Origin of the sequence: Novosphingobium sp. (genome assembly GCF_049240505.1) — a bacterium.
Taxonomy (GTDB): Bacteria; Pseudomonadota; Alphaproteobacteria; order Sphingomonadales; family Sphingomonadaceae; genus Novosphingobium.
The window spans coordinates 1-49,110 of record NZ_JBMLSM010000187.1; the positions used below are offsets into that span (position 1 = coordinate 1).

The following is a 49,110-nucleotide window of genomic DNA, read 5'->3' on the forward strand; positions in this document are numbered from 1 at the left end:
CGGACCATCGGCATAACCCCAGGCTTCGAACTCCTGCGCCTGATACGGTTCGTCAGTGTAGGCCGCCGACAGTGCCACGCCGAGCCGGTCTTCCATGAACTGGCCAACATAGGTGCCGGTTGCACGGTAGCCGAACTCGTTGCTGTCGGTATTCACTTTGCCAAGGTCGGTGTAAGTCCCGCGCCCGCCGAACGAGACGAGGCCTTTGCCGAATTCCAGCGGGCGGATCGTCTTGATATCGACCGTGCCGACCAGCCCCTGATGGACGAGGTTGGCCTGCGGCGCCTTGTAAACATCCACGCGGCTGACGATTTCCGAAGGGAACTGATCGAATTCGACGTTGCGCTGTTCACCCGTCGATGTCTGCGGACGGCCGTTCAGTGTGGTCGATGAAAGGTCTGCACTCGATCCGCGAATGGCGATGGAATTCGCGCGACCGAACAGCCGCTGCGTGGTGAGGCCTGGAAGGCGGGCGATGGATTCACCGATGGAGGCATCGGGCAAGCGGCCAATGTCTTCGGCGGAAACCGATTCCACGATCACCGAAGAGGTTTTCTTCGTATTGACCGCCGTTGCCAGTGCTGCGCGGAAGCCGGTGACGACGATCGCCTGCTCCTCTTCAGGGGCAGCCTGCGCTTCGGCAGAGGCGTCCTGTGCCAGCGCAGGGCTTGCCGCCAGTGCGATAGTCATTGCTGCAAGCGACGCGCCCGCAGCAGCGGTGAATGTGCGAATTGCCATTTTGAAACTCACTCCCCCGAGGCGGACAGCGCCGACCTTCGAACCTTGCTTCGGAAATCACGGCCCCGGTTGATCGGGCTTCCGTTCGCAATTCGTCCTAAGGTATCGGTGCTGTCGGGCGAATATGGCATACGTATACTATGCGTTGATTGGTTTCAGATGAAGCTTGTTTGCAACACTTCCAAGCGCCCGGAATCAACGTAAAACCCGGTGGTTGCAAGCGATTGAGGACGAGCGATTGCATGAGCCGTGGATCACGCATACACTCCGATTTGGCTAGCGACGGGATCACACCGCGCAGCGGGAGAGACGGAGACATGGGGCGCAGGCCTTCCAACAAGCCGACGAGCTTCGACATTGCCTATCTGGCCGGCGTATCGCAGCCGACAGTCAGCCGCGCCTTGCGGGGCAGCAAATCGGTCAGCCTCGCTACCCGCCAAAAGATCGAGGCGATTGCACGGCAACTCAACTACACAGTCGACAAGAACGCCTCTTCGCTCCGCAGCCAGCGGTCGAATACGCTGGCGCTGCTGTTCTTTGAAGACCCGACGCCGGATGAATCGAACATTAACCCGTTCTTCCTCGCGATGCTTGGCTCAATCACGCGGCACTGCGCCAATCGCGGGCTGGATCTGCTGATCTCGTTCCAGAAGCTGGATGACGATTGGCACAAGCGCTATCAGGACAGCCACCGCGCCGACGGGCTGATCCTGCTCGGCTATGGCGACTATACTGCTTACGAACCGCGCCTGCGCCAGTTGATCCGGTCGGGCACGCATTTCGTGCGTTGGGGGTCGGTCGATCAGGGAACCATCGGCGCGACCGTGGGGTCCGACAATTTCGGCGCGGGCCGCCTTGCCGGGGAGCATCTGCTGGCGCGCGGGCGCAAACGGATTGCATTTCTCGGGCAGGCGGATTCGCATTATCCTGAATTCGAGCAGCGCTATGCCGGGCTGGTGAAGGCGATCGCCACGGCCGGGCTGGAGCCGGATCGAAACCTTGTTGTCGATGCGGTTTCAAACGAACAACTGGGATACAATGCGGCGCGCGAGTTGCTGGCACGGAACGCCGGTTTCGATGCAATCTTTGCCGCGAGCGACCTGATCGCCATCGGCGCGATGCGCGCCTTGGCCGAGGCAGGGCTTTCAATTCCGCAGGATGTTGCCGTGGTCGGGTTCGATGATATCCCAGCTGCCGCTTTCACCTCCCCGCCACTGACCACCTTGATGCAGGACATCCGCCTTGCCGGAGAAGCGTTGGTCGAATGCGTACTGGCACAAGTGGAAGGGCGCCCTCCCAATCCGCGTGTTCTTCCTGCAAGACTGGTGGTGCGCGCCAGCACTGGTGGCTGATTTCACACTGCCTTGACATGGTATTCGTATGCGCATCGATTGCAGCGGCACGCGGATTCTGCAACGTCGCTGCACAATGATGCTGCAAAACAGGTCCGCAGAAGACGGCACCCGGCAACTGTCAGACGTGATCGGGGAGTTGAGATGACTGTATTTTCAGGGCCAGTCGCAACGGACAAGCCAAGGCAGGGCTTCTGGGGCCTGTGGAACATCAGCTTCGGCTATTTCGGCATCCAGATCGCGTTTGCGCTGCAGAATGCAAATGTCAGCCGCATCTTCCAGTCGCTTGGCAGTTCGGTCGATGATCTGGCGTTTCTATGGATCGCGGGGCCGGTAACCGGCCTGCTGGTGCAGCCGTTGATCGGCTATTATTCGGACCGCACATGGGGCCGCCTTGGCCGCCGCCGCCCCTATTTCCTTGCCGGAGCTGTTCTGGCTGCTCTCGCGCTGATCGGTCTGCCCAGCGCCGGGGTGCTGCTTGTCGCCGCCGCGTTTCTGTGGATGCTCGACGCATCGCTCAACGTGGCGATGGAACCGTTCCGGGCTTTTGCGGGTGATATGACGCCGCATGATCAGCGCGGACAGGCATTCGCTTTCCAGACTGCCTTCATCGGTGCGGGCGCTGTGCTGGGCAGCCTTGCGCCCGCGCTGTTCAACTGGCTCGGCATCGCCAATACCTCGGTGGATGGCACTATTCCGCCGTCAGTATGCTTCAGCTTCTATCTGGGCGCAGCGGCCATCGTGCTGAGCGTCGGATGGACCGTGTTGCGCGTACGCGAATACGCACCGGAAGAGATGGCCGCATTCGAAGGGCACGGCCCGCATCACGATGATGCCGCGCAGCACGAACCACTCGTTCACCCGCGCTCCGGTCCGTTGTGGGTCATGGGAGGCGCGATGCTTCTGGCGCTCGTCGCCGCGCTGGATCTCGACAAGCAGCTTTACATCCTTGGCGCTGGACTGGCCCTGTTCGGCACGATCCAGATCGGCGTTCGGGCAACCGGTGCGCGTGGCGCATTGGCGCATATCGTGTCGGACCTTGCGCAGATGCCCGTGCAGATGAAGCAGCTCGCCTTTGCGCAGTTCTTCACCTGGATCGGCTTCTTCATCGTGTGGATATACACCACCCCTGTCGTCACCGCGCAGGCTTTTGGCGCAGCAGACACTGCCAGCGCCGCCTACAACGAAGGTGCGGACTGGGTGGGCGTGATGTTCGCGTTCTACAATGGTGTGGCCATCGTGGCAGCGTTTCTCCTGCCAGCGCTGGCCCGGCGCATCGGCAATGCGGCAACACATGCTGTTGGCCTGCTGTGCGGTGCAGGTGGATTTCTGGGCTTGCTGCTGATCCGCGATCCCCATGCGCTGCTGCTGCCGATGGTCGGGATGGGCGTGGCCTGGGCATCAGTGCTGTCGATGCCCTATGTCATCCTCACCCGTGTACTGCCGCCGCGCAAGTTCGGCATCTACATCGGAATCTTCAACTTCTTCGTCGTGATACCGCAGTTGGTTGTGGCCACGCTGATGGGCGGGATCATGCGCAGCTTCTTCCCCGGAGAGCCGCGCTGGACCATGCTTGTTGCCGCGCTGATGATGGCGCTGGCAGCCGCAGCAATGACACTGGTACGCGAAAACGCAAAGGATGCAGCATGAGCAGCACAGGCCTGATCGGTGCCGTCGAAGCAGGTGGCACCAAATTCGTCCTCGCCCTTGCCACGCAGGAAGGGGAAATCCTGGCGCGCGAGCGAATGCCGACCAACACCCCCGCTGAAACATGGCCCGCAATGCAGGCCTTTTTCGCGCAGGCCAGCGCCGAACATGGTGCCATCGCGGCATTCGGCATAGCCAGCTTCGGCCCGATAGACATCGATCCCGCGTCACCCGCCTACGGCACGTTTACCACCACGCCAAAGCCGGGCTGGCAGGGCGCGCGCTTTCACGATGCGTTGGGGCGCTTTGGCGCTCCGATCATCGTGGACACCGATGTGAACGGTGCCGCTATCGGGGAATGGATGGCCGGTGCCGGGCAAGGCTGCCGCACGCTGGCCTATACCACCATCGGCACCGGCGTTGGCACCGGCGTGGTGCAAGACGGGCGATCGCTGATGGGCATTTCGCACTTTGAAAGCGGTCACATCGTGCCGCCGCGCGATGCAGCGCGCGATCCCTTCAGTGGCATTTGCCCGTTCCACGGCGATTGCCTTGAAGGTCTTGCCTGCGGCCCGGCCATCGACCGCCGCTGGGGCAAGAGCCTCGACCAGTTGGGTGCCGACGAAACCGACCTGATCGCCTCCTACATCGCCCACCTCGCCAGCACCTTGGTGCTGCTGCACATGCCGGACCGGTTGATCTTCGGCGGTGGCGTCATGAAGGCACCGGGTCTGATCGAAGCTGTCCGCCGCGAAACTGCTGCCAGACTGAACGGCTATGTCAGCCATCCCCGTCTGGACGCGGGCCTTGAAAACTACATAGTCACGCCCGGTCTTGGTGATGACGCAGGCATCACCGGGGCTATCGAACTGGGGCGTCAGGCACTCACAGCAAGATAGCGCACAGTCATCGCGCCCTTACCGCGCAAGGCAAAGGCTTCGCCTGCGAGCCTGTGCTGCAAGGTCAGGCAGTCCGCTCCGCCGCTGGCGAGCACTTCGATGCTGCCGGTGTCGAGCAGCACCTGCACCGGCGCATCGGATGAAACATCCATCGCGCTGACATGGGCCAGTTGGGGCGTGATCGGATCGTGTCGTTCGACAATAAGCCTGCCATCGGCAAGGCTGCACGAAAGGCGGCGGCCTGCATCGTCTGACAACGTAAATGACCAGCCAGCGCTTTCCGGCAGTTCAAGAACGCTGGCCGCTGCCACGGGACGACAGCCTTCGTTCAACAAAAGCGTTTCACGCGGACCGAACAGTTCAAGGCAGGATGGCTCAACGGCCTGCACCAGACGCAGTGTTTCGCTCTCACGCCGCAACGAGAGCCGCCGGGGCGCACTCATGGCGCCGCGCCACCCCTGCGGCGGCAAGTGTTTCTGCACGGCGTGATTGCCCATCCAGCCAATCCACGCAGGCCGTCCCTGTGCATCGCGCGGATCGGTCCAGCCAATCGCGGCGTAGAACTCGTCACCATGATCTGCGATCTGCCATCCGGTTTCTGCCACGAAGCGCGTGCCATCGAACTCGCCTAACCGGTAAAGCGCCCCTGATCCCGGCGCGCCCGACAGCACATCAACCTTGAACAGCCAGCGTGTTTCGTCCGTACCTTCTATCGGCAGTTCGACGAGGAACGGGCATTCCCACAGATGCCCCGGCGCCCCGTCGCGCGGAATCTCCGAAAGTTCGCGCCACGCTTTGAGGTTAGTCGAACCATAGATCAGCGCCCGGTTCTCGTCCGAAAGCACGACCACCATGATCCATTGCCCTGACGGGGCGTGCCAGAACACGCTCGGATCCCGGAAATCAGCCATCTGAATATCGAGCACGGGATTGCCCGCAAACTTGGCGAAACTGCGACCGCGATCCGTGCTGGCTGCGATGCACTGGAACTGATGAGGCCGATCGGTGCGCGCGCCGGTGTAGATCGCAACCATTGCGTCATGCCCAAACCCGGCACTGCCCCCAGCGTCGATCACGGCAGAACCCGAGAAGATCATTGTGCTGTCTTCCTCGGCCAGCGCAACCGGCAGTTCCTGCCACTGCGCCAGATCGGAGCTGACGGCGTGCCCCCATGACATATGCCCCCAGTCCTCGCCGAATGGATTGTATTGATAGAACATATGCCATTCGCCATCCTGCCAGACGAGGCCATTGGGATCGCTCAGCCAGTTGGCCGCAGGGGCATAATGATAGCGCGGGCGCATTTTCAGACTTTCGGGTGGGGAACGACATCGAAGGCGATCGTCATGCGCTCGCCATCGTCGAACGGCACCGTGCCGTGCCACATGGTTGAGGGGAAAAGCGCCAACCTGCCGGGCCTGGGCATGACTTCGCCATAAGGTTCAAGGGGCAAGCCAAGTTCGGGCGGCGGGGCGCCAAACTGCAGACGTCCGGCGGGCGGCGCGCCGAGCGCGTCCATTGCAGGCACGGTAACGTAAAGCGCGGAGCTTATCCAACCCATCGGATGCGTGTGGACGGCATGAAATCCGGCGGGCCGTAGCCGGACTGACCAACTCCCCGCAAACAGAAACCGCCCGCGCGGCGCTGCGAGCAACGGATGTGCGGGATCGGGTTCGGGCAGTTCGTCAATGTATGCCCTCACCGCACCTTCGATCTTGCTACGCGCCCTGGCGATCACCGGATCAATGCGTAGCAAAAGCGGCCTTTCCGTCTGTGTCCCGCCGCGGACCGACTGTTCATGGTAGGGCTGCTGCATTGTGTGCAGGCCGCGAAGCATTGCGGCCAGTTCCGCCAGTTCCTCCGGCGTAAAGTCCAGATCGAAGCTCCGCACATGGCGCATTCCGCCATCGAGCCAGTCCGCCCGCCGATCGCCCAGCAGCCGCCATGCCAGCGAGAGATAGGGCCAGAATGCCCGCATGGAGGGCGTCCCCATATGTCTTGAGCAAACGTCGCGAGCGCGCTCCACCTGTCCGCCGCGCAGAAAGTGCCGCACCCGCGCAAGGTCCAGCCCAACGTCCTGCACATGATCCACGCCGTCGAACAGGGCCGGATCATCCGTCCGTTCGCCGCTCTCGCTGGCGATAAACAACTTTCCTAGCAGCGAGGCCTGCCGTTCACCCAGCGCTGTTTCCGCTGCCATGATTACGCCGCTTGCCGCCTCCCACGCCTTCGCCGTCGCCAGCACGTGGAACCACGCCATGCGCAGCCCAAAGTTCTCCGGCTCGCGCGCCACTGCCAGCGCAAAGCTGCGCGCGAAGTCTGCCTCGCCTGCCGTTGCCCGCATCGCGCACAGGCAGCGATGTCCATCGATCCACGCCGGGTTCGCGGTGAGTAAGTTTTCAAGCAACGCCTCACCTTCACCTTGTCGCCCTTCAGCGCCAAGCGCCGTTGCGCGGCTGCGCTGCAGGTCGATGCGATGGGGCGCCAACTCGGCGGCGCGGGCATAGAGATCGGCTGCAGGAAGCCCCGCTTCGAACGAAACCTGAGCGACACCTAGAGCGACATTAGCGTCACCTGGCGCAAGTTTGGCTGCGCCGAGGATGGCTTCAAGTGCGCCTGCCGTGTCCTGTTCGTCACGCAGCGCCACAGCGCGTTGCAACAAAGCCTGCGCGTCAGTCATACCGCTTTGCAGTTGGCCGAAATGAACTGTTCATGCGTGGGCTGTTGCAAGGCGGCATGGTGCATGGCTGCCCTCAATTTGCCCAGCCATTCGCGCCCGTCCACGCCACGATAATCCGCCAGTGGATCGGTGCGTTCGGGAATGTTGCCTTGCCCGATGTGAACTGCCAGCCAGGATGGGGGCCCAAACAGATCGGCATCTCTCTGCACCAATCGGCCATAGCGGCGGAAATGATCTATCTTGGTCTGGAGAGTGTCGGGAATGTCCATGTCCGCGCAATAGCGCCACAGTTCGGAATCGCTGCGGTCGGTCAGCTTGTAATGCAGGATGATGAAGTCGCGGATCCGCTCGAACTCGTTCACGGCGATGCGGTTGTATTCATCGATCACCATCGGATCGAATGTGCGATCAGGAAACAGCGCCAGAAGTTTGGAAATTCCAGCCTGAATCAGGTGGATGGAAGTCGATTCCAGCGGCTCCATAAATCCGCTGGAAAGCCCCACAGCAATCACGTTCTTTTCCCAGAACGTCTTGCGCCGCCCGGTGACGAAGCGCAGCGGACGCGGGTCTGCCAGTGCCTTGCCATCGAGCCGCGACAACAGCTTTGCTGCAGCCTCATCTTCAGACAGGAACTGGCTGCAGAAGACATAGCCATTGCCGGTGCGATGTTGCAGCGGAATGCGCCATTGCCATCCTGCCTCACGCGCGGTTGATCGGGTGTAGGGCGTTAGCGGATAAGCATTCTCGCAAGGCACCGCCATCGCGCGATCGCAGGGTAACCAGTGCGTCCAATCCTCATAGCCAGCCTTAAGCGCGCCTTCGATCAGCAGGCCGCGAAAGCCGGAACAATCGATGAAAAGCTCGGCCTCAACCGCGCGTCCATCATCAAGCGTTACGCCATTTACAAAGCCGGTCTGCGCGTCCTGCTGCACGCTGGCAACCTTGCCCTCCACACGCACGACACCCTTGGCTTCGGAGTACTCCCGCAGGAACCGGGCATAGAGGCCCGCATCGAAATGATAGGCGTAGTCAAACGTCGAAAGCACATTGCGCTGATCGGGCATCGGCGGGGCAAAGCGGTTTTCCTTTGCCAGCGCCCACGCCATCGAATGATCGTCCAGCGGAGCTGTCTCTCCCGCCTCTCGTGCACGCAACCAGTAGTGGTGCAGATTCACGATATCGAACGCCCGGCCATGCGGGCCAAAGGGATGGAAATAGCGATTGCCCAAGCTGCCCCAGTCGACAAACTCGATGCCCAGTTTGAACGACCCTTGCGTCTTGCGGACAAATTCGCGCTCGTCGATCTGCAAGGTTTCGTTGAAGGTGCGGATTGGCGGAATCGTTGCCTCGCCCACGCCCACGGTGCCGATCTCGTCGGATTCCACCAGTGTAATGCTGCAGTTATGCCGCAAGGCCTGCGCCAACGCAGCCGCTGTCATCCAGCCTGCGGTACCGCCGCCGACAATGGCAATGGAGCGGATCATCAGGTCGGGATTGCTCATGCGCTCGTGCCTCTCCTTGGGAACTTGCCAGTCCTATCGCTCTTGCGGCGATATTGAAATGAAAGGGCGAAGCACAGCTGCGCTCCGCCCTTTCTCTTGCGACCCGAAGTGGTGGGAGTAGACCGCAGCTGCAGTCTCTCCCACCATCATCAGAAGTTGTAGCGAACCGACGCCGAGACCGTGCGACCTAGCGCAGGCGCACCGCCAATTACCGTCGGCGTCACCGAAGCATCTGCAATGCCGCCGTTGCCGCGCAGATCGAACGTGTCGAACACGTTATAGACCTGAAGGCCCAGTTCGAGGTTCTGCATCGGATAGACACGCAGCGACGGGTTGAAGATCGCCTTACCCGGATATTCGAACCCGCCATCGTCGATCGCGCTAGTCTGCCCCGTCATGGCGAGGCCGAGCGTTGCGATATCGCCGAAGTCATAGTTGGCCGACGCGGTGTAGATCAGGTCCGGCAGATTGGGCGACCGTGTGAACGAAGTTGCCCCTGCCGACTGACGCTTGGCCTTGGAATAGGTTGCGTTGCCGGTGAAGCTGAAGCCGCCGTTGCGATAAGTCGCAAAGAACTCTGCGCCCGTGGACTTGAACTTTGCGTCGATCACGCAACCACCTGCTCCGCCGGGGCAGCGCGTTGCCGAAAGCTCGAACGTGGATTGCTTGAAGTTGCCCTGGAGCAGCGTCAGTTCCATCGTGAACCGCCCGCCCAGCAGGTCGCCACGGCTCTTCACACCCAGTTCGTGCTGCGTCACGAAGTCGACCGACGGCGTAACACCGTCCGCCGTGCAACCATTGCGACCGATATCGCCAGATGTGCAAAGCGCTCCATCGTTTCGGATCTTGCCGCCCAGCGTCTGGCGATCGCTGTTAAAGCGGCCACCGCGCGATGTGCGGGCAAAGATCGTGACATTCGGCGTAGCCTTGAACAGCGCGCCGACAGTCCACGAGGTATAGCTGCGGGTGTAGTTCAGGTTCTCGCGAGTGCCGTTGCTGGTGATCGCCGGGATAGTCACGCCATTGCTGTTGATGTTGAATTCGCTGCCGCCACCGATGGCATAACCGCTGGCCTTGACGCGTTCGAACCGCACCGAACCATCAATGCCAAACTGATCGTGATCGAAATCCAGTGCAACGTAGGGTGCGGTGTTGGCATAGGACAGATCGTAGTCACGCGCGCAGCATTCACCCCAGTTGTTGTTGTAGCCTGAGGTGCCAGCCTGCGTGAGCTTGTTGCCCGCGTTGTCGAACAGGTCGAGCTGCGAGGGGTTGTCGCCATTGAGTTCACGCAGCGACTTGTTGACGTGCCAGTCCATCGCGATCTTCTGGTTCATGTAGAACAGACCGGCGCGGGTGGTCAGCTTGCCCGAAGCCACATCGAACTTGCCTGCCAGCGTCAGGTCATTGGCGAAGCTGCCGATGTCACGGATATTGGTACGGACATTCACGTTGTTGTCGAGGTAGGTATCTGTGAACAACTGGCCCGCCTTTGGACCGCTCGCATACCGGATTGCCGCGACGGTCCGGCCATTGACGGTCGAGCCAAGGACTGTTGAAGTGCGCGCCGTGTTGAGGAACGGCGATGCAAAAGCGCCGCTCATATCGGTGTAGCGCATGTTGTTATCGACGGTGATGCCACCATCGAAATCGTAGTGGAACTGCCCGCCGAACGATGTCGCCTTGGTGGTGATGCCGTCCATCTTCACCCGCTCAAGGTTGCCCTCGCGGTTATAGATCAGAAAGTCCTGATTGTAGACCGAGTAGTTGGAAGCTTCGCGTCCATCAAACCCCGGATAGGGGCGAATGTTCGTGACCTTCTTGCCGCTGATCGTAGCCAGCGCCGGTGCGCCGGTATAATTCGGCTCTTGCGTATCGGCCGCCTTGAACAGCAAGCGGAAATAGCCGCGACCTTCGTTGAATTCCTTGGTCAGGCTACCCTTGATCTGGAACGAATCCGAGACGGTATAGTCTGCCTTGAGAGGGCCGCGACCGTTTTTCACAAAGCCGCCGACATGGAAATAGAGCGTGTCGCTGATCGGACCGCCATAGCGGAAATCGGCACGGGTTTCATCGTAGCCAAGACCGCGGCTGACGGAAACGTAGCCACCTTCCTGCTTGCCGGTGTGGCTGATGTAGTTGATGACCGCACCGGGCGCCTGCGAGGCAAAGGTGCCTGCCGAACCGCCACGAACACCTTCAACATTCGCCACCGACGCATCGAAACGTGTCCAGTAGTCGTTGTTGCCGAACTGGATATCGCCGAACAGAACGGTTGGCAGGCCATCTTCCTGAATCTGCACGAAAGGCGAACCGCCCGTGGCAACCGGGAGGCCGCGTACAGCGATGTTCGAGTTGCCGCCCGGCCCTGACGTGCCCGCAACCTGAATGCCGGGAATGGCACGAAACACTTCGGCTTCCGACGTTGGCCGGATCGCCTGAATTGTATCGGCAGAGATCGAGCTTACCGAAATCGCACTGTTCAGCTGGGTCTTGTCACGGCCCGATGCGGTAACAACGATGGCATCAAGACCCACCGCTTCGGGAACAGCCTCAGCCGTATCGGCCTGTGCAGCATCCTGCGCGATTGCCGGCGCAGCGATCATTGCTGCCGTAAGCGCAATGAATGAGGCACAGGCATGGAATGGAGACAGCTTCATAAATCCTCCCACCAAGAAGCTCCTGCATAGCTTGCAGGAATCAGTCATCGTTTGAATACGCCCACCAACAATCGTTTGCAACAAAAATAGCAATCGATTGCAAACGATCGATCCAAACGTGACTTCAGTGCAACATGGCCGTCATCCTGCGCATGAATGGCGCGCCCAATGCGGTTGACAGAACCGTCGGTTGCAACGCATCACACAGCCGAAAACGGTGCGCGTGAATGCGTGGACCAACACCGGACGGGATAGTCGATTGCACATGGAAGACGGCAAGAAGCCCGGCAAGATCAGGAATATCGCTGAATTGGCGCGCCTTGCGGGCGTTTCGGCCGGCACCGTATCGCGCGCCCTTGCCGACAAATCGCTGGTGAACAAGGAAACGCGCGAACGTATTCAGGCACTTGCCCGCGAATATGGCTTTCGCCCTAACCAGATGGCGCGACGACTGCGGACGCAGCAAACGGGCGTAATCGGTGTGGTCATCCCGCTGGGTCACGAGCGGCGTCAGCACATTTCCGATCCCTTTTTCATGACGCTGTTCGGCTATCTGGCTGACGAGCTGACCGAGAGCGGGCAGGATCTGATGCTCTCGCGCGTCATCCCCGGCGATGATGAATGGCTGGACCGGATCGTGGATTCAGGAATGCTGGATGGCGCGCTGGTGATCGGCCAGTCGAACCAGACCGAAGCGATCGAGCGGGTTGCCCAGTACTACAAACCACTTGTCGTCTGGGGCAGCCATCACGAAGGGCAGGTGCAGTGCACCGTAGGCGTTGACAATGCTGCCGGTGGCCGCCTTGCCGCACAGCGCCTGCTGGATCGCGGAGCCACGCGCCTCGCCTTTTTTGGCGATACCAAAGGCCCGGAAATCGCAGATCGGCTCGCCGGTGCGCAGCAGGCGCTTGCAGGGTCGCCTCAGGCCACGTTGCGTGCATTCCCCACGCATCTTGCCAGCGACGAGATGGCCAGCCAGATCGACGCTCATCTTGCTGAACTGGGGAATGACGTGAACGGCATCGTCTGCGCTTCGGACATCATCGCGATGACCACGATCCGCCTGCTTCACGAACGCGGTATCTCCGTGCCCGAACGTGTGGCCGTTACCGGTTTTGACGATCTGCCGCTTTCACAGCGTATGGTTCCGCAATTGACCACCGTGCGGCAGGATATCGCCGCCGGTGCCCGGGCAATGGTGGAAACGCTGCGTCGCCGCATTGCAGGAGAAGATGCCCCCTCCACTGTAATGCAGCCCGAACTGGTGCTGCGCGAAAGCGCCTAACCTATCGTGACGCTATCGCCTTCGAAGCACAGTGTGAATCGGGGCGCAGGCGTTCCGCCAAAATTGCTGCGCAGCAATTCGGGATGGCTCCCCGTAGTGCGGCCCTGCATTCCCCAATAGTCGACAAAGCTCCACACCTCGCCCTCGCCGGTTACCCACCAGCTGTAGGACTGCTTCGGCTCGGCGTCTGGGTTAGCCGCCACCAGCCCACCCTGATTGACCGGATGCCACGGCCCGGCAAGGCTATCGGCAACCGCACCGTAGAGTCCGTTCGGCCCGGCCACTGCTTCCGGTGCGAACGTATGGGTCTGGGTCGACCAGAACAGGTAGTAGCGCCCGTCCCGCACGATCACATGCGGCCTTTCGAGTTCATTGTTGACGCCAATCGCCTCGATCAACGGATCACCCAAGACCCATTCGCGGCCATCGAATGTGGCAATGCCGATGTTCCCGTTGAAAGCGTGGTCTGACCATGCCGCACTGCCCGTGAACAGCAAGTGGGCTTTGCCTGTCGCGGGATCACGCAGCCATGCCGGATCGCGAAATCCCTTGATAAGACCCGGCGTGCCCATGTCCTGCCGATCAAGAACATAGCGCTGACCATCGGCCACGAATATCTCGCGCGGAGCCTGCCAATCGCCGGGACCATCCGCGGTCAAGCTGCCAATGGCCAGGAACATGCGCTGCTCGCAAGTTTCATGCGCTTCACCGCGACGGCCCGCCGCAGTGAAGAAATGCTGCACCGTTTCGCCATCATCCATCAATACGCAACAACCGGCCCATTCCCGGCTTCCGGGCGTGAACGCATCGGCAAAGGCATTGCCATGATCGCGCCAGCCATCTGCTCCCAACGACAACAGCCGGATACGCGCGTGCCCATGCCGCTGCACCGGGTCGGGGAACACCGGAGCGGAAAGGAAGAACCACCACTGGCGATCCATGTGGCGCACGGTGCGCCCATCTTCATGCGCCAGCGGCCAGCAGTCCCAAAGATCCAGATCATCGAACAGCCGAACGACATCTCCTTGGCCGATCAAAGGGATACGTGGCAGGTCGCCATACCCGGACGGTGCCCAACGGCTTGCTCCATATGCGGCAATCGATTGAACTGGGGGTGGAGCAGATGTCATGACAAACTTTCCAGAGGGGCGTTCAGGCGCGCTTGCGCAAGTGGAACAGGGTTACAGTTTCCGCCTTGCCGGGGGGCAGCGGCAGGCCATTGGCAGAAAGCCAATCAGACGCGAATACCTGCGGCGTGACGCGCATGGCTTCGTGCAGCGGTGCGATGTGCGCGGCGTGGCCGCCTTGGCCCCCGGCGATGTGCAGCAGTTGCACCTCCCACGTGCCGCTCTGCCCGGCGAAAGGCAGCGGCAGGGGTTGCGGCCGCCTGTCCTGCGGCGGCTGATCGCGGATGACGAAGAGCAGCACCTCGTCGCTGCGGCCCTGCGCTTGCCAGACCAGTCCGTCATCCCCCTCGCCCAGCCAGACCTGCCCGTTGTGCAGCAGGCCGCGCCATTGCTTGTAAAAGGCAATCCAGTTGGTCAGTTCGCCACACTCAGCATCGTCAAGCGTGCGCGGGTCCATCTCCACGCCAAGGTGACCGGTTATTGCCATAGCAGCGCGAAAGCCCAAGCTGTGCCGCCGTCCTGTGGCATGGGCGGGGCTGGCCGCGATGTGCGATCCCATCACTTCTGGCGGAAGGAATGACAGGAACCCCCGCTGGATGCCGATGCGGCTTGCAGCGTCGATGTTGTCGCTGGTCCAATAGCGGTGACAATAGTCCGCCATGCCCGCGTCGTTGCGTCCACCGCCACCTGCGCAGGCCTCGATCTCAACGCCCGGATGCGCCGTCCGCACCCGCATCAGCAGGTCATAGCATCCCCGCACCTGCGCCGCTCCTCCCGCAGTGGACAGGTCGCGGTTGTGATCCCACTTAAGGTAAGTGATCGGCAGATCACGCAGCAGCGCATCAAGGCAATCGAACAGATAATCGCGCACATCGGCCCGCCGCATGTCGAGCACCAGTTGGTTGCGCGCAGTTGGCCTTGCCCGTCCCTCGCTCGCCAGTGCCCAATCCGGGTGCGCGCGGTAGAGATCGCTATCGGGATTGATCATTTCCGGCTCTACCCACAGGCCGAATTCCATGCCCAGCGCATTGACCCGCTCTGCCAATGGCCGCAGCCCGCGAGGGTACTTGGCCGGATCGGTGGTCCAGTCTCCCAGCCCTGCCGTGTCATCGTTGCGCCCGCGGAACCAGCCATCATCCAGAATGAACCGCTCTACGCCGACCAAGGACGCCGCCTCGGCCAATGCGACGATGCGCTCCTCGTCGTGATCGAAGTAGCACGCTTCCCACGAATTGAGGTGCACCGGTCGTGGCCGCATTGCACCGTCCGGCCAGCGCAGCCGCGCCCGAACAGCATCATGCATGGCCCCCGCTGCACCGTTGCGTCCAGCGGTGGAAATGGCAACGATAGCGTCGGGTGACACCCAAGCTTCACCGGGAGCAAGCCGCACTTCGCCCGGTTGCAACACGGCCCCGGCGACAAGCAGCCAGAACCCCTCGTCATCGCGCTCCACCGCGATACGGCTGTCTCCCGACCACGCCAGTTGCAGCGCGCGCACGGTTCCAGTGTCGAATGTCGCTCCCTCGTCCAGCACGAACAGTCCGCCCGGCCCGCCGTGGCCGGACAGCCCCCGCCGCCCCTCGCGCACCCAGGCCTGCTGCGGCATCGGCTCACGGCATTCCACCAGTTCGGCGTTGTGCCGCCCGCGCCATGACACGATCTCGCGCGCACCTGCCGAGATCGGCAGCATGGCGCTGGCCAGCCAATCTAAATCGACGTTTGCAGCGCCGATATTGCGCACAACTGTTCGGCATACGAATGCCGCACCGACAGCCTCGTATTCCAGTTCAAGAGCAACGCCCGCCAGATCGTCGCGCAGCACAAAGCGGACGCGCGCGGCATCCGCCACCACCTCTGCATGATCAAAGCACACCGTCAGCGCCGAACCATCAGCGGCCCGTGCCCGCACCATTTCCGGTCCGAACCAGCCCTGCCCGCCCACAGGCGCAACATCCAGCGGCACGTCCGCATCCATCGAATAGGACGCCGCCGTGCGTTGCGCAGCCAGCGCTTCCACCGCATCAACCGAAACACGCGGCCCGCAATGCCGCCACACAGGCGGCGCGCCCGCCCGCGCTTCCCACACCAGCGACCCCGTTCCTGCGTGCAAGGCAATCGCGCTGGCCATCAGGCTGCCACCGCCTGCGGCATCGCGCTCACCCTGCCTTCGCGCACCCACAGTACGGAAAGACCTGCCAGCACAAGGCAGACCCCGCAGAACATCAGCATGTTGCGGGGATCATTGCCCAGCGCCAGCTTGTAGGCATCAAACCCGATCGACACGAAGCCCAGGTCGAGACGGCTCATCACCACCGCGAAGATCAGCATCGGGATAACGATCATCATGTTGAAAATGCCCATGTATACGCCCGTCCGCTGCGGCGGGATGGAATTGCTGAGGATCGCATAGGGATTGCCCATGATGCTGCCCCAGGCGAGGCCGATGCCCACAGCCGGAAGGAAAAGCAGCGCCTTGTCGGTAATGCCGGGCAGCACAAACATGCCCGCCCCGCCCACAAACAGACACAGCGCATGAAGCGGCCCCGGTCCGATGCGCCGCACCAGCGGCACCATCGCAAAAGCCGTTACGAACGACACCGCGTTGTAGAACGCAGCCACTTCACCATTGGTCAGCACAGCCTCGCGGAACGCACCGCTATGAACGTCTGCCGTGCCATAGACGGTACGGCTCATCGAGTAGACCGCATAAGTCCAGTAACCCGACATGCCTACCCACTGGAACAGGCTCATCAACCCCAGCTTGCGCATGGCCACAGGCATTTCCACAATGGCCTCGCCAATTTCGCGCAAGGTAGCCCATGCGCCCTTTGGCTGCGCTGCAATATGATCCCGTTCTTGCGGCGTCAGCGGAAGTTCCGGCACGCGCAGAACCGACCAAACGATCGTTGCCAGCGAAAGCACGGCACCAATCATGAACACCACCCGCACGGTATAGGGAATGCCGTGATCGTCCACCCAATCGCGGCTCATCCCGAAACCCACCAGGAGCGAAGGCGTGAGGAACGCCAGCATCTGCGCAAGGCCGGTGAACGCACTTTGCGAAAGGAAACCCGCCTGCCGCTGGTCCGGGTTCAGCCGGTCCGAGACATAGGCACGATATGGCTCCATCGTGATGTTGTTGCCCGCGTCCAGTATCCACAACAGCGACATCGCCATCAGGATCGAACTGGAAAGCGGCATGAAGAACAGGCCAAGGCAGCACAGCACCGCCCCGATCAGAAAATACGGCGTGCGACGGCCCCACCGGCTCAACGTGCGGTCGCTCATCGCGCCGATGATCGGCTGAACCAAGAGGCCCGTGATCGGCCCCGCCAGTTGCAGCATCGGAAGCTGGGATTCATCTGCCCCAAGAAAGCTGTAGATCGGCCCCATGTTGCCCTGCTGCAAACCAAAGCTGAATTGCAGACCGAGAAAGCCGAGGTTCATTTCCAGGATACGCGAAAGCGGCAAATGAGGCCGCATCGCTGTTGCTGCGGCCTGTCCGCTGCCATCATGACTGCTGCTGAAGGTCACGATCGTACTCTCCCACAGGGCCTTTGCCTTTCCGGCTTGAATGGCCTCGGCAACGTCATGCCACAGCCCGCGCCTAATGACAACAATCGATTGCAAATCCTGACTGAGCATTTTGATGCAAAAATTTGTGCTCTCAATTCAACCGCTTTCGCCCTCTTTCCCAGCCCTGCCTGCTGACGACCGAAGGGTATCCACGCGTGCTCCGTTTGGATTGAGAGCATCGGGAAGGGAACGACAGGACATGGACAGACAATCAATCGATACCTGCGCAGGCACCGCGCACGATCACGCCGATGAAGGCCTCGCGGCAGACCTTGCCCGGATCGAACAGTTGCGGGTAGGGCGCCGTCGCGCGCTCGCCCTTTTCGGATCGGCAGGCGGCAGCGCTCTGCTGTTCGGGTGCGGTGGTAATGAAGGCGCAGCATCAACCACCGCCACGACCGTGACGACCAGCACTGCAACGGCGACCGCTACGGCCACGGCAACCGCCACAGCAACGGCGACAGCAACATCCGGCACTTGTACCGCCCCTTCGAGCGAAACCAACGGTCCTTACCCTGCGGACGGGACGAACACCTCGTCGGGCCTCACATCAAATGCCCTTACCGCCACAGGCGTGGTGCGCAGCGACATTCGCTCCAGCTTCGTCGGTTCGTCCACTACCACAGCCACCGGCGTTACGATGACCTTCACGATCACCGTGGTCGATGTGAACAACGGCTGCACTCCGCTTGCAGGCTATGCCCTGTACATCTGGTGTTGCGACAAGGACGGCAACTACTCGCTGTACAACCTGCCCAACGAAAGCTACCTGCGCGGCGTTCAGGTAACCGATGCGAACGGACAGGCCACTTTCACGCTCGTCGTGCCCGGCTGCTACAACGGGCGCTACCCGCATATCCACTTCGAGGTTTTCTCAAGCCTCGCCAACGCCACCAATGGCAATTTCGCGCGCCTGATATCGCAGTTTGCCATCCCCAACGCGGTCTGCGCTGCCGTCTATGCCACCAGCGATTACGCCACGAGCCTGCGCAACTACAACAATGGCAACAATTCGACCGCCAGCGACAACATCTTCAGCGACGCCACCAGTGCGCAGCTTGCGGTGATGACGCCGACGATGACCGGCTCGGTTTCAGCGGGCTACACCGCAACCACGACAATCGGCATCGCCACCTAACCGAACGGGTCGATCAACACCTTGCACTGGTGCGTGCGCTTGCGCAGACTCTCGAACACATGCGGAGTCGCATCCAGTGCGATGGTGTCGGTCACCAGCAGGCGCGGCTCCACCGCTCCGCGATCCAGCGCGTCCAGCGCGGCTTCGTACTCCTGCCGGGTGAAGAACGCCGATGTCACCAGTTTCACCTGCTTCGAAAGCATGGCAAAACTGTTAAACGTGTCTGGCCGCGTGCACAGGCCCAGCAGCACAATGGTGCCATCGTTGCGCACCTGATCCACGGCTTGCGCGATCAGGCCTGGCACTCCAACGCATTCGAATACCACATCGGTCTTGCCACCCAACGCGCGCTCGGCGCTGCCAACCGGGTCGGCTGCATCGACTACAAAGTCATGCGCGCCCATCTGCATTGCCCGTTCGCGCTGCCATTCGGCAAGATCCTGCACAACCACCCGGCCAGCGCCAAAACGTCGCGCCCAGAACGCCACGGCAAGGCCAATCGGCCCAGCCCCCAGCACCAGCACCCTGTCGCCGATGGTCATGCGGCTCAACGCCACACCATGCAAAGCCACCGCCAGCGGCTCGACAATGGCACCATCGGCCAGACTCGCGCTCTTCGGCAAGCGCACGCACTGGTTCGGTCGGGTCAACGCATATTCGGCATAGCCGCCGCCCTGCAGCCCGAACGCTTCGCACCACTGCACGGCGCCTGCCCGGCAGGCATGGCAATGCCCGCAACTTTTGAGCGGGATGACCGACACGAGATCACCCGTCCGAAGCCCTTCCACACCCTTGCCCAGCGCCACGACTTCGCCCGCGAACTCATGGCCCAGAACCGATCCTGCGCCTTGTCCATAGGCGGGGTCTTCGGTCATGTGCAGGTCTGACCCGCAGATGCCGCAGCGGCCCACCTTGACCACCACATCGCCCTCGCCCGGCGTCGGATCGTCGACGGTTTCGATGGCAAGCGGCTTGTGCAGGCCTTGCATGACGGCGGCGCGCATCGTTCAGGCTCCCTACTTGTACTTGCCCAGCATCATGCCGCCATCGATCACGCAGTGGCTGCCGGTCATGTAATCGGAAGCATCCGAGGCCAGCAGGAGCGCAAGCGGCTTCAGCTGATCTGTCTCGGCCACCTGTCCCAATGGCACGATGGCGTCCCACGCAGCGCGGGCCACGGGGTCTTTCTTCAGCCACCCCCCGCCGATGTTGGTCACGAACGGCCCCGGCGCAATCGCGTTGATGCGGATACCGAACTCGGCCAGTTCCAGCCCCAGCGCGCGCACCATGTGCAGCACGCCCGCCTTTGCCGGCATATAGGGCAGGCCGACAATCGGCTCCGTCACCAACCCCGCGTTCGAAGCCGTGGTGATGATCGAACCACCTGTCCGGCCATTGGCGCGACCTTCCTGCTTCATGATCCGCACCGCGTTGCTCACGGTGTGGAACACGCCGTTGAGGTTCACCTGGATCGATCGCTCCCAGCGCTTGTGGTCATAGGTATCGACCTGCCCGTCGGGATTGCGGTGCCCCGCCGGGTTCCAGAAGCCCGCGCCCGTATCGATCCCCGCATTGGCAAAACAGATGTCCAGCCCGCCATAGGCCTGCGCATGAGCATCGAACGCGGCCACGACCTGATCCCAGTCCGAAACATCAAGCCGGTCGGCTCGCACTTCGTACCCTTCATCGCGCAGCCGTGCCGCTTCGCGTTCGGCGCCTTCGCCGTCGATGTCGGTCAGCGTCACTGCTGCGCCCGCCTCAGCCATCGCCTCGGCATAGGCAAGACCGATGCCCGAAGCAGCGCCAGTAACAAGCGCAGAGCGCCCCTTGATATCGAACCTGTCTAGCGTTCCCATCGGTATCCTCAATTATTGTAAGGTGTCATGCAGCGTCGCGCTGCTTTTCCCGCTCGATCAACCGCTGCAACATGCGCCTTGCGCGCACACCGCCACCGTCACCGCCAAGGATAAGCGGACGCAGTTCCCAGAAGTCGGCCCCGCGCATCAGTCGGTGGCTGTCGCGGATGATCGGCATGTCCTCCTGCTCGAACGCAAATTCCAGCGCGCCGCGCATGGCGGCGGTGAACTCCGCATCGCCCAGCCTGTAATCGCGCGCGGTCGCCCAGAAGTAATGCGTGGTATCCGGCGTTTCGGGCGTGAAAGCGTGGAGCGAAGGAAGCGTCACGCAATCTTCGCGCGGCGTACCCGGATCGCCCGCACGGAAATCGAAATAGAGTACGGCAGGCGCGTGCCACTTCACCATGCCGTAGAAATCCTGCGGTTGCCCTTCGGTGCCCATCACCGCCGATATGCCTACCGAAAGCTGATCGTTCAGCCGCACATATTCCGCATAGACGTTCTCGCCATCCTGCCAGAACTTGCGCTCACCTTCGGTAAAGGCGCTCGCCACCAACGCGGGATGCACAAAGTTGGCGTGGCTCAGATCAAGGATGTTGTCGCTGTAAAGCTCATAATGCCCTTCAGCCACCGTTGCGCCACGCACCACTTCCCACTTCGGCTCGGCAAGCCACGAAAAGTCCGGGATCAGCGCAGGATCGGCTTTGCCCGCCTCGCCCATCCATATCCACAGCAGCGCGTGCCGCTCGACCAGCGGGTAGACACGCAGCCGCGCATCGGGAAGCTGTCCTCCGGGGTGCGGATTGTGGACGCAGCGCCCTGCCCCATCGAACCGCAGCCCGTGGTATGGACACAGCAGCGTTCCCTCAACCACGCTGCCGTGCCCCAATGGCGCAAAGCGGTGCGGACAGCGCCCGCTGACCGCCTGCGCCACGCCATCCCCATCGCGGAACAGCGCCACAGGCTCTTCCAGAAACGTTCGTTGCTGCGGCTCTTCGCCCAGATCACCCGCCCACCCGGCAACGTACCATGTGTCGCGCAGATAGTTCCCGCGTGGTTCGGCCCCCAGTTTCGGGACAGGGATACGTTCGCCGCTCATACCCCCGCCCCTAAAGATAGAGCGCGGGATTGATCGCGATGCCGTTCTCGCGGCAATAGCTTTCATAGTGGTTCATGAACCACCACACGTCGAGCGTCTCCACATGGTTGCCGTTCTCGTCAAAGAACTCGTTCGCGCCCTGCATGTGGAACAACGCCTTCATGCCGTTGGGATCATCGGTCACGAGTGTGTGCGCGGTGCCCGGCGTTTCGGTGATGAAATCGCCTGCACGGCACACCCAGTCGTATTCAAGGTAGCGGAACGAGCCTTCCAGCCCCACCGCCCACACCTTGCCCCGGTGCTTGTGCGTGCCGATCACGCCCGGGCCCTTGATCCACAAAACGTTGACATAGACATTCTCGCGCACGTCGAACGCCAGATGCCGGATCGCAGCATTCTCGCCAAACGGCACCCACGGGCTTTCCGCCTCGGACGAGCCTACGTAAGTCCCCTCCACACCCTTGGCGCGGATAAGATCGCCATAGAGTTCGGGAACATTGACGATCTTGTAAGCGCCGGATGGCGGCGCAGTCATCGTGCCCATGATTGCCTCAGAGATAGAGCTTGGGGTTGATGGCGATGCCGTTCTCACGGCAGTACGTTTCGTAGTGATTGATGAACCACCAGACATCGGTGGTATCTACCAACACTGCGTTTTCGTCGTAGAAGTCGATCGGTCCCTGCATCCACCCGAAAAGCTTGCAGCCCTGCGGATGGTCGGTGACAAGCGTGTGGCTCTCGCCCGGCGTTTCCAGGATCAGCCCGCCCGGCGTCGCCACCCAATCGTATTCCAGATAGCGCACGCTGCCTTCGAGGCAGACCATCGTGATGGTGCCACGGTGAAAATGCGTGCCGATCACGCCCGGTCCCTTCACCCACAGGATGTTCGAGAACAGGTTCTGCCGCACGTCGAACGCCAGATGCTTGATCGCAGCATTGTCACCAAAGGGCACCCAAGGGCTGTCCACATCGGTCTGCGCATCGATATAGCGGCCCCCGGGGCTGAGCCGCGCCACCAGTTCCCTGTGCGCAAAGGGCACATCCACGATCTCGGCCTTGTTCGAAGGCGGCGCGGTCATCACGGTTGCAGTGCTCATGGTCGAAAATCCTCTCAGCGGATCAGGGTGTCAACATAGTCGGCCCCGATGCCGACCTTCTCGTAATGGTCGCGCGCGGCCTGCATGTAATCGAACACGTCGTAATGGCCGGTGGTGTTGCCATCTTCGTCCAGCCACATCAGCGGGCCGGAAACCACGAAGAACACCTTCATCGGATCTTCGTGTTCATAGCAGACGAGTGTATGGCTCTCGCCCGGCGTTTCGTAAACGAAATCGCCTGCGGTCGCGGTCCACTCGTGCTCAAGGTAGGCCCACTTGCCACTGATCGTGTAGGCCCAGATCGGATGCGGATGATAATGGCGGTTCACCAGCCCCGCCGATTTGCTCATCAGCACATCGGCCCACATGTTCTTCGAAGGGCTGATCCAGACGGGCTTGGAAAACACCGTCTCCGATATCGGCACCCAGTACCGCTCATCGCCCTCTGCGATCTTCGGCAGATAGACTTCGGGCAGTCCGCCTTCGCGGAACACCTTGGCGACCGGCTTGATGTCCTTCCAGAATTCGGCGTGCGGTGCCTCAGGCATCTGTTGTCTCCATAAAAAGTCGAACGCGGGTGGGGCTGAACGGGTCCAGCCCCGCCCGCGTTCAGATCACTCAGAACTCCACGCCAAGCCGCACGAACCATTCACGCGGACGGCTGTAGGTGCCGTAGAACTGGCCACCGGCAATCTGTGCCTGACCGGTCACCAGATACCGTTCGTCGGTGATGTTGGTCACGCCTGCGGTCAGATCCCAATGGTTGCCCGACTTGTAGGTCACGTTGCCATTGACGATATCGGTCGGCCCGCGCTGCAACAGGAAGGCACGCTCGGTATCGTTCCACAGCGACGTGGTGTGCGTCCAGTCACCCAGAATGACCACCTTGGCATCGCCGCCCACCGACAGCTCGTAACGCGGGCTGACGTTGAACTTCCACTTTGGCGTCTTGGGCAGATCGGCATTCGGGAACACCCCTGCCTGGAACGGATTGGCCGCAACCTGCGCACCAGCCAGCACCGCCGTGTAATAGGCATCGGTGTAACCGACCGAAGCATTGATCAGGAAGCCGTCGGTGGGGGCCGCAACAACCTCAACCTCGAAGCCCTTGATCCGCGCATCGCCAGCGTTCTGAATGGTCGGCGAAACGCCCTGCTGGAAGTTCAGCTGGATGCCCTTGTAGTTGGTCAGGAATGCCGCAGCATTCACCTGCAATCGGCGATCGAGGAACATCGACTTCACGCCAACTTCCCACGTGGTTGCCTTTTCTTCGTTGAAGTCGGGCGCGGTGGGCAGCGGGTTTGACAGGCGGGTTGTCCAGCCACCGGTCTTGTAACCCTTCGACCAGCTGGCATAGAGCATCGCGTCTTCGCCGGGGTGGTACTGCAAGCCGACCTTGGGCGCGAAGTTGCTGAACGACTTGCGCTGGGTTCCCGCAATGTAATAGCGCAGTGGTTCACCCTGATTGGGGAAACCGGCGGCGATGCGGCAAGCATCCGTGATCGGATTGATCGATGCGCAAGGCGGCACGCCAACCTGATTGAGGATCTTGTAGGTCAGCCCGTTGGCATCCGACTGGAAGCCTTCGAACGTCTTGTTTTCCTTGGTATAACGACCACCAACGGTGATACCGAACTGTTCGGTCGGACGATAGTCGACCTGGCCGAAGAACGCGTAGTTCTTGGTCGAAAGATCGTTCGGCCCGTCAACCTGCAGCAAGCCTTCGGCGAAGGTCACATAGTCGTGCAGGTCGCCCGCTTCCTTGAAGAAGTATGCGCCCAGCACATAGTTCAGCTTCTTGTCCATCGCCGAACCGTTCAGCTGCAGTTCCTGGCTGAACTGATACTGGTTCATGGTAAAGCTGGTGTGCAGGAAGTTCAGCGGCGACCCGTCAAGGTCCATGCCTGCATTCCAGTGCAGTTCGCGATAGGCAGTGATCGACTTGATCATCACCGTGTCGGACAGGTCGAACTCGATCGTGCCCGAACCGCCATAGGTCTTGAGCTGCGAGTAGTTGTTGCCGTTGGCATAGGACACGTCGATGTCGTTCGACACGAAGCGGTTGTCATAAGGCAGGCGGTTGTTGTTCGGGTTGGAATCCACATTCACGCCGAACACGGTCGGGTTGTCGAAGATGCTGTTCAGCCCGCCGATGCCGCCGATGTAGGCGAAAGAAGGCGGACCGCCCCCGCAATCGCCAGTGACAATACCCTGGATCGCGCAGTTATAGGTGCCCGCAAACACGGCAGGGGTCGTTGCGATGACGGTGTTGGGAAGCTGCGACTGGTCGATATTGCTGTAATCGCCCGAAAGCGTGATGCGCAGGTTGGTCTTGTTGTCGTAACGCAGCTTGCCGCGCAGGTTCCAGCTGTTGTCGCCGCCTTCGGTGCCATAGCCGATGTTCTTGTAACCGGCTGCCTTATAATTGGTGATCGGCGTTGAATCGAAATTGCTCGCACCTGGGAAAGCCACGCGCTTCACGTAACCATCGCGGTTCTTGGTCGAAAAGCTGACCGATGCGGCAAGCCCGTCGGTCAGTGGCAGATCGACCATACCGCGCGTCTGTAGCAGACCGAAGCGGCCCGTCGTCACATCGCCCTTGAAACGGAACTCGTCACCCGGATCATGCGTCACGATCGAGATCGCGCCGCCGATGGTGTTACGACCGAACAGCGTGCCTTGCGGCCCCTTCAGCACTTCGATGCGCTCGACGTCCGGCAGATCCTGGTTCGCACCGACCGAACGGGCAAGATAGACGCCATCAAGATAGACGCCCACGCCCGGATCAATGTTGAACGCAAAGTCGTTCGCGCCAATGCCGCGAATGAAGGCCGAAAGCACGGCAGACGAACCCGAGAACGGTGTGCCCGCGTCAAGCGTGACGTTGGGCGAAATGTTCGAAAGCGAAGCTACGCTGCCAACCGCACGCTCCTGCAGCGCATCTGCACTGAATGCCGAAATCGCAATTGGCACGTCCTGCACGTTTTCTGCGCGCTTCTGCGCCGTCACCACGATCTGCGCGATGCCGCCTGTGCTTTCCTCGCCCTGAGCGCTGTCTTGCGCAAATGCCGGTGCGGCGATAGCCGCCGCCATTGCGGCAATGGATACCGATGCAATTCTCATGCTTTTCTCTCCCTGTTGGTCTTGATGGCGGAGCACGGCCTTTCAGCCCTGCTCCCAAGATCTCGCCAGCGTGATAGATGCTGGTTCGATCAGTTGCTTGCACTCACGCGCAAGCCGATCAGGACTGCTGCGCAAATCCCGTGTTGCGCAGCATCCACTCCTTCACAAATGAGGCTGCCTGCCCATCCGCCAGTCCCTCGGCGCCACGCCAAACTGCTGGCGGAAGCACCGCGTGAAATAGGCGCTGTCGTTGAAGCCCAGTTCGAACGCGATTTCGGTAATGCTCGCATCCGGCCGCGCGACGAGCCGGTCCGCAGCGCGCCGCAACCGCTGTTCAAGGATATAGGCGGTGGGCGTCGTGCCCATCGCGGCAAACACGTTCTGCACTGTCCGCATGGAAATCCGGCAGGTTTCCGCGATCGATGCCGTGCGCAGCGAAGGATCTTCAAGGTGCGCCGCAACCATCGCAGTCACTTTCTTGCGAAGATCGATCTCCGGCTGGACTGACAGCGGACGTTGCGCCCCGCGCATGGCCATCGCTGCAAGGTCATAGAACACGGCGTTCATCCCGCATTCCCATTCCGGGTCTTCGCCCGCCCGTTCACCATGCTGCCACAACGAAAGCAGGAAATCGTGGAACACGCGGCCGCCCGGCGTGGCGCCGCACATACGCTGCATCAGCGCGTCGTCGATCCCGGGAAAACGCTCCGCCAACGGCTCGCGCGGGAACTCTACCACCAGCATTTCGTGGCCGGTCAGCTTGATCGAATAAGGTTCATGCGGACTGGCCAGCACGAAATCCCCTGGCTCCAGCGCGCATTCGGCCTGCTTCTGGTTGTGTTCGCTACTGCCACGGCACTGCAGGTGCAGGATCAGCCGTTCCTCATTCTGCGGCAAGGGCGTGCGACCCACGGCAGAATGCGTGGAATCCGTGCGGATCATGTCCAACTGGCCCACTCGCCATGCCAGCATCCGCCCCGAGAAATCCTGACCCGGCACGTTCACGAACGTCCCTGTAAAAACGCGGTCTGCGATCTCGTTCCAGTAACGTGCCCGATCTGGCGGAGCCACGTCGCCGGTATGAAACCTGAGAAGCGCACTCATCGTCGTTCTCCCGTAAACCAGCTCAGGCGAATGCCGGAGCGGTGCGTCGCGCAATCACGCGCGGCGCGGATTCAATCAGTCCCAGCGTGCAGACACCCGCCAGCACGGCGCAGACCAGCATCAGCCAGAGTGCCGCCGAAAGCCCATAAATGTCGGCCAGTGCGCCCGCCAGAAACGGCGCCAGCACGCCGCCCAGAACTTCGCCCGTACCCATCACCACGCCGGTAAGCGTCGCCGTAAGACGTGGATCGACCGACTCTGCCGGGATCGTCGCCATGAACATCGGAAACAGGCCGTTCAGCCCCCACCCGAAGAAGAAGATGCCCGCCAGCATCAGGGTTGAACCCTGATAGTACAGTCCCGCCAGCGGCAGGATCACACCAAGGAACGAAAAGAAGATCATCACCGGACGCCGACCGATCGCGTCGGAAATGGCGGGCACCACAAAGCTGCCCAGCCCCGCCGAAATGCCCAGCGTCGCCATCAGCCAACCCATCGTTTCGGGATCGAAACCGCGCACCTTGGTCAGGAACAGCGGCATGAACGCCCAGCAGACCACCAGATAGGACACCAGCAGGATGGAAATCAACGCACAGAGGATAACGTTACGGTGCGCAAACGCCTCGCGCAGAGTCACTTTCGGTGCAGCTTCGTCGTGCGCCTCGGCAGGTGGTTCGCGCAGTGTGAACCAGATCAGCGCCGCTGTCACCAGCCCCGGCAGCGCGGCAAGGTAGAACCCCGTGCGCCAGCCCACAGCCACGGCCACCGGCACCAGCAGGATCGGCGCAAGCCCGGAACCCAGCAGGTTGGAACCAAGGTTCTGCGCCACGCCCATCGCCAGCCCGCGCCGCTCGGGCGCCACTTCAGCCACGATCATCGAATGGCTGACCGGCATCACCCCGCCTTCCGCCGCGCCCATCAGCAGGCGCGCGCCCAGCAGCATCAGGAACGATGACGCCGCGCCCGATATGAAAGAGCACAGGCAGAACGCCACGGTAGCCACCACGATCACCGGCTTGCGCGATCCCAGCTTGTCCGAAATTCGCCCGACGGCCAGCCCCGAAAGCGCCCAGGTCAGCGACAATGCCGAACTGAACATACCGACCTGCGTGTTGCTCAGTTGCAGATCCGGCTGGACGAACGGCATCAGGAAATTGAGCGCGTTGCGATCAAAGAACAGGATGCCGAAATTCAGGCTGAGCAGCGCGGTTACCCAGATCTGGTATCCGCTCCCCCGCGCCGTTCCGGCTTTTGTGCCTGCACCTGCCAACATCACGTTCTCCCGATATCCTCGCCGCCGGTCGTTGCCGGTCTTGCCCTCACTCTAGGTCGCCTTTGCTCTCCTCTCTTGCATTGGCGCGCATCCCGACCGGGACCAGCGCGCAACGGATCAGATGAAGGGCCGCACCGGATCGGAACCGTCCCAGCCCTGGGAAGCCTTCCACATCGCCGTGAAATGCGCGTCCATGCCCGGCGTTGCGGGGATCAGTTCCAGAAATCCCGGAGCCGCCGCATCCCCACCTTCAAGATAGGCAACGCTTCCCCCGGTCGGCACCGCCGCCTTGAAAGCAAGCGCATAACCCCGCGCCAGATAGTCGGGCAGCGCAGCTTCCACGTCCGCGCAGGCAATCCCGAAGTGATGGAAACCAAACCCTCGCTGCTCGATCGTCTCGCGATAGACCGATGGATTGCTGTCGAGCGGTTGGATCAGCTCGATCTGCATGTGGCCGACAAAGCCCATCGCAATCGTGACATCGGCTGTCGAAGCCTCTCCACGATAGGTCTGGTCAGGCCCCAGAAAGTGATCGAGCAGAAAGAACGGGCCTGCAGCACAATCGCGTTGGAAGTGGGCAATGGAAGCGCGCACGTCCTCTACCACGAAAGCCGTCTGCATCACACCGCCAAAGGGCTGGCCGAAGCCAAGCAAGTTTGCCATTCCCATCCTCTCCTCGCGCCCCGCCTCTGTCGTGCGGCAACGCAAAAACTCTGAACTCTAAAGCGTTATCGCAACCTTGCCGAACAGCCCTGCCGAAGATTGATACGCATAGGCTTCGCGCGCCTCCTCCATTGCAAAGCTGCGGTCGACCACCGGCTTGATCTCATGCGTATCGATGAAGGCATTCAGCCGCTGTGCCATGCCCTTGGACCCCACGAAGATGCCCCGGATAGATGCGCCTTTGAACATCAGCCCATGCGGATTGGTATCGCCCTCGCGCGTCAGCACGCCTATCAGCGCGATCTCTCCGGCAAAGCCCACGGCGGCAATGGATTGCTTGAGCGTGCCCGCCCCGCCAACCTCGACCACCTTGTCCACCCCGCCACCGGCAAGCCGCGCAGCTTCCGCGCCCCACTCAGGCGTGGTGCGATAATTGATCACATGATCCGCCCCCATCGCCTTCACGCGCTCAAGCTTTTCGTCCGACGATGATGTGGCGATCACGGTTGCGCCTGCCGCCTTGGCAATCTGCAAGGCCAGCAGCGATACGCCCCCGGTGCCAAGCACCAGCACCGTATCCCCGGCCTTCACCGGACGCGGCCCCTCCATCAGCGCGTTCCATGCCGTTACCCCGGCGCAAGGCAGACACGCTGCCTGCGCAAAGTCCAGCGTTTCGGCCAGCTTGACCACGCCGCGTTCGGGCAGAACCACCATGTCCTGCAGCATTCCCGGCGCAGGCGGCGCGCCCAGCGCCACGCCCATGCCGGGGTTCGGCAGACCTTCCATCCAGTCCTGAAAGAAGATGCCAGCCACCCGGTTACCCACGGCAACCGAGGTCACGCCCTCACCCACCGCCACAACCTCACCGGCGCCGTCAGACAGCGGCACCGTGTCCTGCTGCACCACGCCGCCCATGTAGAAGCCCAGCGGAATGATCTGGTCACGATAGTTCAGCGAACAGGCCCGCACCCGCACAGCCACTTCGCCCGCACCGGGGCGCGGCTCTGCGGTGTCGACCAGTTTCAGGTCGTCAAGCGAGGTAGACCCTGCGGAAATCAGCCACTGACGCATTCTCGTTCTCTCCCTGTGGCCTGAACATCACCCATTCAGCGCCAAGAGATAATCAGCAGGACAAACTGATTTCACCAAGTGAAATTTAATTGGGGTTCTGTTCCAACGCCGTCCCAATCGCCCGAGCAGTCGCCTTCAACGCTTCGAGGTGCCGCTGCACCACGGCCTCATCCGCGCCCCGCCGCCCCGGCCACGTCACGTTGATCGTGGCGATGGGCGATCCGCCAACGATGATCGGCACTGCCATAGACCGCCGCCCGTCGCGCAGGATCATCTGCTTCGACCGGTCTGGCCACGGCAACAGCGGATCGCGCGTGGCATAGCCCCGCTGACGCACCGTCTGCAGCATCTGCCGCAGTTCCACGTCGCTGCCTTCAGCCGGATTGGCCGGACGCAGACGATTGATGATCGAATCGCGCTCCGCATCCCCGCATGCCGCCAGATAGGCGCGCCCTGTCGCGGTGTGGATGTACGATAGCTTCACCCCAACCGGCCCCAGAATTGCCGAATCAAGTCGAAACAGCGGGCTGTTCGTCTCCAGTATCTCCATATGGTCGAGTCGCGGCGCGGCCAGCACCGAAGGCCAGGCTACCCGCGTCGAAAGCGCCTTCATGTGCGGAGATGCAATCTCTGCGATATGCGCAGGTGACGTTACCGACGCCCGCTCCACGCGGTCCACATGCGGCAAATAGGCTCCATCAGCCAGCCTCTGCCACACCAGTCCCTTCTGCCCCAAAGTGACCAGCATTCGCAGCAGCGTCGCCTTGGGCAGGCCTGTTGCCTGATGCAGCTCGTGCAGGCTCGCCGCCTTGCGCGTCTGCACTTCGATCAACACGTCCAGTCCACGCTCCAGCGCGCGCACGGTTTTCACCCGGCGTTCCAGCATCTTTCCTCTCCCGGCAAAATCCGTGTTTCACCTTGTGGAACGCAAAATCCCGAAACCCTCGTGCAATGTCAACCGGACTGTCGCACCAAAGGCGGACGGAGAGGATAACCAAAAATGACCAAACCAAGCGTCCTGTTCATCTGCACACAGGATACCAAGGAAGAAGAAGCCCGCTTCACCCGCGCCGTGCTTGAGGCTGCGGGCGTCGATGTGGTCCACCTCGATCCCAGCGTTCGCCGCACGCTCGGCAATGCGGAAATATCGCCGGAAATGGTTGCGGAAGCTGGCGGCATGACCATCGATCAGGTCCGCGCCCTGCACCACGAAGGCAAGTGCCAGGAAGCGATGATTCGCGGGGCCATCGCGGCCGCCCACCAGTGGGACGAAACAGCCCCCGTTTCCGGCATTCTCGCGGTCGGCGGCTCGATGGGTTCGGCCCTCGCCGGCGCGCTGATGCAGAGCTTCCCATACGGCCTGCCCAAGCTGATCGTCTCCACGATGGCATCCGGTTTCACCAAGCCCTACATGGGGATCAAGGACATCGCGATGATGAACGCGGTGACCGATATTTCCGGCATCAACACCATCAGTCGCGATGTTTTCCGCAATGCCGCCAATGCCGTGGCAGGCATGGCAAAGGGCTATGACCGCGATAAAGGCCCGGACAAGCCGCTGGTCCTGATCACCACGCTTGGCACGACCGAAGTCAGCGTCAAACGCATCCGTCAGGCGCTTGAATCCGATGGCTGCGAGGTCATGGTTTTCCACTCCTCCGGCGCAGGTGGCCCCACGCTCGATGGCCTTGCACAGGACAAGGACGTTGCGCTGGTGCTCGACCTGTCGCAGACCGAAATTCTCGATCACCTGTTCGGCGGACTTGCCGATTCAGGCCCGGATCGTGGCAAGGCCGCGCTGGTCAAGGGCATCCCCACGATCATCGCGCCCGGCAATGCCGATTTCATCATTGGCGGCCCGCTTGATGCGGCAGAGGCGCAGTTCCCCGGTCGCCGCTATCATATGCACAATCCCCAGCTCACCGCCGTGCGCACCAAGGTGGATGATCTGAAGCGCCTTGCCGATCACCTCGCAGCCAATGTGCGCGAAGCGAACGGCCCGGTCCGCGTGTTCACCCCGCTCGGCGGTTTCTCAAGCCATGACAGCGCGCAGGGGCATCTGCAGGATCTCTCGGTCCCCGCCCCTTTCGCCGAATATCTGGCGCAGGTCATGCCCGAAAACGTGCCCGTGACCGCCATCGATTCCCACTTCAACGACGAGGCTTTTTCCGACGCGGTGATTGCTGCCGCGCGCGAAATGCTGGCCGCAAAGAACTGATCCGATCATGACCGATGACCTTCCCCTTACCCACGAAGACATCGCGGAAATCACCGCGATCCTCGAAAAATCGGGCTACCGCGAACTCGATCTCGCCACCCGCCGCTTCCGCCTGCGCGTGGCGCAGGGCGAAGGGGCCGATGGTGGGCTGACGCAGGAATGGCAATGGGCAGGCGCAGCGGGAGAAGCCGCCGCCGAAACCGCCACCATGCAAGCCGACCCTGAGGCGATCTGCTCGCCCTTGCCCGGCACGTTCTATCACGCCCCACAGCCCGGTGCGCCGCCGTTTGTAAAGCCGGGCGATGAAGTTGGCCCCGAAACCGTGGTCGGCATTGTCGAAACGATGAAGCTGATGAACCCGGTCCACGCCGGGCGCAGCGGCACGGTGGCCGAACTCCTCGTTCCCGATGGCACGCTGGTCGCCAAGGGCGCACCGTTGATCAAGTTGACCTGACCCATGATCAAAAAACTGTTCATCGCCAATCGCGGAGAAATCGCTCTCCGCGTTATCCGAACCGCGCGTCGCATGGGGATCGAAACCGTGCTCGGCGCATCCGAAGCCGATGCTACCTCACTGCCTGCAAAGATGGCCGATCATGTAGAGATCGTCGGCCCCGGCCCCTCGTCGCAGAGCTATCTGTCGGTTGATAAGGTGGTCGCCGCCGCCGTCCGTTCGGGTGCCGATGCAGTCCACCCCGGCTATGGCTTCCTTTCGGAAAACGCCACCTTTGCCCGCGCAATAGAAGCCGCAGGCATCCGCTTCGTCGGCCCGGATATCCGAACGCTCGAAGGCATGGGCGATAAACTCGCCGCCCGCGCGCTTGCGGTCGAAGCGGGCCTGCCCGTTCTTCCCGGTGGCGAAGCGGCCACGCGCGCCGATGTCCACACCCGCGCCGCACAAACCGGCTACCCGCTCCTGCTCAAGGCCGTATCCGGCGGCGGCGGCAAGGGGATGCGCCGGGTGGACCGTGCCGAAGACCTCGATACCGCGCTGGACATGGCGCAAGCAGAAGCTCAGGCCGCTTTCGGCAACGCAGCGGTCTATGTCGAACGCTTCGTTGCGCGCGGTCGGCACGTCGAAGTGCAATTGCTGGGCGATGGCACCAGCGCCATCCATCTCGGCACCCGCGATTGCTCGATCCAGCGCCGCTTCCAGAAGCTGGTCGAAGAAGCGCCTGCGCCCGCAATGCCTTTGGCCGCGCGGGAAGGAATCGAACAGGCCGCAGTCCGCCTCGCCCGGCACCTCAACTATCGCGGGGCAGGCACGGCGGAATTTCTCGTCGATGCAGAAGACTTCTCGTTTTACTTCCTTGAACTCAACGCCCGCATCCAGGTCGAACACCCCGTCACCGAAGCGATCACCGGCGTCGATCTGGTCGAACAGCAGTTGCTCGTCGCGATGGGCAAATCGCTCACGCTTACGCAGGCGATGATCCGCCCGGTCGGCCACGCCATCGAAGTGCGCATCAACGCCGAAGACCCGGACGCCGATTTCCGCCCTTCACCGGGCCGCGCCACCCGCGCGGCATGGCCTGCGGGTGAAGGCGTGCGCGTCGATACCCACATCGGTCTCGGCGGGGAAGTTCCCCCATTCTACGATTCACTGATGGGCAAGCTCATCGTCCACGGCGAAAGCCGCGAACAGGCGGTCGAACGCCTCGGCAAAGCGCTCGAATCGCTGCACGTCGAAGGCCTGCCGACCACCGCCCCGCTCCATCGCCGCATCATCGCAGACCCGCGCTTCATCGCGGGCGGCGTCGATACCGGCTTCCTTTCGGGACTAGCGCAATGACCGATATCCGCCTTGTCGACGTCACCATGCGCGATGGCAACCAGAGCCTTTGGGGCGCAACCGGCCTCAACACCGCGCACATGCTGCAAGCCGCCGCGCTCACCGAAGCCTGCGGTTTCCGCGCGATAGACTTTACCTCGTCCAGCCACATGGCCGTCGCGGTCCGCTATTTCCGCAACAATCCGTGGGAACGCTTGCGCCGCATGGCCTCGGCCATGCCCACCACGCCGCTGCAGTTCATCACCACGGGCCTGCGCTTCATCGCGTGGCAGCAGGCAGACCCCGAATTCATGCGCCTCGTCTACCGCGCGTTGCAAGTGAACGGTGTGGGCCGTTTCGTCCTGCTCGATCCCATGCACGAAGTGCCTGCCGTGATCGAAGCGGCAAAGCTGGTGAAGGAAGAGGGCAACGCCGAAGTCATGGCGGCGCTCACTTTCACCCTCTCGGAAATCCATACCGATCAGTTCTACGCCGATTTCGCCCGCGCCGTGGGGCAAAGCCCGAATATCGATCTGTTCTATATCAAGGATCCGGCAGGCCTCCTTTCGGTGGACCGCGCCCGCACGCTCGTTCCGGCGGTAAAGGCCGCCATCGGCAACCGCCCGCTGGAAATCCACGCTCACACCACGGTCGGCTTGGGCATGATGGCCAGCCTCGAAGCCGCAAAGCTGGGCATTTCGGCCATCCACGTCGGCGTCGGCCCGGGTGGCGATGGCTCATCGCTTCCCGAAGCCAACCGCATGGTCGCCAACCTTGAAGAGGCAGGCTTTTCCGTCGGCATAGACAAGCCCGCGCTGAAACGCCTGACCACCTACTGGCAGCAGGTTGCGCTAGCCGAAGGCCTGCCCCCCGGCACCCCGCAGAACTTCGATGCCAGCTTCCTGCGCCACCAGATCGCCGGTGGCGTCATGACGACGATCGCGCGCCAGTTGGAAGAACTTGGCCTGTCGGACCGGATGGACGCGGTGATCGCGGAAACCGGGCAGGTCCGCGCCGATCTTGGCTTCCCGATCATGGTTACGCCCTTCCCGCAAATGGTCATGACGCAGGCGCTGTTTAACGTGATCGGGGATCGCCGCTATGCTCAGGTTTCCGATCAGGTGATCCGCTATTGCATGGGCAAGTTCGGCAAGCCGACCTCGCCCGTCGATCCCAAGGTTCTGGCGACGATCATGGACCGTCCGCGTGCGCGTGAACTGGAAAATGAACCAATGTTTCCAGCACTTGCCGATCTGCGCCGTCAGTTCGGCACCAATCTGCCGGACGAGGAGTTCCTGCTGCGCGCAGTCATGCCCGCCGAACAGGTCGATGCCATGCTCGCCGCCGGGCGTTCACGCGCAACCTATTCACCCCACGCCGCGCCGATCCTGTCACTGCTGCGCCAACTGGCGGCAAGGCCCCATGCTCGCGACATCGTGGTCGAACGCGACGGCTTTCGCCTCGCCCTTCATGCAGGAGCATCGCTTTGAAACTGAACGCAGAAATCGCCGCACGCCTGCGCGGCGCGGCGGGCTTCATCTTCGATATGGACGGCACCATCGCATTGGGCGATGCCAAAAGCGGCGGCCACCGTGCCCTGCCCCATGCCATCGCAGTGCTGGAAGCGCTCAAGGCCAATGGCTCGCCCTATGTCGTCTTCTCCAACGGTACGGCCAAGCCGCCCGCAGCCTATGCCAACTCGTTGCGAAATGCGGGTTTTCCGGTTGAGGATGGTCAGATGCTCACCCCCTCTTCTTCTGCTGCGGTGTGGCTGGGGCAGAATGGCACCGGCAAGGTCCGCGTTCTCGGCAATCCCGGCTGCGCCGCCCCGCTGATCGATGCGGGGCTGGAAGTGGTCGGCCCTGCCGAAGAAGCCGATGGAGTGGAAGCAGTCTATACCGGCTGGTTCCGCGAGTTTGATTTCAATAGCCTGGAGGCGGCCTGCCACTCCTTATGGAACGGCGCGCGGCTGGTCACCGCCAGCAACGTCCCGTTCTTCGCCACCGAAAACGGCCGCGCCATCGGGGCGAGCTTTCCGATCAACGCCATGCTTACCGCGATGACCCGCAAGCGCCCGCGCATTCTTGGCAAGCCTGCCAAGGTCGCGTTTGACACCGCGATGAAGGTCATGAACCTGCCCCGGTCGGCTGCGAAGGACATGGTGGTGGTGGGAGACGATCCCGCGCTCGAAATGCGGATGGCGAACGCTGTTGGAGCGACCTCGATAGGCCTTGCGACGGGCATCATGGGCAGCGACATCAGCCTGCCTGAAAAAGACCGGCCTACGGTGCTGCTTGATGACCTCAAGCCGCTGCTTGATGTCCTCTAGGTGCGCCTAGGTGCATCTAGGTGCACTTCAGGATTTTACCGAAAATCGAAATCAAGCATATGAATAAAAACGGTTTTCACCCGACCTCACACCGCATTCGGTGCGCGCCCGGAATGCCAGAGATATAAACCCGCTGTAACGATAACGAGCGCGCCCACCACCGCCAAAAGGTCGGGCCGCTCGCCAAAAAGTATCCAACCCGATCCGCCAGCCAACAGCAGTTGGACATAAGTCATCGGCGCAATCGCCGCCGCCCCGGTCCGCGTGGTGGCAAGATAGATCAGCGCGTGCGCGATCGATGCGCTGACGGCGATCCCGGCGCTTTTCAGCAGGACCACCGTGGGAAGCGCGGGCACCGCGAACAAGGCTATACCGCTGAAATGTCCTGCAATTGCGGCGATGACAAGAATGACGGCCCCAATGGCCGCAACATTGAACTGCATCGACAAAGCGCTGCCCCGGCCCGCAACCTTCCGGTTGGCGATGATGAGCAACGCCATCCCGGTCGCCGCGAACACCGGCAGGGCCGCGACCGGTCCCAGCAAGGCCACATTCGGGCGCAGGATCAGCAACACGCCGAAAAATGCAATGAGACTGGCGATCAGGGTTTCCCGGCGCAAAGGCTCGCCCAGCATCACTGCCGCCAACAGCGCGGTGATCATCGGACTGGTGAACGCTATCGCGGTCGCCTCGCTCAACGGCATCAGGTGGAACGCCGTGAAGCCGGTGATGGCCGACAAGGCCACGCTTGCTCCGCGCAGGGTTTGCCAGCGCAGGCGGGGGAAGCTGAAACCGGCCCAACCTTCGCGCAGGAACAGGATGACGCCAAGGCCGATGGCCCCGAAAACATAGCGCAGCGCGGCGATAGCAGTGCCCGGCCACAGACCCGCCATGCTCTTTACCACGATGTCGCCAACCGACAGCAGAGCAAAGCCGCCGAGAGCGAGCAGGAGGCCGGACCTGTCGATATGTGCCAAGTGATACGTTCCACAATACGTCAACGCCGGGCACCAGGACCGTCGGCTGAGGGTCCGTTACACGAAGTGCAGCCGATGCGGAATTCCCGATTCTGAAAAGGGTTTTTCGCGCCACTTGCCAGCGCCAACATGCTTTACAGGTGGTTGATCCTTACGCTGATGAAAAGCGGCGTTAGGAATCCTTGAAGGTTTTCCAGTTACCTAAACCCGGTCAATGGCAGATTTGGCCCCGGTTCAGCCGGGCGGAACCTGCCTGAACTGGATTGGGGTCTGTTGATGAGCGCTTTCGGGCGAAAGACGGGGCTGGCGGGTGTGACGAGCGGTGGCGGAAGGCCATCCTTCGGCGTTGCACGGCCCATGAAATCGGGCGAGCAGGCTTCGACGCCATCTGCCGTGCCGGTGCCCATGCCAATAGGGGGCGATCAGTTCCCCCCGCTGCCCGCGATGGATGCCGATGATTCGGCAGTGAATGGCGCGGCACTGAAAGCTGACGCCATGACGCGACTGGCCGACAGGGCCAATGGCGTCAACGAAGGCAACTATCAGGCCGAAGGCTTTGAAGCATCGGTTCACAAGATCAAGGAACAGGTGCTGCCGCGCCTGCTGGAGCGTGTCGATCCCGAAGCGGCGGCAACGCTGACGAAGGACGAGCTTTCCGAAGAATTCCGCCCGATCATCCTGGAAGTGCTGGCGGAACTGAAAGTCACGCTGAACCGGCGCGAACAGTTCGCGTTGGAAAAGGTGCTGATCGATGAACTGCTCGGCTTCGGACCGCTGGAAGAACTGCTGAACGATCCCGACATCTCGGACATCATGGTCAACGGGCCAGAGCAGACCTATATCGAAAAGAAGGGCCGCCTCGTGCTGGCCCCGATCCGCTTCCGTGATGAAAGCCATCTTTTCCAGATCGCACAGCGCATCGTGAACCAGGTTGGCCGCCGTGTTGACCAGACCACACCGCTGGCCGACGCTCGCCTGAAGGACGGCAGCCGCGTCAACGTTATCGTGCCGCCGCTTTCGCTGCGCGGCACCGCGATCTCTATTCGTAAGTTTTCCGAAAAACCGATCACGATCGACATGCTGCGCGATTTCGGATCGATGAGCGACAAGATGGCAACGGCGCTCAAAATTGCCGGTGCCTGCCGCATGAATATCGTGATTTCGGGCGGCACGGGTTCGGGCAAGACCACCATGCTCAACGCCCTGTCGAAGATGATCGATCCGGGCGAGCGCGTGCTGACTATTGAAGACGCTGCCGAACTTCGCCTGCAGCAGCCGCACTGGCTGCCGCTGGAAACGCGCCCGCCGAACCTTGAAGGCCAAGGCGCGATTACCATCGGCGACCTTGTGAAGAACGCCCTGCGTATGCGTCCTGACCGGATCATCCTCGGGGAAATTCGCGGGGCGGAATGTTTCGACCTTCTCGCCGCGATGAACACCGGTCACGACGGTTCGATGTGTACGCTCCACGCCAACAGCCCGCGCGAATGCCTTGGCCGTATGGAAAACATGATCCTGATGGGCGACATCAAGATCCCCAAGGAAGCCATCAGCCGCCAGATCGCGGAATCGGTCGACATCATCGTTCAGGTCAAGCGCCTGCGTGACGGTTCGCGCCGCACGACCAACATCACCGAGGTAATCGGGATGGAAGGCGACGTGATCGTGACGCAGGAACTGTTCAAGTTCGAATATCTGGACGAAACCGAGGACGGCAAGATCATCGGCGAATTCCGGCCTTCGGGCCTGCGGCCCTATACGCTGGAAAAGGCGCGCCAGTTCGGGTTCGATCAGGCCTATCTTGAGGCTTGCCTCTGAGCGTTATTCCTCCCTGTTTTGCCAATGCACAGACGGGGAGGTTTCATCGGCACAGCCGATGACGGAGGGGTTTTTCCTTTGCCCCTCCACCACCCGCTTTGCGGGCGGTCTCCCTCCCCGCCTGTGCTTCGCAAAGGCAGGGAGGATTTCTTAGGCCGCGAACCATTCGCGCGCAGCCAGTCCCAGAAACACGCAGGCCGTGAGGAACGTGGTCAGGTAGATCACCGTCCACGGCATGAACCCGACTGCATCGAGATTGGCGCGGCGGAAACGGCGACGTTCGGCCCAGACAGATGTTATCGCCACCACAAGCGCTATGGCACCTGCTGCGATGTGGAATTGCCAGAGATAGGGAAACCAGTCTTCCATTGTCCGCCAGATGGGCAAGGAAGGGGTTGATCGCAAGGGGCATTGGCCTAAGGCCCTCATCATGCCTTCCCAAGACAGACCGATGTTTGCGCTGGCGCTACGCCTTCTTGCCACCGTGCTGTTTTCGGTCATGCTGCTACTGGTAAAGCTGACTGGCGAACGCGACATCGCGCTTCCCGAAACGCTGTTCTGGCGGCAGGCGCTCCCGGCCTTGGCTATCTTTGGATGGCTGGCGGCTCGCGGCGAACTCAATCGGTTGAAAACACAGCGCCCGTGGATTCACGCGCGGCGCGCGTTGATCGGCGGGACCGGGATGTTCCTGACACTGGGCGTGGTGCGATTGCTGCCACTGGCCGAGGCGACCGTGCTGGGCTTTACCACGCCAATGTTCGCGGTGATCCTTTCAGCATTCATGTTGAAGGAAAAGGTTGGCCCCTGGCGCTGGACGGCCGTGCTGATGGGCCTGTTGGGCGTGTTGATCACCGCCGGTCCCCAAACAGGGGATCTGCCAGCTTTCGGCGTTGCCGTCGGCATCGGGGCGGCGTTCATGGTCGCATTGGTGACTGTTCAGGTGCGCGATCTTGGCCGCACCGAAGAACCTTTGACGGTCGTCTTCTACTTTTCCGCAATCAGCGCACCGGTGCTGGGGCTGTTCCTGTTCCAGACCGGTGCGAGCCATGATCTGACGGGGTGGCTGATGCTGGGCGGTATCGGGCTGACGGGCCTGTTCGCGCAGATCGCGATGACGGCTTCGCTGCGTTATGGATCGGTATCCAGCGTGATCGTAGTGGATTATGTGCAGCTTGCCTGGGCCACCTTCTGGGGTTGGTTGGTGTTCAACCACATGCCTCCCGCAAGCACATGGGTCGGCGCGCCGATCATCATCGGGGCAAGCCTGCTGATCGCATGGCGCGAACATGTGCTGGGCAAGCGGCGAAAGGCGGCAGAGGCGCTGGAACCGGTCTGAGAATTTGGCGTTCTACCATCCAGATCGGGCATGAGGCGGATAGGCTCCGCTCGCCCAAGATGGAAAGGTGAAAGCCATGATCCGCAAGTTCGTTTTTGCCACGATGATGGGTGGCCTGCTGATGGGCGCAACCGCCTGCAACACCGTGCGCGGCGCGGGCGACGATTTGAAGTCTGCCGCCAATTCGACCGAGGAAGCGATCAACTGATCGCTATTTCCCGACGGGAACGGGCCGCTCCGATGTGTCGGGGCGGCCCTTTTCGTGTCAGTCTTCCTTCCACACCAGCTTCGGCTTGCGCGCAGCCAGTGTCTCATCGAGCCTGCGGCGCGGGGCGAGGTGCGGGGCTGATTTGAGAAGTTCGTCCCCTGCCCGCGCGCGTTCGGCAAGCGAACGCATCGCACCGACGAACTGGTCGATCCCGGCCTTGCTTTCCGTTTCGGTTGGCTCGACGAGCATGGCGCCGTGGACCACCAGCGGGAAGTAGACGGTCATCGGGTGGTAGCCTTCGTCGATCAGACCCTTGGCAAGATCGTTGGTCGAGAAGCCTTCGGCAAAGCCATCGTCCGAGAACAGCGCTTCGTGCATACAGGGGCCGGACGCGCCGAACGGGGCGTCGAGCACGTCATCAAGGCTGCGCAGCACGTAGTTGGCGTTCAGCACTGCATCGCCCGAAACCTGACGCAGACCATCCGCGCCGTGGCTGAGGATATAGGCAAGCGCGCGGGTATACATGCCCATCTGGCCGTGGAAGGCGCACATGCGACCGAAGGTCTGCGGGTGCTCCTCGTGCGCCTGCTCTTCCTCGATCAGCAGGACCGAACCGTCCTTCTGTCGTGCGGTGAAGGGCAATGGGCCGAACGGGCTGAGCGCTTCGGACAGGACGACCGGGCCGGAACCGGGACCGCCGCCGCCGTGCGGGGTGGAGAATGTCTTGTGCAGGTTGATGTGCATGGCATCGACGCCAAGATCGCCCGGACGCACGCGCCCGACGATGGCGTTGAAGTTCGCGCCATCGCAATAGACATAGCCGCCCACAGCGTGGACCGCATCGGCGATGATCTTGAGATCGCGTTCGAACAGCCCGCAGGTGTTGGGGTTGGTGATCATCACACCAGCAACGTCCGGGCCAAGCCGCGCGATGAGTGCAGCGGTATCGACGCGGCCATCTGGCGTGGCGGGGATGTTCTCGACCTTGAAACCGGCGAAGGCGGCGGTGGCAGGGTTGGTGCCATGCGCGCTTTCGGGCACGAGGATCACGGTGCGCGGATCGCCCTTGGCTTCCAGCGCGGCGCGAATGCACAGCAGACCGCAGAGTTCGCCGTGCGCACCGGCCTTTGGCGTCATGGCAACGCCGTGCATCCCGGTGAGTTCGATCAGCCAGAACGCCAGTTCGTTGATCACCGACAGCGCGCCCTTCACCGTTTGCACCGGCTGAAGCGGGTGGACATCGGCAAAGCCGGGCATCCGCGCGACCTTTTCATCAAGGCGCGGGTTGTGCTTCATGGTGCAGGAGCCGAGCGGGAACAGGCCGAGGTCGATGGCATAGTTCTGGCGCGACAGGCGCGTGTAGTGGCGCACGGTTTCCGGCTCGGACAAGCCGGGCAGGTTCGGGCTTTCGGTGCGCGCCATCGGGCCGAGCGCGGAGAGATCGATGCCATCGGTTTCCGGGAAATCGACGCCCGACCGGTCGGCATTGCCGAGTTCGAACAGCAGGGCTTCTTCCAACTGCAAACCACGGTTGCCGGTGAAAGTCTGGATGCCGGTTTCAGGCGTGTTTTCGCCCATGGAGGGACGCCATCCGGTGGGATTGATCGCGTTCATGCCAGCACCTCCTTGAGCGCAGCGGCAAAGGCCGCGATATCCTCGTCCGTCGTGCATTCGGTGGCGGCGACGACCATGCCGTTGGCCAGAGCGGTTTCCTGCGGGTAGAGGCGACCGAGCGAGACACCGCCAAGTACCTGCCGGTCGGCCAGATCGCGCACGACTTGCCGCGCATCGGATGGGACGGTGATGGTGAATTCGTTGAAGTAGTGCGTGTTGACCACGCTGACGCCGGGGATTTCGGCCAGCGCGGCGGCGGTCTTTCTGGCGGCGACGTGGCTGAGCTTTGCCATGTCAGACAGGCCCGATCCGCCGAGCAGCGTCATGTGGATCGAGAACGCCAGCGCGCAGAGGCCGGAGTTGGTGCAGATGTTGCTCGTGGCCTTTTCGCGCCGGATGTGCTGTTCGCGCGTGGAGAGCGTGAGAACGAAGCCGCGCTTGCCATCGGCATCAACCGTTTCGCCACAGAGGCGGCCGGGGATCTGGCGCAAATACTTTTCGCGGCAGCCGAACAGGCCGAGGTAGGGACCGCCAAACTGGAGGCCCACGCCGATAGATTGGCCTTCACCGACCACGATATCCGCGCCGAGGCCGCCGGGGCTTTGCAGGACGCCAAGGGCAACCGGTTCGGTGACGACAGCGATCAGCAGCGCGCCTTTAGCCTGCGCGGCAGAGGCGATGGCGGCAAGATCCGGGATGCGTCCGAGAATGTCGGGATACTGGACGACGACGCAGGAGGTTTCGCCATCGATGCGCGCGATCAGCGCGGCGTCATCGGGCGCAGGCGCCAGTTCGGGTGCGACCGTATCGAGAACGTCGCCGGTGAACTTTGCCATCGTGCGCGCGGTTTCAACGTAGTGCGGGTGGACGCCGCCCGAAAGCACGGCCTTGCCGCGCTTTGTAATGCGGCCTGCCATCGCGATGGCTTCCCAGCACGCGGTCGAGCCATCGTAGAGCGAGGCGTTGGCGACGTCGGTGCCGAACAGGCGCGCGACCTGGGTCTGGAATTCGAACAGAACCTGCAACGTGCCCTGCGCGATTTCGGGCTGATAAGGCGTGTAAGCGGTCAGGAATTCGCCGCGCTGAATCAGGTGGTCGACGCTGGCGGGGACGTGGTGGCGATAGGCGCCAGCGCCAAGGAAGAACGGCACCGAACCTGCCGTGACGTTGTTGGCGGAAAGCCGGGCCATGTGGCGTTCGACCGCCATTTCGCTGGCGTGGTTGGGCAGGCCCGCGATGGGGGCAGAGAGGCGGGCTTCGGCAGGAACGTCGGCGAAAAGGTCGTCGATCGAACCCGCGCCGATGACCGAGAGCATGGCGCTCCGGTCATGGTCGGTCAGGGGAAGATAGCGCATGGAATCAAAGCTCCGCGACGAAAGCCTGATAGGCCGCGTCGTCCATCAGGCCATCGAGTTCGGCGGGGTCGGACAGGGTCATCTTCCACAGCCAGCCTTCGCCTTCGGGATCGGTGTTGACGAGTTCCGGCTGATCTTCGAGCGCGGCGTTGGCCACGGTGACCTTGCCAGAGACAGGCGCATAGACATCTGACGCAGCCTTCACGCTATCGACGACAGAGGCGCTGTCACCCTTGCCGACTTCACTGCCTTCACCGGGCAGTTCGACAAAGGTGATATCGCCCAGTTGGCTCTGCGCGTAGTCGGTGATGCCAACGGTGGCTTCGCTGCCTTCGACCGCAATCCATTCGTGGTCCTTGGTGAAATAGCGGGTCATCAGACGGCTCCTTTGCGGTGATAGCGATGGGGAACGAAAGGCATGGGCACGACGCGGGCGGCAAGCTTGCGGCCGCGCACGTCGATGGTGAGTTCGGTGCCGGGGGCGGCGAGCGCGACAGGCACGTAGGCCATCGCGATGGGACGTTCGAGGCTGGGCGAGAAGCCGCCGGAGGTTACGGTGCCGACTTCGGTATCACCGGAGAGAACCTTCGCGCCCTCACGGGCGGCCATGCGGCCTTCGATGGACAGGCCAACCCGGCGGGTTTCGGCACCGCTGGCAATCAGCGGCAGGATCACATCAGCGCCGGGAAAGCCGCCTTCGCTGCGGCGGCGCTTGTTGATGCCAAAGAGCAGATCGGCGCTGACCGGATCGACGGTTTCGGTCATGTCGTGGCCGTAGAGCGGCAGACCGGCTTCAAGACGCAAGCTGTCACGCGCGCCGAGGCCGATGGGTTTTACCTGCGGTTGGGCACAGATGAGATCGGCCAGTTCTGCAGCGTTTTCAGCCGGGACGGAGATTTCGAAGCCGTCTTCACCGGTGTAGCCCGAGCGGCTGATCCATGCGTCGATCCCGCCAAGTTTGAACGCTGCGCCGCGCATGAATGTCAGCGCGGAAAGTGGATGTTCGCCGGTGACCAGCGGCTCCAGCGCCTCGGCAGCCTTGGGGCCTTGCAAGGCGAACAGCGCGCTGTCCTCAAGGTGGTTGAGCGTGATCGCATCCGGCAGGCGTTCGCGCAGAACGGCGATATCGTCCCACTTGGTTGCGCCGTTGACGACGAGATAGAAGCCGGTGCCCCAGCGGGTGACCATCAGGTCATCCAGAATGCCGCCTTCGTCGTTCAGCAGCAGCGAATAGCGTGCGCCGCCGAGCGGAAGCGTGGAAAGGTCGATGGGCAGCGCGGCTTCGAGCGCGGCTTCTGCGCCTTCACCCGATACATAAAGCTGGCCCATGTGGGAAACGTCGAAGAACCCGGCAGATTCGCGGGTCCAGAGGTGTTCCGCCATGATGCCTTCGAACTGGACCGGCATCCAGTACCCGGCGAAATCGACCATGCGGCCGCCGCGCGCGCGGTGCCACTGGTCGAGCGGAAGGGTCTGCGGACCGGTGGGTGCCATCTCCACTTCTTCACAACCGTGAATTTCGTATGTGTCGCTCACAAATATCGTTCCCGTACAGTTCAGACGCCATTCGGCGCCCCCTCTGTCACGGAAACCTGAGAGCTTTCCCCCGCCCGCCTCTCCAGACGGGTTTGGTTGGGGTTACCCCTTCGGCGGCCCTTCCCTTTGCGGGAAGCGACTCTTTCCAGAGTGTCGCTATCGACCAACGCGGTCCATTATGCCTGAGAGATTCCGGGGCGGTTGCTCCTTCGGCGTCTCTCGATCCTGAACGAATCGAGAGAACTCTCCCGCGCGATCAGCGACGGTTCTTCATCGCTGCACTGCAGCGTGAAGTCAACCAGCCCTTCCTGCCCTTATCAACGGCGCAAGAGGCGACGAAATTCGTCATGATGATGGATGAAACGGCCCCGCTGCTTTGCACCTGCTAGCGACAGGATCACGCGGGCAAGATCCCTGTCCCGAACCGAGCGATACTGCCGCAGCTTGCCCAGCATCAGCAGATCGACAAGCGGACTGAGCATCATGCCAAGGCGTTCGGCAGGGCGGGCCGGACCATCCCGATGGCCCCGCAGCAGACCGGGACGCAGCAGATCGAGCCGTTCGAAGTGCAGTTTGGCCAGCTTGTCCTCAACCTCTCCCTTGACCGAAAGGTAGAAGTTTTTGGACGCGAACTCTGCTCCAACGGATGATACCACTATCAACTGGCGCGCACCTGCGGCTTTGGCGGCGGCGGCGCATTCCAGCACCAGATCGTGATCTACGGCGCGGAATGCTACTTTATCGCCGCCTACTGCCTTGATCGTTGTGCCAAGCGCGATGACGACCGTGTGGGGGCGTCCGGCGGCAATGGCATCAGGCCAGTGTTCCGTATCGGACAGCAGCATTTCCAGGCGCGCGCCCTTGGGCAACGGCACTTCGCGACGGGCGACAGCAACGAGATGAATATCGGGACGGTCCACCGCCTCGGCCATCACCACGCGACCGATCAGCCCGGTGGCACCGACAAGGACGATGCGCGTAGGTTCAGACATTTCGCAGGCCTTCGGGGGTTTGGCCGAACAGTTTGGCGTAAGCATCAATGGCGTAACGATCGGTCATTCCAGAGATGAAATCGGCAATGTGGCGTGTGCGCGCAGGTTCGGCTTCAGGTAGCGTCGAACGCCAGGACTCCGGCATTTCCGCAGGGCTTTGCGCATAGGCGGCAAAGAGCGCGGCAATCACTTCGCGCGCACGATCGGCGGTCTGGCGCTGCTCTTCGTGCAGGTAGAGGCGCTGATACATGAACTGTTTTAGCGCACGCTCTTCCTCTCCCATCGCTGCTGAGAATGTGGCGAGCGGACGGCCCGCCGCGCGAACGTCGTCCACGCTGGAAACGCCAGTCGCAGCGATGTTGGCTTCAGCCGTAGCGATGACATCGTTGACCATGTGGCCGATCTGTCCGCGCACCAGTTCGCGAAGCATCCGGTCCTGCGGCGCACCCGGAAAACGGCGTTCGATGGCACGCCACTGCTCGGCCACGCTGGGCAGTTCAAGCAGTTGATCCAGACACAGAAACCCGGCGCGCAAACCATCGTCGATATCGTGATTGTCATAGGCGATATCATCGGAAATCGCCGCAACCTGCGCTTCGAGCGAGGCGAATGAGCCAAGGTCGAGCGGGAATGCCGCGTTCAGTTCCTCAAGCGCCCAAGTGGGTTTCAGGATCGGGCCGTTGTGCTTGGCAAGGCCTTCGAGCGCTTCCCATGACAGATTCAGGCCTTCGTGCCCGCAATAGGGGCTTTCGAGCCGCATCAGCACGCGCAGGGTGTTGGCGTTGTGGTCAAAGCCCCCTGCTCCGGCCATCGCCTCTTCCAGCGCGTCTTCTCCGGCATGACCGAACGGCGGGTGGCCGATATCGTGAGCCAGGCACAAGGCTTCGGTCAGATCCTCGTCCAGACCAAGCGCACGGGCGATCACGCGCCCGATCTGCGCAACTTCGAGGCTGTGGGTCAACCGGACCCGATAGTGATCGCCATCCGGTGCAATAAACACCTGCGTCTTGTGACGCAGGCGGCGGAAGGCGATCGAATGGATGATGCGATCACGATCGCGCTGAAACGCACTGCGCGGGCCGCGCGAGGCCTTGTTATCAATGCCAAATTCACGCCCGCGCGTGTGTGCCGGGTTGCTGGCGTAGGAAGCGCGGCCCTCTATCATGCTGAGATTATCCAAGAATCCAGTCGACCGCCGCTTGTGCGTGGATGCGTGTGCCATCGTAGATGGGCATGACGTTGGCATCGACATCGATCACCATATCGAGTTCGGTACAAGCCAGAACTGCGGCCTGCGCTCCACGCTGTTCCATGTTGGTGAGCATGGTCTTGAACATGCGTTCAGCGGAACGGGTAGCCTTGCCCTGCATCAGTTCATCGTAAATGATCGCATCGGTCATATCGACTTCTTCGACAACCGGCGGCAGCAGACTGATTCCCTGCGCGATCAGGCGTTTGCGATAGAAGCTTTCCATCACGACATAGCGCGTGCCGAGCAGGGCTGCGGTTTCTATGCCATCGGCTTTCATCTTGGCGGCTACCGCATCGGCGATGTGGATGACCGGGACCGAAACCGCCTGCGCCACGTCATCGTAGACCTTGTGCATGGAGTTTGCGCCGATCAGCAGCGCAGTTGCTCCGGCCTGTTCGAGGCGGCGTGCGCTTTCGCCAAGCGTTGCAGCCGCATGGCTCCACTGCTCCGGCGTGGTCAGCCGGGCGAGGCCTTCGAAATCGAGGCTTTCGATCAGCAGCGGGGCGCTGGAAAGCTTGGAGGTGCGTGCCTGCACCAGCTGATTGATATCTTCATAGTAGGTGCGAGTGGAAAACCAGCTCATGCCGCCGATAAGGCCGATCTTGCGCAAAGCGATAACTCCCCGGGCTGAAAACACCCCTGTCGGGCACGGCCTTACGAAAGGTGGCGGGCGAGGTCCAGTGCGCTACTTCTTCTCTGGCGCGAAGCCGCTGGCGCAAAGCGCTGCGGCGCTGGTGGTGACGCCGAGCAGTTCGGCATCGCCAAGGCGACGGACCGAAACCACATAGTCCGACAGGCTACGCTTCGGAGTCTGCAAGGTTTGCAGGCGCGAAAGTTGCCCCAGCGTGAGGCGGTCGGTCATGCGCGTTGCCATGCAGGCCGCGTTGGCATCGGAAAGGCCCGCGTCGACGAGCGCCGAGCGGACCTTTCCATAAGCCAGTTTCGATGGCGTGCAGGCCCCTGCCGCAATGACCAGTGCCAGAACGGCAGGGATGAGCCTTCTCATCAGTGCTGGAGTGCCTTGACGATATCTTCGACCATCTTCTTGGCATCGGCCAGAAGCATCATGGTCTGGTCCATGTAGAACACATCGTTGTCGACGCCCGCATAACCCACGCCGCCCATGCTGCGCTTGACGAAGAAGATCGTCTTGGCCTTGTCCACGTCGAACACCGGCATGCCGTAGATCGGCGAGGACTTGTCGGTCTTTGCCGCAGGATTCACCACGTCGTTCGCGCCGATGATGAAGGCAACGTCGGCCTGCGCGAACTCGCTGTTGATGTCTTCCAGCTCGAACACTTCATCGTAAGGCACGTTGGCTTCGGCCAGCAGCACGTTCATGTGGCCGGGCATACGACCAGCGACAGGGTGGATGGCGTATTTGACGTTGACGCCTTCCTTCTTGAGCACGTCGCCCATCTCGCGCAGCGCGTGTTGCGCCTGGGACACGGCCATGCCGTAGCCGGGGATGATGATGACGTTTTCGGCTTCCTTCATCATGTAGGCGGCGTCTTCGGCAGAGCCACGCTTCCAAGGGCGCTGCTCCTTGGCCGTGCCGCCACCGGCAGCGGCTTCTGCACCAAAACCGCCTGCGATGACGGCGAGGAAGCCACGATTCATGGCTTTGCACATGATGTAAGAAAGGATCGCACCCGACGAGCCGACCAGTGCGCCCGTCACGATCATCGCGGTGTTGTGGAGCGTGAAGCCCATCGCCGCCGCAGCCCAGCCCGAGTACGAGTTGAGCATCGAGACAACTACCGGCATGTCCGCGCCGCCGATCGGGATGATCAGCAGGAAGCCGATGATGAACG

Annotated in this window: 44 protein-coding genes and 2 riboswitches; of the genes, 13 read left to right on the forward strand and 31 right to left on the reverse strand. The window is 62.0% G+C overall.

Features of this window, described 5'->3' with window-relative positions; genetic code table 11:
- Window positions 1–738, reverse strand: a 738-nt coding sequence (locus tag ACOVQ0_RS15100; protein WP_421886146.1) for a TonB-dependent receptor plug domain-containing protein, incomplete at its 3' end; no start/stop codon positions are given.
- Between the two features lie 317 nt (window positions 739–1,055).
- On the opposite strand from ACOVQ0_RS15100, the gene ACOVQ0_RS15105 reads away from it, so the two are divergent.
- From ACOVQ0_RS15105 to ACOVQ0_RS15115, 3 genes are all read left to right on the forward strand, one after another.
- Entirely contained in the window at window positions 1,056–2,090 is a 1,035-nt protein-coding gene (locus ACOVQ0_RS15105; RefSeq protein ID WP_421886148.1) for a LacI family DNA-binding transcriptional regulator, read from the forward strand.
- A gap of 144 nt (window positions 2,091–2,234) precedes the next feature.
- Complete coding sequence (locus ACOVQ0_RS15110) at window positions 2,235–3,740, forward strand: MFS transporter (RefSeq protein ID WP_421886151.1); 1,506 nt, start codon at window positions 2,235–2,237, stop codon at window positions 3,738–3,740.
- Window positions 3,737–4,636 carry an ROK family protein gene (locus ACOVQ0_RS15115; RefSeq protein WP_421886154.1) on the forward strand — a complete coding sequence of 300 codons (900 nt, stop codon included), beginning with the start codon at window positions 3,737–3,739 and terminating at the stop codon, window positions 4,634–4,636. The genes ACOVQ0_RS15110 and ACOVQ0_RS15115 overlap by 4 nt, the downstream gene beginning before the upstream one ends.
- On the opposite strand, the gene ACOVQ0_RS15120 is transcribed toward ACOVQ0_RS15115, so the two are convergent.
- From ACOVQ0_RS15120 to ACOVQ0_RS15135, 4 genes are all read right to left on the reverse strand, one after another.
- The gene (locus ACOVQ0_RS15120; protein ID WP_421886158.1) at window positions 4,615–5,940 is read right to left on the reverse strand and encodes a glycoside hydrolase family 32 protein; all 1,326 of its coding nucleotides are present in this window, start codon (window positions 5,938–5,940) and stop codon (window positions 4,615–4,617) included. The genes ACOVQ0_RS15115 and ACOVQ0_RS15120 overlap by 22 nt on opposite strands.
- 2 nt (window positions 5,941–5,942) lie before the next feature.
- On the reverse strand, window positions 5,943–7,316 hold the full coding sequence (locus ACOVQ0_RS15125) for a putative 2OG-Fe(II) oxygenase (protein WP_421886161.1): 1,374 nt from the start codon (window positions 7,314–7,316) through the stop codon (window positions 5,943–5,945).
- The gene (locus tag ACOVQ0_RS15130) at window positions 7,313–8,818 is read right to left on the reverse strand and encodes a tryptophan halogenase family protein (protein WP_421886163.1); all 1,506 of its coding nucleotides are present in this window, start codon (window positions 8,816–8,818) and stop codon (window positions 7,313–7,315) included. Before ACOVQ0_RS15130 ends, ACOVQ0_RS15125 begins: the two co-directional genes overlap by 4 nt.
- A 149-nt stretch (window positions 8,819–8,967) precedes the next feature.
- Window positions 8,968–11,424 (reverse strand): TonB-dependent receptor, encoded by a 2,457-nt coding sequence (locus tag ACOVQ0_RS15135; protein WP_421886166.1) that lies wholly within the window; start codon window positions 11,422–11,424, stop codon window positions 8,968–8,970.
- A gap of 319 nt (window positions 11,425–11,743) precedes the next feature.
- Here ACOVQ0_RS15135 and ACOVQ0_RS15140 point away from each other — a divergent pair, with 319 nt between their 5' ends.
- Window positions 11,744–12,763 (forward strand): LacI family DNA-binding transcriptional regulator, encoded by a 1,020-nt coding sequence (locus ACOVQ0_RS15140; protein ID WP_421886262.1) that lies wholly within the window; start codon window positions 11,744–11,746, stop codon window positions 12,761–12,763.
- Here ACOVQ0_RS15140 and ACOVQ0_RS15145 read toward each other — a convergent pair.
- The 3 genes from ACOVQ0_RS15145 to ACOVQ0_RS15155 all read right to left on the reverse strand — a co-directional run bounded on the left by ACOVQ0_RS15145 (window position 12,760) and on the right by ACOVQ0_RS15155 (window position 17,337).
- The gene (locus ACOVQ0_RS15145; RefSeq protein WP_421886169.1) at window positions 12,760–13,800 is read right to left on the reverse strand and encodes a glycoside hydrolase family 68 protein; all 1,041 of its coding nucleotides are present in this window, start codon (window positions 13,798–13,800) and stop codon (window positions 12,760–12,762) included. The two genes, ACOVQ0_RS15140 and ACOVQ0_RS15145, sit on opposite strands and share 4 nt — an antisense overlap.
- A 115-nt stretch (window positions 13,801–13,915) precedes the next feature.
- The gene (locus ACOVQ0_RS15150) at window positions 13,916–16,069 is read right to left on the reverse strand and encodes an alpha-galactosidase (protein WP_421886172.1); all 2,154 of its coding nucleotides are present in this window, start codon (window positions 16,067–16,069) and stop codon (window positions 13,916–13,918) included.
- The gene (locus tag ACOVQ0_RS15155; protein ID WP_421886265.1) at window positions 16,018–17,337 is read right to left on the reverse strand and encodes an MFS transporter; all 1,320 of its coding nucleotides are present in this window, start codon (window positions 17,335–17,337) and stop codon (window positions 16,018–16,020) included. Before ACOVQ0_RS15155 ends, ACOVQ0_RS15150 begins: the two co-directional genes overlap by 52 nt.
- A gap of 328 nt (window positions 17,338–17,665) precedes the next feature.
- Here ACOVQ0_RS15155 and ACOVQ0_RS15160 point away from each other — a divergent pair, with 328 nt between their 5' ends.
- On the forward strand, window positions 17,666–18,604 hold the full coding sequence (locus ACOVQ0_RS15160; protein WP_421886175.1) for an intradiol ring-cleavage dioxygenase: 939 nt from the start codon (window positions 17,666–17,668) through the stop codon (window positions 18,602–18,604).
- Here ACOVQ0_RS15160 and ACOVQ0_RS15165 read toward each other — a convergent pair.
- From ACOVQ0_RS15165 to ACOVQ0_RS15220, 12 genes are all read right to left on the reverse strand, one after another.
- Window positions 18,601–19,608 carry a zinc-binding dehydrogenase gene (locus tag ACOVQ0_RS15165; protein ID WP_421886178.1) on the reverse strand — a complete coding sequence of 336 codons (1,008 nt, stop codon included), beginning with the start codon at window positions 19,606–19,608 and terminating at the stop codon, window positions 18,601–18,603. The genes ACOVQ0_RS15160 and ACOVQ0_RS15165 overlap by 4 nt on opposite strands.
- Before the next feature lie 12 nt (window positions 19,609–19,620).
- Window positions 19,621–20,460, reverse strand: coding sequence for an SDR family NAD(P)-dependent oxidoreductase (locus tag ACOVQ0_RS15170; protein WP_421886181.1), 840 nt, complete (start codon window positions 20,458–20,460; stop codon window positions 19,621–19,623).
- Window positions 20,461–20,485: 25 nt separating this feature from the next.
- The gene (locus ACOVQ0_RS15175) at window positions 20,486–21,559 is read right to left on the reverse strand and encodes a Rieske 2Fe-2S domain-containing protein (protein ID WP_421886184.1); all 1,074 of its coding nucleotides are present in this window, start codon (window positions 21,557–21,559) and stop codon (window positions 20,486–20,488) included.
- 10 nt (window positions 21,560–21,569) lie between these two features.
- On the reverse strand, window positions 21,570–22,103 hold the full coding sequence (locus ACOVQ0_RS15180) for a 2,4'-dihydroxyacetophenone dioxygenase family protein (RefSeq protein ID WP_421886187.1): 534 nt from the start codon (window positions 22,101–22,103) through the stop codon (window positions 21,570–21,572).
- 7 nt (window positions 22,104–22,110) lie between these two features.
- Window positions 22,111–22,656: a 2,4'-dihydroxyacetophenone dioxygenase family protein gene (locus ACOVQ0_RS15185; protein WP_421886190.1), complete on the reverse strand. Its 546-nt coding sequence runs from the start codon at window positions 22,654–22,656 to the stop codon at window positions 22,111–22,113.
- 14 nt (window positions 22,657–22,670) lie between these two features.
- The gene (locus ACOVQ0_RS15190; RefSeq protein WP_421886193.1) at window positions 22,671–23,204 is read right to left on the reverse strand and encodes a 2,4'-dihydroxyacetophenone dioxygenase family protein; all 534 of its coding nucleotides are present in this window, start codon (window positions 23,202–23,204) and stop codon (window positions 22,671–22,673) included.
- 70 nt (window positions 23,205–23,274) lie between these two features.
- Window positions 23,275–25,779 (reverse strand): TonB-dependent receptor, encoded by a 2,505-nt coding sequence (locus ACOVQ0_RS15195; protein ID WP_421886195.1) that lies wholly within the window; start codon window positions 25,777–25,779, stop codon window positions 23,275–23,277.
- Window positions 25,780–25,941: 162 nt separating this feature from the next.
- Window positions 25,942–26,883, reverse strand: a complete 942-nt coding sequence (locus ACOVQ0_RS15200; RefSeq protein ID WP_421886198.1) for a helix-turn-helix domain-containing protein — start codon at window positions 26,881–26,883, stop codon at window positions 25,942–25,944.
- A gap of 22 nt (window positions 26,884–26,905) precedes the next feature.
- Entirely contained in the window at window positions 26,906–28,156 is a 1,251-nt protein-coding gene (locus tag ACOVQ0_RS15205; RefSeq protein ID WP_421886200.1) for an MFS transporter, read from the reverse strand.
- 117 nt (window positions 28,157–28,273) lie between these two features.
- Window positions 28,274–28,819, reverse strand: coding sequence for a VOC family protein (locus ACOVQ0_RS15210; RefSeq protein ID WP_421886203.1), 546 nt, complete (start codon window positions 28,817–28,819; stop codon window positions 28,274–28,276).
- 57 nt (window positions 28,820–28,876) lie between these two features.
- Window positions 28,877–29,890, reverse strand: a complete 1,014-nt coding sequence (locus tag ACOVQ0_RS15215; RefSeq protein ID WP_421886206.1) for a zinc-dependent alcohol dehydrogenase family protein — start codon at window positions 29,888–29,890, stop codon at window positions 28,877–28,879.
- A gap of 85 nt (window positions 29,891–29,975) precedes the next feature.
- The gene (locus tag ACOVQ0_RS15220) at window positions 29,976–30,776 is read right to left on the reverse strand and encodes an IclR family transcriptional regulator domain-containing protein (protein ID WP_421886209.1); all 801 of its coding nucleotides are present in this window, start codon (window positions 30,774–30,776) and stop codon (window positions 29,976–29,978) included.
- Between the two features lie 114 nt (window positions 30,777–30,890).
- Between ACOVQ0_RS15220 and ACOVQ0_RS15225 the strand changes: the two genes are divergently transcribed.
- The 5 genes from ACOVQ0_RS15225 to ACOVQ0_RS15245 are packed head-to-tail and all read left to right on the forward strand — an operon-like array spanning window position 30,891 to window position 36,208.
- Window positions 30,891–32,108, forward strand: a complete 1,218-nt coding sequence (locus ACOVQ0_RS15225) for a Tm-1-like ATP-binding domain-containing protein (protein ID WP_421886211.1) — start codon at window positions 30,891–30,893, stop codon at window positions 32,106–32,108.
- A gap of 7 nt (window positions 32,109–32,115) precedes the next feature.
- Window positions 32,116–32,562 (forward strand): acetyl-CoA carboxylase biotin carboxyl carrier protein, encoded by a 447-nt coding sequence (locus ACOVQ0_RS15230; RefSeq protein ID WP_421886213.1) that lies wholly within the window; start codon window positions 32,116–32,118, stop codon window positions 32,560–32,562.
- A gap of 3 nt (window positions 32,563–32,565) precedes the next feature.
- Window positions 32,566–33,900 (forward strand): acetyl-CoA carboxylase biotin carboxylase subunit, encoded by a 1,335-nt coding sequence (locus ACOVQ0_RS15235; protein WP_421886216.1) that lies wholly within the window; start codon window positions 32,566–32,568, stop codon window positions 33,898–33,900.
- Window positions 33,897–35,369, forward strand: a complete 1,473-nt coding sequence (locus ACOVQ0_RS15240) for a biotin carboxyl carrier protein (protein WP_421886219.1) — start codon at window positions 33,897–33,899, stop codon at window positions 35,367–35,369. The genes ACOVQ0_RS15235 and ACOVQ0_RS15240 overlap by 4 nt, the downstream gene beginning before the upstream one ends.
- A complete protein-coding gene (locus ACOVQ0_RS15245) occupies window positions 35,366–36,208 on the forward strand; it encodes an HAD-IIA family hydrolase (RefSeq protein ID WP_421886222.1) in 843 nt (280 codons plus the stop codon). The genes ACOVQ0_RS15240 and ACOVQ0_RS15245 overlap by 4 nt, the downstream gene beginning before the upstream one ends.
- A gap of 86 nt (window positions 36,209–36,294) precedes the next feature.
- On the opposite strand, the gene ACOVQ0_RS15250 is transcribed toward ACOVQ0_RS15245, so the two are convergent.
- Window positions 36,295–37,185: a DMT family transporter gene (locus ACOVQ0_RS15250; RefSeq protein ID WP_421886224.1), complete on the reverse strand. Its 891-nt coding sequence runs from the start codon at window positions 37,183–37,185 to the stop codon at window positions 36,295–36,297.
- A 276-nt stretch (window positions 37,186–37,461) separates the two neighbouring features.
- Between ACOVQ0_RS15250 and ACOVQ0_RS15255 the strand changes: the two genes are divergently transcribed.
- A complete protein-coding gene (locus tag ACOVQ0_RS15255) occupies window positions 37,462–39,003 on the forward strand; it encodes a CpaF family protein (RefSeq protein ID WP_421886226.1) in 1,542 nt (513 codons plus the stop codon).
- Between the two features lie 150 nt (window positions 39,004–39,153).
- Here the strand turns inward: ACOVQ0_RS15255 and ACOVQ0_RS15260 are convergent, their stop codons facing one another.
- The gene (locus tag ACOVQ0_RS15260) at window positions 39,154–39,372 is read right to left on the reverse strand and encodes a hypothetical protein (protein WP_421886230.1); all 219 of its coding nucleotides are present in this window, start codon (window positions 39,370–39,372) and stop codon (window positions 39,154–39,156) included.
- Between the two features lie 61 nt (window positions 39,373–39,433).
- Between ACOVQ0_RS15260 and ACOVQ0_RS15265 the strand changes: the two genes are divergently transcribed.
- Together ACOVQ0_RS15265 and ACOVQ0_RS15270 are read left to right on the forward strand one after the other, a co-directional pair.
- Window positions 39,434–40,339 (forward strand): DMT family transporter, encoded by a 906-nt coding sequence (locus ACOVQ0_RS15265; protein ID WP_421886233.1) that lies wholly within the window; start codon window positions 39,434–39,436, stop codon window positions 40,337–40,339.
- A gap of 76 nt (window positions 40,340–40,415) precedes the next feature.
- Window positions 40,416–40,547 carry a hypothetical protein gene (locus ACOVQ0_RS15270; RefSeq protein WP_421886236.1) on the forward strand — a complete coding sequence of 44 codons (132 nt, stop codon included), beginning with the start codon at window positions 40,416–40,418 and terminating at the stop codon, window positions 40,545–40,547.
- A 57-nt stretch (window positions 40,548–40,604) separates the two neighbouring features.
- On the opposite strand, the gene gcvPB is transcribed toward ACOVQ0_RS15270, so the two are convergent.
- The 9 genes from gcvPB to ACOVQ0_RS15315 all read right to left on the reverse strand — a co-directional run.
- Complete coding sequence (gene gcvPB, locus ACOVQ0_RS15275) at window positions 40,605–42,161, reverse strand: aminomethyl-transferring glycine dehydrogenase subunit GcvPB (RefSeq protein WP_421886239.1); 1,557 nt, start codon at window positions 42,159–42,161, stop codon at window positions 40,605–40,607.
- Window positions 42,158–43,516, reverse strand: coding sequence for an aminomethyl-transferring glycine dehydrogenase subunit GcvPA (gcvPA, locus tag ACOVQ0_RS15280; protein WP_421886243.1), 1,359 nt, complete (start codon window positions 43,514–43,516; stop codon window positions 42,158–42,160). Before gcvPA ends, gcvPB begins: the two co-directional genes overlap by 4 nt.
- A gap of 4 nt (window positions 43,517–43,520) precedes the next feature.
- Window positions 43,521–43,892, reverse strand: coding sequence for a glycine cleavage system protein GcvH (gene gcvH, locus ACOVQ0_RS15285; RefSeq protein WP_421886246.1), 372 nt, complete (start codon window positions 43,890–43,892; stop codon window positions 43,521–43,523).
- A complete protein-coding gene (gcvT, locus tag ACOVQ0_RS15290) occupies window positions 43,892–45,010 on the reverse strand; it encodes a glycine cleavage system aminomethyltransferase GcvT (protein WP_421886268.1) in 1,119 nt (372 codons plus the stop codon). The genes gcvH and gcvT overlap by 1 nt, the downstream gene beginning before the upstream one ends.
- 75 nt (window positions 45,011–45,085) lie before the next feature.
- Window positions 45,086–45,211: riboswitch (glycine riboswitch) on the reverse strand.
- Window positions 45,212–45,313: riboswitch (glycine riboswitch) on the reverse strand.
- 56 nt (window positions 45,314–45,369) lie between these two features.
- On the reverse strand, window positions 45,370–46,044 hold the full coding sequence (locus tag ACOVQ0_RS15295; protein ID WP_421886248.1) for an NAD(P)H-binding protein: 675 nt from the start codon (window positions 46,042–46,044) through the stop codon (window positions 45,370–45,372).
- A complete protein-coding gene (locus ACOVQ0_RS15300; RefSeq protein WP_421886251.1) occupies window positions 46,037–47,209 on the reverse strand; it encodes a deoxyguanosinetriphosphate triphosphohydrolase in 1,173 nt (390 codons plus the stop codon). The genes ACOVQ0_RS15295 and ACOVQ0_RS15300 overlap by 8 nt, the downstream gene beginning before the upstream one ends.
- Window positions 47,210–47,216: 7 nt before the next feature.
- Window positions 47,217–47,906, reverse strand: coding sequence for an aspartate/glutamate racemase family protein (locus ACOVQ0_RS15305; protein WP_421886254.1), 690 nt, complete (start codon window positions 47,904–47,906; stop codon window positions 47,217–47,219).
- A gap of 75 nt (window positions 47,907–47,981) precedes the next feature.
- Complete coding sequence (locus ACOVQ0_RS15310) at window positions 47,982–48,302, reverse strand: hypothetical protein (RefSeq protein WP_421886257.1); 321 nt, start codon at window positions 48,300–48,302, stop codon at window positions 47,982–47,984.
- A partial coding sequence (locus ACOVQ0_RS15315; RefSeq protein ID WP_421886260.1) for an NAD(P)(+) transhydrogenase (Re/Si-specific) subunit beta occupies window positions 48,302–49,110 on the reverse strand: 809 nt, incomplete at its 5' end. The genes ACOVQ0_RS15315 and ACOVQ0_RS15310, both read right to left, overlap by 1 nt.

Bases quoted from the DNA above. Each gene is read 5' to 3' on its own strand.
- ACOVQ0_RS15105 (WP_421886148.1), top strand. From the start codon at position 1,056: ATGGGGCGCAGGCCTTCCAACAAGCCGACGAGCTTCGACATTGCCTAT.
- ACOVQ0_RS15110 (WP_421886151.1), top strand. From the start codon at position 2,235: ATGACTGTATTTTCAGGGCCAGTCGCAACGGACAAGCCAAGGCAGGGC.
- ACOVQ0_RS15115 (WP_421886154.1), top strand. From the start codon at position 3,737: ATGAGCAGCACAGGCCTGATCGGTGCCGTCGAAGCAGGTGGCACCAAA.
- ACOVQ0_RS15120 (WP_421886158.1), bottom strand. From the start codon at position 5,940: ATGCGCCCGCGCTATCATTATGCCCCTGCGGCCAACTGGCTGAGCGAT.
- ACOVQ0_RS15125 (WP_421886161.1), bottom strand. From the start codon at position 7,316: ATGACTGACGCGCAGGCTTTGTTGCAACGCGCTGTGGCGCTGCGTGAC.
- ACOVQ0_RS15130 (WP_421886163.1), bottom strand. From the start codon at position 8,818: ATGAGCAATCCCGACCTGATGATCCGCTCCATTGCCATTGTCGGCGGC.
- ACOVQ0_RS15135 (WP_421886166.1), bottom strand. From the start codon at position 11,424: ATGATCGCTGCGCCGGCAATCGCGCAGGATGCTGCACAGGCCGATACG.
- ACOVQ0_RS15140 (WP_421886262.1), top strand. From the start codon at position 11,744: ATGGAAGACGGCAAGAAGCCCGGCAAGATCAGGAATATCGCTGAATTG.
- ACOVQ0_RS15155 (WP_421886265.1), bottom strand. From the start codon at position 17,337: ATGAACCTCGGCTTTCTCGGTCTGCAATTCAGCTTTGGTTTGCAGCAG.
- ACOVQ0_RS15160 (WP_421886175.1), top strand. From the start codon at position 17,666: ATGGACAGACAATCAATCGATACCTGCGCAGGCACCGCGCACGATCAC.
- ACOVQ0_RS15165 (WP_421886178.1), bottom strand. From the start codon at position 19,608: ATGCGCGCCGCCGTCATGCAAGGCCTGCACAAGCCGCTTGCCATCGAA.
- ACOVQ0_RS15170 (WP_421886181.1), bottom strand. From the start codon at position 20,460: ATGGGAACGCTAGACAGGTTCGATATCAAGGGGCGCTCTGCGCTTGTT.
- ACOVQ0_RS15175 (WP_421886184.1), bottom strand. From the start codon at position 21,559: ATGAGCGGCGAACGTATCCCTGTCCCGAAACTGGGGGCCGAACCACGC.
- ACOVQ0_RS15180 (WP_421886187.1), bottom strand. From the start codon at position 22,103: ATGGGCACGATGACTGCGCCGCCATCCGGCGCTTACAAGATCGTCAAT.
- ACOVQ0_RS15185 (WP_421886190.1), bottom strand. From the start codon at position 22,656: ATGAGCACTGCAACCGTGATGACCGCGCCGCCTTCGAACAAGGCCGAG.
- ACOVQ0_RS15190 (WP_421886193.1), bottom strand. From the start codon at position 23,204: ATGCCTGAGGCACCGCACGCCGAATTCTGGAAGGACATCAAGCCGGTC.
- ACOVQ0_RS15195 (WP_421886195.1), bottom strand. From the start codon at position 25,779: ATGAGAATTGCATCGGTATCCATTGCCGCAATGGCGGCGGCTATCGCC.
- ACOVQ0_RS15200 (WP_421886198.1), bottom strand. From the start codon at position 26,883: ATGAGTGCGCTTCTCAGGTTTCATACCGGCGACGTGGCTCCGCCAGAT.
- ACOVQ0_RS15205 (WP_421886200.1), bottom strand. From the start codon at position 28,156: ATGTTGGCAGGTGCAGGCACAAAAGCCGGAACGGCGCGGGGGAGCGGA.
- ACOVQ0_RS15210 (WP_421886203.1), bottom strand. From the start codon at position 28,819: ATGGCAAACTTGCTTGGCTTCGGCCAGCCCTTTGGCGGTGTGATGCAG.
- ACOVQ0_RS15215 (WP_421886206.1), bottom strand. From the start codon at position 29,890: ATGCGTCAGTGGCTGATTTCCGCAGGGTCTACCTCGCTTGACGACCTG.
- ACOVQ0_RS15220 (WP_421886209.1), bottom strand. From the start codon at position 30,776: ATGCTGGAACGCCGGGTGAAAACCGTGCGCGCGCTGGAGCGTGGACTG.
- ACOVQ0_RS15225 (WP_421886211.1), top strand. From the start codon at position 30,891: ATGACCAAACCAAGCGTCCTGTTCATCTGCACACAGGATACCAAGGAA.
- ACOVQ0_RS15230 (WP_421886213.1), top strand. From the start codon at position 32,116: ATGACCGATGACCTTCCCCTTACCCACGAAGACATCGCGGAAATCACC.
- ACOVQ0_RS15235 (WP_421886216.1), top strand. From the start codon at position 32,566: ATGATCAAAAAACTGTTCATCGCCAATCGCGGAGAAATCGCTCTCCGC.
- ACOVQ0_RS15240 (WP_421886219.1), top strand. From the start codon at position 33,897: ATGACCGATATCCGCCTTGTCGACGTCACCATGCGCGATGGCAACCAG.
- ACOVQ0_RS15255 (WP_421886226.1), top strand. From the start codon at position 37,462: ATGAGCGCTTTCGGGCGAAAGACGGGGCTGGCGGGTGTGACGAGCGGT.
- ACOVQ0_RS15260 (WP_421886230.1), bottom strand. From the start codon at position 39,372: ATGGAAGACTGGTTTCCCTATCTCTGGCAATTCCACATCGCAGCAGGT.
- ACOVQ0_RS15265 (WP_421886233.1), top strand. From the start codon at position 39,434: ATGCCTTCCCAAGACAGACCGATGTTTGCGCTGGCGCTACGCCTTCTT.
- ACOVQ0_RS15270 (WP_421886236.1), top strand. From the start codon at position 40,416: ATGATCCGCAAGTTCGTTTTTGCCACGATGATGGGTGGCCTGCTGATG.
- gcvPB (WP_421886239.1), bottom strand. From the start codon at position 42,161: ATGAACGCGATCAATCCCACCGGATGGCGTCCCTCCATGGGCGAAAAC.
- gcvPA (WP_421886243.1), bottom strand. From the start codon at position 43,516: ATGCGCTATCTTCCCCTGACCGACCATGACCGGAGCGCCATGCTCTCG.
- gcvH (WP_421886246.1), bottom strand. From the start codon at position 43,892: ATGACCCGCTATTTCACCAAGGACCACGAATGGATTGCGGTCGAAGGC.
- gcvT (WP_421886268.1), bottom strand. From the start codon at position 45,010: ATGGCACCCACCGGTCCGCAGACCCTTCCGCTCGACCAGTGGCACCGC.
- ACOVQ0_RS15295 (WP_421886248.1), bottom strand. From the start codon at position 46,044: ATGTCTGAACCTACGCGCATCGTCCTTGTCGGTGCCACCGGGCTGATC.
- ACOVQ0_RS15300 (WP_421886251.1), bottom strand. From the start codon at position 47,209: ATGATAGAGGGCCGCGCTTCCTACGCCAGCAACCCGGCACACACGCGC.
- ACOVQ0_RS15310 (WP_421886257.1), bottom strand. From the start codon at position 48,302: ATGAGAAGGCTCATCCCTGCCGTTCTGGCACTGGTCATTGCGGCAGGG.